We start from the raw sequence: 49,584 nt of genomic DNA, 5'->3' as shown, positions 1-49,584 counted from the left end.
ACGAGCAGGGGCAGCGGGTCGCTGCTGGTGACCAGCTCACGCAGCGGATGCTTCGCCAGCACCGCCGCCACCTCCGGCGTCAACGCCGCCGCCAGCCGGGCCGCCGCCGGGCGTTCCGTGTCGCGCAGGGCGTCCACGGCCGCGCGCAGCACCTCCCGGTCCGTGGCCTCAGGCACCTGTTCCGCCGCCCGCTCGTGCAGCCGGGCGCCCTCCTCGAGGACGATCTCGGTGTCCTGGCCTGCCGGGATCTTGATCTGCGCGTGGTGCCGCCAGGTACCGACCGGGTCGCTCCAGGCCTCCACCGCGTACGTCCACAGGCCCGTCCCCGTCGGGGTGACCGTCGCCCCCCACCGGTCCGTGCCGGGCGCCAGTTCCCGCATCGGCGTGAACGGGCCCGGGCGCCCCTCGGGATCCCTCAGCACCACGTCGGCCGCCACTGCGTCGTGCCCTTCGCGGAACACGGTCGCCGTCACCTCGAACGATTCGCCCACCACGGCCTTCGCCGGCCTGAGCCCCTGCCGCACCAGCGGCCGCACGTCCAGCACCGGGATGCGCCCCACGGACGTCCGGGGAGGTGCCGAAGACGCCGGCGGTACGGGCGAGGCCGTGGCCGGCGCGGTCGAGACGGGCGGGGTCGGGCCGGGCGCCCTGGAGGCGGGCGGGGTCCCGGCGGACGGGGTCGGGGTGGGCGAGGTCCCGGCGGACGGGGGCGGCCCCGTTCCGGTGGTGCGGTCGGGCGGGGGCGCGGCGCCGGGGCGTGCGGGTGCCGGGGCGGCGGGCGTCGGGGGGGATGACGAGTGGTGCTTGGCGGGCATGACCGCTCCTGTCCGCGTCAACGAGGGTGGGCGGAAAACTGTGGGGAGGTGGGTCCTGCGGGGTCACAGTGGGGTGTACCCGCAGGAGCCTTCCCACACTGTTCGGGTGGGCAATCCGGCCCTTTGTTAACTACTCACGCGTATGTCGACACACAAGACCGGCCGGGGCCGCCCGGCGCTCGGCCGGTCCGGAGCACGCCCACCATGGGTTCGTTCCCACCGGCCGGCGGGGGCGGCGGGCGCCTTGGAGCGCCGCCGGCGCACCCGCGTACGCGGGTCCCGCGGCGGACCGGCTCCACGCGCCCTCACCTGTCCGCCGGTCACCCCTGTGACCTGCGTCTTTCGCGTCCACTCCCGGAGTTTCGGCGGCCCGGCCGGGCAGACGCACGGCGACACGCCCGCGCCGTCCCCGTACGGCTGCGTGTGACCGGTGAGCAGGGCGGGGCCGGAGGGATCCGAGGGGGCCGCGGTCCCCGGGTGGCCGGGGTGCGGGCGGGCCGGCGGACGGAAACGGCCGGTTCTTTGCCCTGCCCGGCGGCCCGCCCGGGGCGCACGGCATGACAGGCGTCGCGGAGCGGCGGCACGTCGCGCCGGGTGAAGTGGGACAAGGCCGCACATGGGGGCGGAATCGGCCATGTCCACTGTGCGGTGAATCGTTTGGACACGGCCGGTGAGGTACCCGTGTCTCCCGGCTTCCCCCGCGGACGGTCTCCGCGCCGGTACTGTCGGCAGCGATACCCGGACGCACACCGCGTCTCTCACGAACGCGCCGAGGTGGCTTGTGAAGGCTATCCGTCGATTCACCGTCCGACCCGTGCTCCCCGAACCCCTCCGGCCGCTGAGCGAACTGGCCCGCAATCTGCGCTGGTCCTGGCACACCGGAACCCGTGACCTCTTCCGCTCCGTCGACCCCGAACGCTGGGCGGCGGCCGGCAGCGACCCGGTACGCCTGCTCGGCAGCGTGTCGGCCGAGCGGCTCACCGAGCTGGCCGGCGACCGCGACTTCCTCGACCGCCTCGCCGCGGTCGCGGACGACCTGCACACCTACATGACCGGCGACCGCTGGTACCAGCAGCAGACCGAACGGCTGCCGGCGGCCGTCGCCTACTTCTCCCCCGAGTTCGGCATCACGGCCGCCCTGCCGCAGTACTCGGGCGGTCTCGGCATCCTGGCCGGCGACCACCTCAAGGCCGCCAGCGACCTCGGTGCCCCGCTCATCGGGGTCGGCCTGCTCTACCGGCACGGCTACTTCCGCCAGTCCCTGTCCCGGGACGGCTGGCAGCAGGAGCACTACCCCGTCCTCGACCCCCACGAGCTGCCCCTGGACCAGCTCAAGGAGGCCGACGGCACGCCCGCCCAGATCGCCCTCGCCCTGCCCGGCGACCGCTCCCTGCGCGCCCGGATCTGGGTGGCCCAGGTGGGCAGGATCCCGCTGCTCCTGCTGGACTCCGACATCGAGGAGAACGACCTCATCGAGCGCGGGGTGACCGACCGGCTCTACGGCGGCGGCAGCGAGCACCGGCTGCTCCAGGAGATGCTCCTCGGCATAGGAGGGGTCCGTGCGGTGCGCACGTACTGCCGGCTCACCGGGCACGCCGCGCCGGAGGTGTTCCACACCAACGAGGGGCACGCCGGGTTCCTCGGCCTGGAGCGCATGGCGGAACTGCGCGCCGAGGGGCTGGACTTCGACGCGGCCCTGGAGGCGGTCCGGGCCGGCACCGTGTTCACCACGCACACCCCCGTCCCGGCCGGCATCGACCGCTTCGACCGCGAACTGGTCGCCCGGCACTTCGGCCCGCACGCGGAACTGCCCGACCTGGAGGTCGACCGCATCCTGCGGCTGGGCATGGAGACCTACCCCGGCGGCGAGCCCAACCTGTTCAACATGGCCGTGATGGGCCTGCGCCTCGCCCAGCGGGCCAACGGCGTCTCCCTGCTGCACGGCCAGGTCAGCCGGGAGATGTTCGCCGGCCTGTGGCCCGGGTTCGACCCCGAGGAGGTGCCCATCACCTCCGTGACCAACGGGGTGCACGCGCCGACCTGGGTCGCCCCGGAGGTGTACCGCCTCGGCGCCCGGCAGATCGGCACCCAGCGCGCGGAGGAGGCGCTGAGCATCGGCGACTCCGACCGCTGGGACTCCGTCGCCGACATCGCCGACCAGGACATCTGGGAGCTGCGCCGGTCGCTGCGCGAACTGCTGGTGCTGGAGGTGCGGGAGCGGCTGCGCGCCTCCTGGCGGCAGCGCGGCGCCGGGACGGCGGAGCTGGGCTGGATCGACGGCGTGCTCGACCCGGACGTGCTCACCATCGGCTTCGCCCGGCGCGTCCCGTCGTACAAGCGGCTGACGCTGATGCTGCGCGACCGGGACCGGCTGATGGACCTGCTGCTGCATCCCGACCGGCCGGTGCAGATCGTGGTGGCGGGCAAGGCGCACCCGGCGGACGACGGCGGCAAGCGGCTCATCCAGGAACTCGTCCGCTTCGCCGACGACCCGCGGGTCCGCCACCGGATCGTCTTCCTGCCCGACTACGGCATGGCCATGGCGCAGAAGCTGTACCCCGGCTGCGACATCTGGCTGAACAACCCGCTGCGGCCGCTGGAGGCGTGCGGCACCAGCGGGATGAAGTCCGCGCTCAACGGCGGGCTCAACCTGAGCGTGCTGGACGGCTGGTGGGACGAGTGGTTCCAGCCCGACTTCGGCTGGTCGATCCCCACGGCGGACGGCGCCGGAACCGACCCGGACCGGCGCGACGACATAGAGGCTGCGGCGCTGTACGACCTGCTGGAACAGCGGGTGACCCGCGCCTTCTACGAGCGCGGGCGCAGCGGGCTGCCGGACCGCTGGATCGAGATGGTGCGGCGGACGCTGAGCCTGCTCGGGCCGAAGGTGCTGGCGGGGCGCATGGTGCGGGAGTACGTCGAGCGGCTGTACACGCCCGCCGCGCACGCGCACCGGGCGATGGGTCCGGACGCGGCACGGGAGCTCGCCGAGTGGAAGGCGACGGTACGGGGTGCCTGGCAGGGCGTGACCGTCGACCACGTCGAGACGTCCGTCGCGACGGCCACGGCCACGGCGGAGCTGGGCACCACGCTCGCGCTGCGGGTGCGGGTGGGGCTCGGCAGCCTGCGGCCGGAGGACGTGGAGGTGCAGGCGGTGTCCGGGCGGGTGGACGAGGAGGACCGCATCACGGATGCGACCGCCGTGGCGCTGAAGCCGGTGGGGACGCCCGCGCCGGGGGGCGGGTGGCTGTACGAGGGGCCGTTGTCCCTGGACCGGACGGGGCCGTTCGGTTACACCGTGCGGATTCTGCCGAGCCATCGGCTGCTGGCGTCCGGGGCGGAGCTGGGGTTGGTGGCGGTGCCACCTGAGGACGTCGCCGAGGCGGCGGGCTTACTGATGCGGTGACGCCGCGCCGGCCGGGGCGGGGGTGCGGGTGCCGGCTGCTCCCTCAGGCCGGGGGCGGGGCAGCGCACCTTCAGGGGCGCGGGGAACTGCGCGACCGGCCCCCGCCGGGCCGCACCCGGCGTGCGACAGTGCCCGGCACCCCGGTGGCCGCAGGCGGCGGGGGTTGGGCAGCGCCCCCTCAGGGGCGCGGGGAACTGCGCGACCAGCCCTCACCGGCCCGCACCCGGCACGGGACAGTCCCCGGCACCCCGGGGGAGGTCAGGTGTCGGTGACGCCGTGGGTGGCCAGGCGGCGGAGCGTCTTGCCGCAGTGGCGGGCGTACGCGTGCTGGAGGCGGCGGGTCGCCGGGCCACCGGCGCGGCTGTACCACCGCGCCGCCCTGCTGAACGCGGACACCGTCAGCCACACCGTCCCGTCCCCCGTGCGGTGCACGACGAACGCCTCCTCGCCGCACTCGGGGTGCCCCGCCAGCGTGCCGTAGGCCCATCCCGCCCTGCGGTGCTCCTCCACCGTCCACACCACCCGGCAGGGCGCCTTCACGACCCCGGCGAGGGTGACGGTCACGTCGACGTCCGGCGCCGCCCGCTCCGCGGAGGCGTCGATGCCGACCCCCATCTCCCGGTGCAGCTCCCAGGTGAGCAGCGCCTCCGCCGCCTGCCGGAAGACCGTCTCCCCCTCACCGAGCCGGGTGCGCTCCCTGAGGTGGTGGAACCCGGGAGGGCAGAAGTCGGGATCGCGGCTCGCGCCGACGTGGTCGTAGGTGAAGTCCGCCGAAGACATGGGACACAAGCCTAGGCGGTGGGCCCGCGTGCCCGGGCGGCACCCGGAGCGCGGTGCGCTCAGGATGCCGCCCGGTGTGCCCGCCGCGAGGCGTCAGCTGACGTTGATCGCCTTCCAGGCCGCCGCGACGGCCTTGTACTCGGTGCTGCTGGAGCCGTACAGCGCCGACGCCGCGTTCAGGGTGCCCGTACGGGCCGCCTTGTAGTTGGTCGTCGAGGTGAAGTACGTGGTCAGCGCCTTGTACCAGATCTGCAGCGCCTTGGCGCGGCCGATGCCGGTGACCGTGGAGCCGTCGTACGTCGGCGAGCTGTAGCTCACGCCGTTGACCGTCTTGGAGCCGCTGCCCTCGGCGAGCAGGAAGAAGAAGTGGTTCGCCGGACCCGAGGAGTAGTGCACGTCGACCGAGCCGAGGCTGGAGGACCAGTGAAAGCCGCGCCGCCCCGGGCGGTGTGAACCACCCGGGGCGGCGCCCTGACCACCGCTGTCTACGGGAAGGTCAGGCTCCAGCCGTTGATGTAGCCGGTGTCGTAGCGGGCCGTGTCCTGCACCCGCAGCCGCCAGGTGCCGTTGGCCGTCTCGGACGAGGCGTTGACCGTGTACGTCTCGTTGATGTTGTCCGCCGAGCCGCCGGTGCGGTTGCGCAGCCGGTACGACGTGCCGTCCGGGGCCACCAGGTCGACGACCAGGTCACCGCTCCAGGTGTGCACGATGTCCACCGCGACCTGGAGGTTGCCGGGCGCGTTGCCGGTCCGGCCGGAGACGGTGATCGAGGACGTCACCGCGGCGCCGGCGTCCGGGATCGCCACGTCGGCGGTGTTCTCGAAGGTCGTGCCGCCGCCTCCGCCGCCACCGGAACGCGCGCCCACGTTGACGCCCGCCCACGCGTCCTGCACCGCCTTGTACTCGGCGCTGTCCGTGCCGTACAGCTCACCGGTGGCCGCCAGGGTGCCGGTGCGGGCGCCCGCGTAGTTGGTGGTCGAGGTGAACTTGGTGGTCAGCGCGCGGAACCAGATCTTCTCCGCCTTGGCGCGGCCGATGCCGGTGACCGGAAGGCCGTCCGACGTGGGCGAGTTGTAGGTCACCCCGTTGATGGTCTTGGTGCCGCTGCCCTCGCTGAGCAGGTAGAAGAAGTGGTTCGCCGGGCCCGAGGAGTAGTGCACGTCGACCGACCCGATGCCGGAGTACCAGCTGTCCTTGGACGCGCCGTCCTTGCTCGGCTTGTCCATGTAGCGCAGCGGCGTGCCGTCGCCGTTGATGTCGATCTCCTCGCCGATGAGGTAGTCACCGACGTCCTCGGGGTTGTTGGCGTTGAACTCCACCGCCGAGCCGAAGATGTCGCTGGTCGCCTCGTTCAGGCCGCCGGACTCGCCGCTGTAGACCAGGCGGGCGGTGACCGACGTCAGGCCGTGCGTCATCTCGTGGCCGGCCACGTCGATGGCGGTGAGCGGGTTGACGTTGCCCGACCCGTCGCCGTAGGTCATGCAGAAGCAGCTGTCCTGCCAGAAGGCGTTGACGTAGTTGTTGCCGTAGTGGACCCGGGAGTAGGCGCCCACGCCGTCGCCGCGGATGCCGGAACGGCCGTGCACGTTCTTGTAGTAGTCCCAGGTCAGCGCGGCCCCGTAGTGGGCGTCGGCGGCGGCCGACTCCGCGTTCGACGGGGAGCCGTTGCCCCAGACGTCGTCCGGGCCGGAGAACAGCGTGCCGGTGCCGGAGCTGCCCCGGTTCAGGTTGTACGTCTTGTGGCCGCCGCGCGCCCCGTCGGTGAGGTTGTACGTCGACCCGGACTGGGTGGTCGTCAGGTCGACGGTGCCGCTGTAGACGGTGTGGCCGGTGCCGTTCTGCACGGCCTGCCACTCGAACAGCTTCTCGCCGGTGGTGGCGTCGGTGACGACGTGCAGCTCCTGCGGGGTGCCGTCGTGCTGGAGTCCGCCGACGACCGTCTCGTAGGCCACGACCGGCTTGCCGTCGGCGGCCCAGATCACCTTGCGCGGGGCCCGGTCGACGTCCGCGCCCTCGGCCTGCTCGGCCTTCGCGGCGGACAGGGCCTGCTGCTCGGCCTTCGCGGCCGGCACCTTCGCGGTGGTGGTGGCGGGCTTCACCGCCGCCCGGGTGGCCTTGACGACGGAGTCGGCCTCGCCGGCGCGGTCGCCCTGGACGACCAGGTCGCCGCCGAGGACGGGCAGTCCGTCGTAGGTGCGCTCGTAGCGCACGTGCACGGTGCCGTCGCGGTCCTTGAGGACGTCGCGGACGACGAGCTTCTCCTTCGCACCGAGACCCAGGTCACGGGCGGTCTGCGCGGTGCCGGCGCTCGCCTCGCGGATCAGCTCGGCGCGCTGGGCGGGGGTGAGCCGGACCGACTCCGCGCCCGGGGCGGACGCGCCGGCGGCCCGGGGCGTCTGCTCCGGGGCGGCGGTCGCGGTGCCGGATTGCACGGCCGTGGCGATCAGCGCGGCCACCCCGGCGAGGGCGACGGCGGCGGCACGGCGGTGGGTGGCGTGGGGGGTGCGTCTGTGGGACGTCCTGCTTCTCAACGCTGACTCCTTCTGCGGGGCCGCGGGGGTGCGCGGCCTGGGGAGACCGGTCGGCGGGTCAGCCGGCCGGGCAGAACGGAAGTGCTCCGAGCAGTGGCCGCCGGACAACAGGCAGACGAAGCTGTGGGGTTGCTGTGAAGCGACCGTGGGAAGAGTGGCAGGGGATCGCGGTTTCTGTCAGGAGCGCGTCAGGAATTTGGCCGGAATCCGTTCGGTGTCCGGGAGGCGGGGTTCGGTATACGAACGGGAGGGCGGGCGGCGGCCCGGGGCCCCGGCGGGCGGTGACCCGGGCGACGCGGATCCGCCACCGTCACCCCCGGGACGGCCCCGTGCCGCCGGCGCTACGGCGTGGTGGCCGGCCGGTCCCCGTGCCAGGACCGCCACAGCGCGGCGTACACCCCGTCCGCCGCCACCAGGGCGTCGTGCGTGCCGAGTTCGGAGAGCCGGCCGTCCTCCATCACCGCGACCCGGTCCGCGTCGTGCGCGGTCTGCAGCCGGTGCGCGACGGCGATGACCGTACGGCCCCGGAGCACGGCACCCAGCGCGCGCTCGGCGTGCCGGGCGGTCGTCGGGTCGAGCAGCGCGGTGGCCTCGTCGAGGATCAGCGTGTGCGGATCGGCCAGCACCACACGGGCCAGCGCCAGCTGCTGGGCCTGCGGGCCGTCCGTGGCGTGACCCCCCTCGCCCAGCTCGGTGTCCAGGCCGTGCGGCAGCTCCCGTACCCAGCCGTCCGCGCCGACCACGGCCAGCGCCGCCCACAACTCCTCGTCCCCGGCGGCCGGTTCGGCGATCCGCAGATTGTCCCGTACCGACCCCAGGAAGACGTGGTGCTCCTGGGTGACCAGCACCACCTGCCGGCGCAGCCGCTCCGGGTCCAGCGACGCCACCGGGACCCCGCCCACGGTCACGCTCCCGGCGGTCGGCGCGTCCACGCCCGCCAGCAGCCGGCTCAGCGTGGTCTTGCCCGCGCCCGACGGGCCCACCACCGCCAGCCGTTCGCCCGGCCGCACCGTCAGATCGACCCCGTACAGCACCTCGCCGCCCCCGTCGTACGCGTAGCGCACCCCGGTCACGTCGATGCGGTCCCCGTCCGGATCCGGACCGTCGCCCCGCTCCGCCGCGCGCGGCGCCAGCGCCAGCCCCTCCACTCGCGCGAACGAGGCGCCGCTGCTCTGCAGTTGCTCCAGCACCATCAGCACCTCGTCCAGCGGACCGGCGAGCTGCAGCAGGTACAGCGACGTGGCCACCACCGCCCCGAGACTCACCGCGCCCTGCCCGTGCAGCCAGCCCCCGCACAGCAGCACCCCGGCCACCGGCACCACGTACGACACCTCGACGACGGGGAAGAACACCGAGCGCAGGTACAGCGTGCGGAACCGGGTGCGGCGGGAGGTCTCCAGCGCCTCGCGGCTCGCGCGCACCCGGCGCTCCTGGAGCCGGAACGCCTCCACCGTGCGGGCGCCCGACGCCGTCGACGCGACCACCTCCGCCACGTCCGAGTTCGCCGCCCCCTCGGCGAGATAGGCGCTGCGGGCCCGTCGCAGGTACCAGCGCAGCACCGGCCCGATCGGGGCGAGGCAGAGCAGGCCCAGCGCGCCCAGCAGCGGGTCCACCGCGAGGACCGCGCCCATGACGAACAGCGACTGCACCAGATTGACCAGCAGGGACGGCCCGGCGTCCCGCAGCGTGGTGCCCACGGTGGTCACGTCGGCCGTGCCCCGCGTGGTCAGGTCCCCGGTGCCCGCCCGCTCCACCACGGCGGAAGGCAGCGCCAGCGCCCGGTCCACGAACCGCTCCCGCACCCGCGCCAGCGTCCGCTCCCCGAACCGGTGCCCCACGTAGCGGGCCCAGCGCGCCAGCAGCAGCTGTGCCACCGCGCACGCCAGGATGACCGGTGCCAGCCGGTCCACCACCGCGGTCCCGCCGCCCTCCCGCACCTCGTCGACGATCCGCCCGAGCAGCCACGGCCCGGCCAGCCCGGCCAGGGCCGCCGCGCCGTTCAGCGCCAGCACACCCGCGAAGGCCCGCCGGTCCGCCCGCACCAGCTCCCCGGCCGCCCGGCGCACCTCGGCCCGCCCGGCCAGGGGAAGCCGCTCCCCGCTCATCCCGCCACCTTCCGCGCCGCGTCCCGATCGGCGTCCCTGGCCACCAGCTCGCGGTATCCCGCCTCGCCGTCCAGCAGTCCACGGTGGGTGCCGCCCGCCACCACCTTGCCGTCGACCAGGAAGAGCACCCGGTCGGCCCGGTCCAGCACCAGCGGAGAGCTGGTGGCCAGCACCGTCGTACGGCCCTCGCGCGCGGCACGCAGCCGGTCGGCGACCAGGGCCTCGGTGTGCGCGTCGAGCGCCGAGGTCGGCTCCACCGCCAGCAGCACCTCCGGTTCGGCGAGCAGGGCCCGGGCCAGCCGGACCCGCTGCCGCTGCCCGCCGGACAGGCTGCGGCCCTGCGCGGACACCACCGAGTCCAGCCCGTCGGGCAGCCCGCGCACCACGTCGTCGGCGGCCGCCGCGCGCAGCGCGCCCAGCACCTCCTCGTCCGGCGCCCCGCCCCGGCCGGCGACGACCTCGCGCAGCGGGCCGGCGAACAGCGCGGCCTCCGGGTCGGCGACCAGGATCCGCTCCCGCACCCGCGCGAGCGCGATCTCGTCCAGCCGGACCCCGCCCCAGGTGACGTCGGACGGCGTGTACCGGCCCAGCCGGTCCACCACGGCGAGCGCGTCGGCGGGCCGGGCGCACACCAGAGCGGTCAGCCGCCCCGGCAGCACCCGCACCCCGGACTCCGGGTCCTCCAGCGCGGACGGCTCGGACGGCGGGTCCGCGGTGGCCCGGTCGGCCGGCGGCTCCAGGCGCAGCAGCGCCGTCACCCGCCGGGCCGCCACCACGCCCCGGCTGAGCTGGTAGCCGCACTCGACCAGGAACATCACGGGCCACACCAGGACGGTCACGTAGCCGTACACCGACACCAGTTCGCCCACGCTGATCTCGCCCTGCGCCGCCATCCGCGCCGCCATCCAGGTGACCACCGCGAGGAACAGCGTCGGCAGCCCCGCAGCCAGCGCCTGCATCCAGCTCGTCACGGCCCCGACCCGGTACCCCTGCTCCCGCAGCCGTCCCGAGTCGCGGCGGAACGCGTCCGCGACCAGCCCCTTGCCGCCCAGCCCGCTCAGCACCCGCAGCCCGCCCGCCAGGTCCCCGATGCGCGCGGTCAGCACACCCTGCCGCTCCCGGTACTCCGTCTCGGTGCCCTGGAGCCGCCCGCTCAGCGGCCCCACGACCAGCCCGATCACCGGCACCCCCAGCAGCACCACCAGGGCCAGCGCCGGCGACACCGTCAGCAGCAGTCCCGCGACCACCGCGTACGCCACGACCGCGCCGATGCCCGGTCCGACGGCGGTGAGCGACTGGGCGATCACCTGCACGTCACCCACGCCGATGGTCACCACCTCCCCGGCCGCCGTGCGCCGTTCCAGCGCCGCGCCGAGCTTCACCGTGTGCCCGACGACCACCTTGACCGTGCGGAAGTTGGCGTCCATCCGGACCAGGGTCATCGTGCGGTGCCGCATGAGGCCCAGCCAGGCGTTGAAGGCGCTCGCCAGGACCAGGGCGCCCGTCCAGCCCGCCAGCACGCCCAGGTCGCCCGTCTGCAGCCCGTCGTCCACCGCCCGCGCCATCAGGTACGGCGTCGCCGCCAGCAGCACCATCCAGGCACTGCCGTACACCGCCCCCGCCGCGCACCGCCCCGGCTGCCGCCGCACCAGCCACCACAGGTACCGCGCCCCGCCCCGCCGGTCGGGCGTGCCCGGATCCTCGTACGCGTCGATCACGTGTGGTTCCTCCCCCGTACGGCCTGCCGGCCGGAGTCCGTCGCGTCGTCGAGCCGCTCCGTCGTCCTCACGGGCGCTTCCGGAACGGGGCGAGGGTGGCGCGCACCAGATCGGCGGCACCCCAGTCCGGATCGAACTGCGCGACGACGGCGAGATGCTGACGCAGTTGCAGGACCGGCATCCGCTCGCGCCAGCCGGCGTCGAGCCCGGTCAGCTCCGCGTACCGTTCGAAGAACACCCGCGCCCCGGGCGGCGGCGAGGTCGTCCACAGGTGGGCCAGGTCGACCTCGGCCCAGGTGTACGACACGGCCGGGTCGATCAGCGCGGGCCGGCCGTCCGGGGCGGCCATGACGTTCTGCGTCCACAGGTCGCCGTGCGTGAGGCAGGCGGGCGCGGCCGGCAGCAGCTCGGGCAGGCGGTCGCACAGCCGCTCCAGCGCGGCCCGGTCCTCGGCGTCGAGCGCCTGGCGGACCCGCGGTTCGCCGAGCCAGCGCAGCAGCCGGTGCCGGGCGAAGAACTCGAAGCCGTCGTCGGTCCAGGTGTTGACCTGCCGGCGGCGGCCCAGCCAGTTGTCCCGGTGCCAGCCGAACCGGTCGTGCCGTGTGCCGGTGTGCAGCCGGGCGAACGCGTGCGCGCACTCCTCCCAGAACGCCTCCGTGTCCGGCCGGGGACGCAGCGCCGACAGCACGAGCAGGTCCCGGTCCGCGAGGACGACGTCGGGCGTGGCGACGCCGCCCGCCTCGCGGAGCACGGCCAGCCCCTCCGCCTCGGCGGCGAAGGCGTCGTCGGACGGCGGCTCGCCGAACGCCTTGACGAACAGCGGCGTGCCGTCCGCGCGGCGGGCGAGGCCCGCGGTCGCGGCGAGGCCCCCGACGGCCGGCTCGACCGCCACGACGTCCGTCAGACCGGCCGCGTGGAGACGTGCGCGCAGCATCGACGTCGCCTCGGTCACGGGTGTGCTCCTCTCGGTCGGTCTCCCGCCGCGGTCCCGGGGGCGGGCCCGCGGCGGCTCCCGGGGCGGGGGGTCAGGCCAGGCTGTCCCGCCATGCCCGGTGCAGGTCCGCGAACCGGCCCGTGCCGGCGATCAGTTCTGCCGGGCTGCCGTCCTCCACGACGCGGCCCCGCTCCATCACCAGCACCCGGTCCGCGATCTCCACGGTGGACAGCCGGTGCGCGATCACCACCGCGGTACGGCCCCGCAGCACCGTGGCCATGGCCCGCTGCACCGCCCGCTCCCCGGGGACGTCCAACGAACTGGTCGCCTCGTCCAGGATCAGCACCGCCGGGTCCGCGAGCAGCGCCCGCGCGAACGCCACCAGCTGGCGCTGACCGGCCGAGATACGGCCGCCCCGCTTGCGGACGTCGGTGTCGTAGCCGTCGGGCAGCGCCGCGATGAAGTCGTGCGCGCCGATCTCCTTGGCGGCCTGCTCGATCTCCTCGCGGGTGGCCTCCGGACGCCCGATCGAGATGTTCTCGGCGACCGTGCCGGAGAACAGGAACGCCTCCTGGGTCACCATCACCACCTCGCGCCGCAGGTCCCGTCCCGTCAGGTCGCGCAGGTCCACCCCGTCGAGCAGCACCCGCCCGTCGGAGGGGTCGTAGAACCGGGCGAGCAGCTTGGCCAGGGTCGACTTGCCGGCGCCGGTGGACCCGACGACCGCGACGGTCTGCCCGGCCGGCAGGGTGAGGGCGAAGCGGGGCAGCACCTCACCGCCGGTGCGGTACGCGAACCGCACGTCGTCGAAGACCACGTCCCGGCCGGGCAGGCCGGTGCGCCGCGCCGGCAGCTCACGGGGCGCCGCCGGCTCGGGCACGGACGGGGTCTGCGCCAGCAGTCCGGCGATCTTCTCCAGCGAGGCCGCCGCCGACTGGTAGGAGTTCAGGAACATGCCCAGCCGGTCGATCGGGTCGTACAGGCGCCGCAGGTACAGCACCGCCGCCGCCAGCACACCGAGCGCCAGCGTGTCCCCGGCGACCCGGTAGGCGCCCCACAGCACGATCAGCGCGACGGTGGTGTTGGCGGTCACCCGGGAGCCGACGACGTAGCGGGCCATCTCGATCAGCGCGTCGCCGTTGGTCCGCTCGTGCCGCCGGTTCAGCACCGCGAAGTCGGCGTCGTTGGCGGCCTCGCGGCGGAAGGCGCGCACCGGCCGGATGCCGTTCATCGTCTCGACGAACTTCACGATCACCGCGGCGATCGCCGTCGACCGCTTGCGGTACACCCGCCCGGCCCGCCGCCGGTACGACCGCACCAGCAGGTACAGCGGCACGAACGACGCCACCGCGACCGCGCCGAGCCCCACGTCCAGCCACAGCAGCAGCGCCGAGATGTACACGGCGGACAGGATGACCATGACCAGTTCCTGCAGGCCCTCCTCCAGCAGCTCCCGCAGCGACTCGACGTCGGTGGTGGAGCGGGAGATGATCCGGCCCGAGGTGTAGCGCTCGTGGAAGTCCACGCTCAGCGCCTGCCCGTGACGGAAGATCCGGCCGCGCAGGTCCAGCAGCACGTCCTGGCTGACCCGGGCGGAGGCGGTGACGAACAGGTACTGCAGCCCGCCGGCCGCCGACGCGCACAGCAGGTAGCCCACCGCGACTGCGATCAGCGGCCCGTGGTCGTCGGCACGGAACGCGGGCACGGCCCGGTCGATCGCGTACGCCACCAGCAGCGGACCGGCCTGCACGGCGGCCTGCTGGAGCAGCAGCAACAGCGCGGTCACCGCGACCCGGCCGCGCATCGGCGCGAGCAGGGAGCGCAGCAGCGTGCCGGTGGCGCCCGGGGGAGTGGGCAGCACGTCCCGGTCGAAGGGGTCGCCGGACTCCTGAGGTGTCCGGTCGTCGTCCTCGTCCCGGACGGGTGCGGTGGTGGCCGCGGTCATCGCAGGTCCTCCTGTTCCCCCGCCGGTGCGCCGGACATGAGGTGGGCGTACTCGGGGTTGCCGCGCAGCAGTTCGTGATGGGTGCCGACCGCGGTGATCCGCCCGCCGGAGAGCAGCGCGACACGGTCGGCGAGCAGGACCGTGGACGGGCGGTGCGCCACGATCAGCGCCGTGGTGTCGGCGAGCACCCGGCGCAGCGCGGCCTCGACCGCGGCCTCGGTGTGCACGTCCAGCGCGGACAGCGGGTCGTCCAGCACCAGGAAGCCGGGCTGCCCGACGACGGCCCGGGCGAGCGCGAGGCGCTGCCGCTGCCCGCCCGAGAGGCTGAGGCCCTGCTCGCCGACCTGGGTGCCGGTGCCCTGGGGCAGGGCGTGGGCGAAGTCGGCCTGGGCGACGGACAGGGCGCGTGCCAGGTCCTCCTCGCCGCTGCCGCCGCCCATGAGGACGTTCTCGCCGACGCTCGCGGAGAACAGGGTGGGCTCCTCGAAGGCCACGGCGACCTTGGAGCGCAGTTCCTCCCGGGACATCGCGGTGATGTCCTGCCCGTCGAGGGTGATGCGCCCCTCGGTGACCTCGTGCAGCCGCGGCACGAGCGCCGTGAGCGTCGTCTTGCCGCTGCCGGTCGCCCCGACCAGCGCGAGCGACTCCCCGGGCCGGATGTGCAGGTCGACACGGTCCAGCACGGGGGGCGACCCCTCGGGGGCGTCGGGGTAGCGGAAGGTGACGTTCTCGAACCGCAGCCCGCCCTCCCGGGACCGGCCGCGTCCCCCGGCGGACGCCGTGGCCTTCGACTCCGGCTCGGCGTCCATCACCTCGAAGTACCGCTCGGTGGCCGTCGACGCCTCCTGGCTCATCGCCAGCAGGAAGCCGATCGAGTCCACCGGCCAGCGCAGCGCCAGCGCCGTGGACAGGAACGCCACCAGCGTGCCCGCCGACAGGGCGCCGTCCGCCACCCGCACGGCGCCCAGCACCAGCGCCGCCCCGACGGCCAGTTCGGGCAGCGTCACGATCACGCCGAGGATCGTCGCCAGCAGCCGGGCCTTGTGCAGCTCCGTGCCGCGCAGCTGTCCGGACAGCTCGCGGAACGCGCGCGCCTGGGTGCGGTGCCGGCCGAAGCCCTTGATGATGCGGATGCCGAGGACGCTCTCCTCGACGACGGTCGTCAGGTCTCCCACCTGGTCCTGGGCGAGCCGCGCCGCACGCGAGTACCGCTTCTCGAACACCACGCAGGTGATCAGCACGGGCACGGCGGGCACCAGGACGACCAGCCCCAGCGTCCAGTCCTGGACCAGCATGATGATCACGCCGACCAGGATCGTCACCCCGTTGACCAGCAGGAAGGTCAGCGGGAAGGCGAGGAACATGCGCAGCAGCATCAGGTCCGTGGTGGCCCGGGACAGCAACTGCCCCGAGGGCCAGCGGTCGTGGAAGGCGATCGGCAGCCGCTGCAGATGCCGGTACAGGTCCGCCCGCATCTCCGCCTCGACGTGCGACAGCGGCCGGGCGACCAGCCAGCGCCGGAACCCGAACAGCAGCGCCTCCGCGAGCCCGAGCAGCAGCAGGTACAGGGCGCCGAGCCACACCCCCGCCGGGTCGCGGTCGGCGATCGGCCCGTCGACCATCCACTTGAGCACGAGCGGGATGACCAGCCCGATGCAGGACGCCAGGACGGCGATGAACGCGGCGGTGAACAGGCGCGTCCGCACCGGCCGCACGTACGGCCACAGCCGCAGCAGCGTCCGCACGGTGGAGCGGGGTTCCCGGGGAGAGGATGTAGTGGCCATCAGCAGTGAGAGTACGGTTCGCCACTGACGCTGCCCACCGAGTTTCGGCCCGGTCGGCCTCGGTCATGGGTCCTACGACCGGCGGGGGCCGGAAGTCCGTACGCGGGGGAACGGCGGCCGGACGACCGTGCGGGCCGGGGAGTCGTACCACTCCATCAGCCGATCGGACGATGCGCGGTCGAGCGTGACGGCCGATGTCCGCGCGCCCCGCCCGCCGGAACACTGACCGTCATGTCCGTCATCGACGTCACCGACCTGCGCAAGGCCTACGGCGGCCGGCCCGCCGTCGACGGTGTCTCCTTCACCGTCGAGGAGGGCGAGATCTTCGGGATCCTCGGCCCCAACGGCGCCGGCAAGACCACCACCGTGGAATGCGTCGAGGGGTTGCGTGTCCCCGACGCCGGCCGGGTCCGGGTCACCGGCCTGGACCCCGTCACCGACCACGACCGGGTCACCCGCATCCTCGGCGCCCAGCTCCAGCAGAGCGAGCTGCAGCCCAAACTCACCGTCCGCGAGGCCCTGGAGCTGTACGCCTCCTTCCACCCGCGTCCCGCCGACTGGCGCCCGCTGGCCGAACGGCTGGGCCTCACCGCCAAGCTGGACGCCCGGTTCGGGAAGCTGTCCGGCGGCCAGAAGCAGCGGCTGTTCATCGCGCTCGCCCTGGTCGGCAACCCGCGCGTCGTGGTGCTGGACGAGCTGACCACCGGTCTCGACCCGCGCGCCCGCCGCGACACCTGGGAGCTCATCGAGGACGTCCGCGCGGGCGGCGTCACCGTGCTCCTCGTCACCCACTTCATGGAGGAGGCCCAGCGCCTGTGCGACCGCATCGCGGTCATCGACAAGGGGCGGGTCGCCGCCCTGGACACCCCGGCGGGGCTCATCCGCCGCTCGGCGGGCGCCACCGTCATCAGCTTCACCCCGTCCGCCCCGCTGGACGACACCGACCTCGGCGCGCTGCCCGGGCTCGCCTCCGTCGCCCGCAGGGACGGCCGGATCACCCTGTCCGGCACCGACGACACGGTCGACGCCGTCCTCACCCTCCTCGCCCGCTCCCGCGTCACCGCCCACCAGCTGCGCGTCACCGACGCCACCCTGGACGACGCCTTCCTGGACCTCACGGAGACCACGGCATGAGCACCGTCCTCGTCAACACCGCAGTCCTCAGGACCGAGTTCAAACTCTTCCGGCGCGAACCCGGCGGCATCTTCTGGATCATGCTCTTCCCGACCCTGCTGCTGGCGGTCCTGGGCTCCATCCCGTCCTTCCGGGAGGCCGACCCCGCCCTCGGCGGGCTGCGCCCGGTCGACGCCTACGTCCCGGTCGCCGTCCTCCTAGGGGTGATCATCGGCGGGCTCCAGGGCATGCCGCCCACCCTCACCGGCTACCGGGAGACCGGCATCCTGCGCCGGATGTCGACCACCCCGGTCCGCCCCTCCGCCCTGCTCACCGCGCAGATGCTGGTGCTCGGCGCCGCCTCGCTGGTCTCCGCCGTGCTCAGCCTCGCCGTCGGCCGCATCGCCTTCGACGTGGCCCTGCCCCGGCAGCCGCTCGGCCACCTGCTCGCCCTGCTGCTCGCCCTGTTCGCCGCGCTCGCCCTCGGCGCACTGGTGAGCGCCCTGTCCCGCACCGCGAAGATCGCCACCGCGATCGGCTCCACCGCGCTGTTCCCGGCCATGTTCACCGCCGGCGTGTGGCTGCCGGTCGAGGCCATGCCGGACCTGATGGCCGACATCGTCGGCTGGACCCCGTTCGGCGCCGCCGCGCAGGCCCTCGACGCGGCCGCGGCGGGCGACTGGCCGGGCACGGGCCACCTCGCCGTGACGGCGGGCTGGGCGGTGCTGCTCACCGCGGCGGCGGTGCGCTGGTTCCGCTGGGAGTGACGGCCGCACCGACAGCCGGAACGACGACCCCGGAAGGACGGGCGGACGTGGCCGACAATGACACCATGACGGAATCGGCCCGACTCGAGGACCGCTGGGCGGTGTTCGACCGCTGGGGCCCCTACGGACTGCTGGTGCTGGGCGCCGTGCTGGCCTGGGCGACCGCCGGCGCCCTCGGCATGAGCACCGGCGAACGGCGGACCGCAGGCTGCCTCGCCGCCGGGGCCGTCGCCGTGGAGCTGTGGTGGGGCGTGCGCTCACGCACCCGGCCGCCCGGACCGTCCGCGGCGGGCATCCGGCAGTACGTCCTGCGCTGGGGCATCGGCTTCGCCCTGACCTGGCTGAACCCGCTGTTCGCCTTCTACGCCGTCATCGGCTACTTCAGCACCGAGCGCCTGCTGCCGCGTCGGCTGCGCAAGGCGGGCCTGTGCGCCACCGCCGTGACCCTGGCCGGTTCCCAGTCGGGCGGACTGCCGCCGCACGACGGGCTCGGCTGGACGCTCTTCGGGGCCCTGCTGGCCGCCAACGGCGTGCTGGTCCTGCTCTTCGGCCACTTCGCCGACCTGGAGGAGGACCGCGGCCGGGCCCGCGTGGAGACCATCTCCGAACTGGAGCGCACCAACACCGCGTTGCAGCAGGCCCTCGACGAGAACGCCGCCCTGCACTCCCAGCTCCTCGTCCAGGCGAGGGAGGCCGGGATCGCCGACGAACGCCGGAGGCTGGCCGCCGAGATCCACGACACCCTGGCCCAGGGGCTCACCGGCATCATCGCGCAGCTCCAGGTCACGGCGAACACCCCCGACCCGGCCGCGGCCCGCGTCCACCTGGACCGGGCCCTCGCCCTGGCCCGCGAGAGCCTCGGCGAGGCCCGCCGCTCCGTGCACAACCTGTCCCCGGTCGCGCTGGCCGACGGCGGACTGCCCGAGGCGCTGAAGCGGACGGTCGCCGAGTGGGGCGAACGCACCGACGTGCGCGCGGAGTTCACGGTCACCGGGACCGCCGAGCCGCTGCACGACGAGATGGCGGCCACCCTGCTGCGCATCGCCCAGGAGGCCCTGTCCAACACGGCACGGCACGCGCGGGCCGGCCGGGCCGGCGTCACCCTCTCCTACGTGGGGGACGAGATCATCCTCGACGTCCGCGACGACGGCCGCGGGTTCGACCCGCTCGCCCTTCCCGCCCGGACCTCCGCCGGGGGCTTCGGCCTCGACGGCATGCGGGCGCGCGCCGAACGCGTCGCCGGGTCCCTCACCGTGGAGTCCGAACCCGGCGGCGGCACGGCGGTCTCGGCTCGCGTACCGTTGGTCCGCCATGACCCATGACGCCGTGTCCCAAGAGGCCTTGTCCGAAGAGGCCGCGTCCGCGAAGGGTGTGTCCGCGGAAGCCGTGTCCGAAGAGGCCGTGATCTCCCTGCTGGTCGTCGACGACCACCCGGTCGTACGGGACGGCCTGCGCGGCATGTTCGAGTCCGCGCCCGGCTTCCGCGTCCTCGGCGAGGCGGCCGACGGCGCGGCGGCGCTGGAGCGGGCGAAGGCCCTGGACCCCGACGTGATCCTCATGGACCTGCGGATGCCCGGCACGGGCGGCGTGGAGGCCATCCGGGAGCTGACCCGCAGGGGCGCCCGCGCCCGGGTCCTCGTGCTGACCACGTACGACACCGACTCCGACACCCTCCCCGCGATCGAGGCCGGCGCCACCGGCTATCTGCTCAAGGACGCGCCGCGCGAGGAACTCTTCGCCGCCGTCCGGGCCGCCGCCGAGGGCCGTTCCGTGCTGTCCCCGGCCGTCGCCTCCCGGCTGGTGTCCGCCGTCCGCACGCCCCGCACACCCGGCGGCGAACCGCTCTCGGCGCGCGAGCGGGAGGTGCTGGCGCTGGTCGCCAAGGGCACCTCCAACCGGGAGATCGCCCGCGAGCTGTTCATCAGCGAGGCCACGGTCAAGACCCACCTCACCCACATCTTCGGCAAGCTCGGCGCCAAGGACCGCGCGGCCGCCGTGGCGGTGGCGTACGACCGGGGCATCCTCGGCTGACGGCACGCCGCCGGACGCCGGCCGTCAGGGCAGCACCCGCAGCAGCAGCACCGACCGTCCCGGCACGGTGACCGGCGCCCCCGCGCGGTGCACCACGGCGGGCGCGCCGTCCTGCTCCTCCCGCGCGGTGTCGACGACCACCTCGTACCGCTCCGCCCAGGGCGCGCCCGGCAGCACGAAGTCGACCGGGTCCGCGCCCGCGTGCAGGACGGCCAGGAAACTGTCGTCGACGACCGGCGCCCCTTCCTCGTCGCGCCCCGGGATGTCGCGCCCGGAGAGGTACATGCCGAGGCTCGCGGCCGGGGCGTACCAGTCGCCCTCGGTCATCTCCCGGCCGTGCGGGGTGAACCAGGCGAGGTCGCGCAGCCCGTCCGCGGAGTGCGCCCGGCCGGAGAAGAACGAGCGGCGGCGCAGCACCGGGTGCCGGTGGCGCAGCGCGATCAGCCGCGAGGTCAGCTCCAGCAGCGGCCGCCACTCCGGGTCGTCCTTGAGGCTCCAGTCCACCCAGCCGATCTCGTTGTCCTGGCAGTAGGCGTTGTTGTTGCCGCGCTGGGTGCGGCCCATCTCGTCGCCGGCCACCAGCATCGGCACACCGGTCGACAGCAGCAGCGTGGTCAGCAGGTTCCGCAGTTGCCGCCGGCGCAGCGCGCGGACCTCCCCGTCGTCCGTCTCGCCCTCCGCGCCGCAGTTCCAGGACCGGTTGTCGTTCGTGCCGTCGCGGTTCCCCTCGCCGTTGGCCTCGTTGTGCTTGCGGTCGTACGACACCAGGTCGCGCAGGGTGAAACCGTCGTGCGCGGTGACGAAGTTGACCGAGGCGTACGGCCGCCGCCCGCCCCAGGCGTACAGGTCGCTGGACCCGGACAGCCGGTAGCCCATCTCCCGCACGTCCGGCAGCGCGTGCCGCCAGAAGTCCCGCACGGCGTCCCGGTAGCGGTCGTTCCACTCCGTCCACAGGGGCGGGAAGGCGCCCACCTGGTAGCCGCCGGACCCCACGTCCCACGGTTCCGCGATCAGCTTCACCCGGCGCAGCACCGGGTCCTGCGCGATCACCGCGAGGAACGGGGACAGCATGTCGACGTCGTGCATGGAACGGGCCAGCGCCGCCGCCAGGTCGAAGCGGAAGCCGTCGACGCCCATCTCCGTCACCCAGTAGCGCAGCGAGTCCGTGATCAGCCGCAGCACGTGCGGCTGCACCACGTGCAAGGTGTTGCCGCAGCCGGTGTAGTCGGCGTAGCGGCGGGCGTCCGGCTGGAGGCGGTAGTAGCCGCGGTTGTCGACGCCCTTCAGCGACAGCGTGGGACCCAGCTCGCCGGCCTCGGCGGTGTGGTTGTAGACGACGTCGAGAATCACCTCGATGCCGGCCGCGTGCAGCGCGCGCACCATCCGCTTGAACTCGCCGACCTGCTGCCCGGCCGTCCCGGAGGCCGCGTAGGCCGCGTGCGGGGCGAAGTAGCCGATCGAGTTGTAACCCCAGTGGTTGCGCAGGCCCCGGCGCAGCAGGTGGTCCTCGTGCGCGAACTGGTGCACCGGCAGCAGCTCGACCGCCGTGACCCCCAGCTTCACCAGGTGCTCGATCGCCGCCGGGTGCGCCAGCCCGGCATAGGTGCCGCGCAGTTCCTCCGGGACGCCCGGGTGCCGCATGGTGAAGCCGCGCACATGCAGCTCGTAGATCACCGAGTCGGCCCACGGGGTCTTCGGGCGGCGGTCGTCCGCCCAGTCGTCGTCGTCATGGACGACGACCCCCTTCGGCACGAACGGCGCCGAGTCCCGGTCGTCGCGCACGGTGTCCGCGACATGCTGCTCCGGCCAGTCGCGCACATGCCCGTACACCTCGGGCGGCAGCCCCCCGAAGTCGTTGCCCGCCGGGTCGTCCACCGCCCGGGCGTACGGGTCGAGCAGCAGCTTCGCCGGGTTCCAGCGGGCGCCGGTCCACGGGTCCCAGCGGCCGTGCACCCGGTAGCCGTAGCGCCGGCCGGGCAGCACACCCGGCACGAAGCCGTGCCAGATGCCGTGCGTCAGCTCGGTCAGCCGGGCCCGGCTCTCCCGGCCCCGCTCGTCGAACAGACACAGCTCCACGCCCTCCGCGCCGCCCGCCCAGAGCGCGAAGTTGGTCCCCGCCACCCCGTCCGGACCGGCGCGGAACCGGGCGCCCAGCGGCGTCGGCCGGCCCGGCCGGACGGGCACCGTGGGCACGGGCGGCGCCGGCCGCGCGCCGTTCACGACGACGGCCGGGCGCCCGTCCCCGGTGGCCCGCTCTGCGGCCACCGCCTCCTGCTCGGCTGCGCTGGACACCTGTCAGCCTCCCGCGGCTCGTGGGGGACGACGGCGGACAGGGGAGCCACGGCCCGTGCGGCTCCGGCCGTGGCTCCCCGGTGCGTCGTCCTCCCCACAGTTCTGCCCACAGCGTGCCTCGCACTCACGTTTCCCCGAGGGGCGGCATGGTCGTTTCCCGGAGGCGACGCCCGTCGTTGGGTACCGCGTGATGCACGTACAAGGGCGCGCACGGCGCGCGAGGGCCGCGCTGGCCGTCGTAGTGGCATGGGCAGGACTGCTGACCGCAACCGCCGGATGCAGCTCGGAGGGCCCCGTCACCGGGGCGTACGGGCCGCCGGGGCGCGGGGAGACCATCCAGGTGGCGCCGCGCGACGGCAGCACCGACGTCCGCCCCGACGGACGGCTGAGGGTCCGGGTGGCGGAGGGCCGGCTGGAGTCGGTGAAGGTGATGGTCTCGCAGGACGCGCGCGAGTCACCGGTCCCGGGCCGCGTAGGCGGCGACGGGCGGACCTGGACGCCCGACGAGGAACGGCTGGCGCTCGCCGCCAAGTACACGGTCGACGCGGTCGCCGTGGACGGCGCGGGACGCCGTTCCGCCCGGCACACCACCTTCACCACCCACGTCCCGGCGGAACGCTTCATCGGCTACGTCGCCCCCGAGGACCGCTCCACCGTCGGCACCGGCATGATCGTCTCCCTGGAGTTCAACCGGAAGATCACCCGCCGGGCCGCCGTGGAACGCGCGATCCGGGTCACCGCCCGCCCCGCCGTCGAGATCCGGCCCCACTGGTTCGGCTCCACCCGCCTCGACTTCCGCCCCGAGGACTACTGGAAGCCCGGCACCAAGGTCACCGTCGACCTGAACCTGCGCGACGTCGAGGGCGCGCCCGGCGTCTACGGCCTCCAGCACCGCACCTTCACCTTCACCGTCGGCCGCAGCCAGGTGTCCGTGGTCGACGCCGCCGCGCACACCATGCGGGTACGGCGGGACGGGGAACTGCTGGCCACCGTGCCGATCACGGCGGGCGCGGCCAGGACGCCCACGTACAACGGCAAGATGGTGATCACCGAGATGCTCGAGGTCACCCGGATGAACAGCCGCACGGTCGGCTTCGGCGGCGAGTACGACATCCCCGACGTCCCGCACGCCGTCCGGCTGACCAGCTCCGGCACCTTCCTGCACGGCAACTACTGGGCCGCGCCGGAGGTGTTCGGCAGCGGCAACGTCAGCCACGGGTGCGTGGGCCTGCGCGACGTGAAGGGCGGCGGCGCGGACACCCCGGCGGGCTGGTTCTTCGACCGCAGTCTCGTCGGTGACGTCGTCGAGGTCGTCAACAGCAAGGACCGGACGGTGGCACCGGACAACGGCCTCGGCGGCTGGAACATGGACTGGAAGGAATGGAAGGCGGGCGGCGCGGTGAACCGGCGCTGACCGCACCCCTCCGGCGGACCGTTGAACTTGGAACGGAACGGTGACAGAACCGCCGCCTCGCACGCTCCTGGCCTGTGGTTACCATTCGCCGTGTGCGCGAGGGGCGCGCTGGGGGGCCGGGTCCGGCCAGACCCGCCGAGGGGAGAAACAAGTGAACGTGGGGCCGATATCGGGGGCGTCGGTGGGCGCGCGGCGCGGGGGCAGGAAGCTCGCGGCGCTGGCACTCGGGGTGATGCTGGCGGTCACCGCCTGCGGCGGCGGGGGATCGGAGCCGGGCTCCGACGGGGGCGACGGCAAGGGCAAGGGCAAGGACTCCACGGCGGCGCGGAGCGCGCAGTCCGAGGCGGCGGTCACCATCGCGCCGGAGAACGGCGCCAAGTCGGTCGCGACCAGCGGCGCCTTGAAGGTGACGGCCGCCAAGGGCAAGCTCACCGAGGTCGTCGTCAAGAACCCGGACGGCAAGGCGGTCGACGGGGCGATATCCGGGGACGGCGCCAGCTGGACGCCGTCCACCCACCTGGCCGCCTCCACCACCTACACGGTGCACGCGGTCGCCAAGGACGCCGAGGGCCGCACCACCGCCGAGGACTCCCGCTTCACCACGCTGACGCCGGAGAACACCTTCATCGGCCACTTCACCCCCGAGGACGGCTCCACGGTCGGCGTCGGGATGCCGTTCTCGCTCCGCTTCACCCGGGGCATCACCCACCCCGAGGACGTCGAGAAGGCCATCCGCATCACCACCGTGCCGGCCGTCGAGGTCGAGGGCCACTGGTTCGGCAACGACCGCCTCGACTTCCGCCCCGAGACGTACTGGAAGGCCGGCACCAAGGTCACCGTCGACCTCAACCTCGACGGTGTCGAGGGCCGCGACGGCGTCTACGGCAAGCAGGCCAAGACCGTCTCCTTCACCATCGGCCGCAGCCAGGTCTCCGTGGTGGACGCCAAGAAGCTCACCATGAAGGTGATGCGGGACGGCAAGCTGCTCAAGAAGATCCCGGTCACCACCGGCGCTCCGGGCTACGAGACCTGGAACGGCAAGATGGTCATCAGCGAGAAGCTGACGGTCACCCGGATGAACGGCGACACGGTCGGCTACGGCGGCGAGTACGACATCAAGGACGTGCCGCACGCGATGCGCCTGTCCACCTCCGGCACCTTCATCCACGGCAACTACTGGGGCGGCGACGCCTTCGGCAACAGCAACGAGAGCCACGGTTGCGTGGGGCTGCGCGACGTGCGCGGCGGCTGGGACAAGAAGGCGCCGGCGGCCTGGTTCTTCGAGAACTCGCTGATCGGCGACGTGGTCGAGGTCAAGAACAGCAACGACGCGGTCATCGCCCCGGACAACGGCCTCAACGGCTGGAACATGTCCTGGGACAAGTGGAAGGCCTGACGCCTACCCTCTGACGCACGGCCCCGGTCCGGCACCGGGGCCGTTGTCGTGTCCGGGATGTGAGCCACCGCACCGGCACACGGCCGGGGTGTGAGCCACCGCACCGGCACAGGGACCGTTAGTCACCGTTAACCTGCTGGCATGACCGTACATCTCGAAGTCGCCGAGGGCGTCGGCACGCTGCGCCTGGACCGCCCGCCCATGAACGCGCTGGACGTCGCCACGCAGGACCGTCTGAAGGAGCTCGCCGAGGAGGCCACGCGCCGCGAGGACGTGCGCGCCGTGGTGATCTACGGCGGCGAGAAGGTGTTCGCGGCGGGCGCGGACATCAAGGAGATGCAGGCCATGGACCACGCGGCGATGGTCCTGCGCGCCCGCGGCCTGCAGGACTCCTTCACCGCCGTGGCCCGTATCCCCAAGCCGGTCGTCGCCGCCGTCACCGGCTACGCGCTCGGCGGGGGCTGCGAGCTCGCCCTCTGCGCCGACCACCGGATCGCCGGGGAGAACGCCAAGCTCGGTCAGCCGGAGATCCTGCTCGGCCTGATCCCGGGCGCCGGCGGCACCCAGCGGCTGTCCCGGCTGATCGGCCCGTCCAAGGCAAAGGACCTGATCTTCACGGGCCGGCAGGTCCGGGCCGACGAGGCGCTGGCCCTCGGTCTGGTGGACCGTGTGGTCCCCGCAGACGAGGTCTACACCCAGGCGCACGCCTGGGCCGCGAAGCTGGCCCAGGGGCCGGCGATCGCGCTGCGAGCTGCCAAGGAGGCGGTCGACACCGGGCTGGAGACGGACATCGACACCGGCCTCGCGGTCGAACGCAACTGGTTCGCGGGCCTGTTCGCCACGGAGGACCGCGAGCGCGGCATGCGCAGCTTCGTGGAGGAAGGCCCGGGCAAGGCGAAGTTCCTGTGACGAGCTGTTGAAATCCCCGTACACACCTTGCAATTGACGGCATGTCTGATCCGGGCCCCTCGGCGGAACGCATTATGGGAGCCTTAACGCGCCCTTAAGCCGTATCCGTCGAGGGAGCCCGTCGATTGCCCGAGCGTGAGCCGTTGTCGCAGGTCGAGCAGGCCGTCGGAACCGCCGAAATGCCTTTGGCATATGTCGTCGGCCCACGGTCGGGCGGGGGCGCACGGGGGGCGTATTCCCCTGGAACGGCCCCGGGTGGCTCCGGGCCCCGCCATGATGGGGTCATGGCGGGGCTGGAGGGCATGGAACAGCCGCGGGGAGACGGGCGCGCCATCGCGTCGCGCTGGTCGCCGACGGTCGAGGACGAACGTGCCGTGCGGGCACTGGAGTTGTACGGCGACCCTGCGGAGGGTGAAGTTCCGCTCCCGTCCCTTCCCGAGTCCGCCGCCACCGCCCGCCGCCTGGTGCAGATCGTCGTCCTGCGCCGCTGGGGCCTGACCGCGAAGATCACCGAGGACGCCGTCCTGCTGGTCTCGGAACTCGTCGGCAACGCCGTCCGCCACACCGGTGCCCGCGCCTTCGGTCTGCGCATGCGCCACCGGCGCGGCTGGATCCGCGTCGAGGTCCGTGACCCGTCCAGGGCACTGCCCTGTCTCATGCCGGTGCAGGAGATGGACATCAGCGGCCGCGGCCTCTTCCTCGTCGACAAACTCGCCGACCGCTGGGGCGTCGACCTCCTCTCCCACGGCAAGACCACCTGGTTCGAGATGCGGGTCTCCGACCGCTGAATCCCCGCCGGGCGCAGGGGGCCACGGTGGGTGGCCGCCGCTCGGCGGGTCCCGCGGGCCGGATAATCTTGGCCGCGTCAGAACCAGTACCAGCAAAGGGGCGGATCGGTGGCGGACATCGAGGAAGCACGCAAGCAGTTCGAACGGATCGACACGAACGGGGACGGCTACATCACCGCTGCCGAGTTCAAGACCGCGCTGGCCCAGGGCGGCGACTGGAACGTCACCGAAGCGGTCGCCGAGGCCCTGATCAAGTCGCGGGACCTCGACGGCGACAAGCTGCTGTCCTTCGACGAGTTCTGGGCGCACCTGAACAAGTAGGGCCGCGAAATCTCCGGCGCCGGGAGACCGGCGCCGGAAATGCCGTGGGGCCGGACGGGCGAACAGCGGCGGAATGGTCCGCCCGTCCGTGCCGTTGGAACCGATCATGGGGATTTCTCACGGAAATCCAGCCGGACATCGACCCCCGGAAGGGCGAGGCGAGCGGACATGAAGATCGGCATCATCGGCGCGGGCAACATCGGCGGAAACCTCACACGGCGGCTCACGGCTCTCGGCCACGACGTGTCCGTCGCCAACTCCCGCGGCCCGCACACCCTGAAGGCACTGGCCGAGGAGACCGGGGCGACCCCGGTACGGGTCGAGGAGGCCGCCCGCGGCGCCGAGATCGCCGTGGTCACGGTGCCTCTGAAGGCCGTGCCCGACCTGCCGTCCGGGCTGTTCGACGAGGCCGCGCCGGGCGTGGTCGTCATCGACACCGGCAACTACTACCCGCAGCAGCGCGACGGCCGGATCGCCGGCATCGAGGACGAGGGCCTCACCGAGAGCCGCTGGACCGAGCGCCAGATCGGCCACCCCGTGATCAAGGCGTTCAACGGCACGTTCGCCCAGGACCTGCTGGACCGCCACCGCCCGGCCGGCGACCCCGACCGCATGGCGCTCCCCGTCGCCGGGGACGACGAGGCCGCCAAGCGCACGGTCCGGGACCTGATCGAGGAACTCGGCTTCGACACCGTCGACGCGGGCGGCCTCGACGACTCCTGGCGCCAGCAGCCCGGCACCCCCGTCTACGGCCTGCGCGGCGGCGTCGACGCGGTCACCCGGGCCCTCGCCGAGGCGCCCCCGGAGCGCCCGGCGGACTTCCGCGGCTAGGACTCACGGCCCACGGGCCCAGGTCCAGGCCCAGGCGCGGGCTCTGGGCGTCAGGCCCCGGCCCATTCCCGCAGCGCCGACCCGCTGGAGAAGTCCGCGACATTCTTGTCCAGCGGGTCGTCGGTGTACTGGTGGAAACGCCAGTCCGCCTTGATGCGGGGTTTCCCGGCGGTGACGTAGTCGGCGATCCAGAGGCCGTCACCGGCGTAGGACGTGGTGTCGACGTTCAGCCAGAAATCGCGGTTGCAGTAGAGGACCACCTTGTTGTGGGGCCGCAGTTCCTTCACCTTTCGGATGAAGCGGTCCTTCTCCGCGTTGCTCGCCCGGGTGCCGCTTCCCGTCCTCTCCCAGTCGACGGCCAGGATGTCGCCCTGTTTCTCGGGCGCCTCGCTGACGAAGTGCTCGGCCTGTTCGGTGAGATTCCCCGGCCAGAGGAAGTGGTAGAACCCGACCACCAGACCGGCGTCCCGCCCTCTCTTGGTCTGGGCGCTCAATTTCGGATTCACGTACGAACGACCCTCCGTCGCCTTGATGAAGACGAAGGAGAGGCCGTCCGTGTCGTACGTCTCCGACTGGTAGGAACTGACGTCGATGCCGTGCAGCATGGGGGCTCCCTGAAGGTGCTGGTGGGGGACGGGGAGTCGAACGCATCATTCCCCGTTCCGGCACCGGTGACCCGTGGGAGAGCGAGGTGGCCGGATCTTCGGAACCACCGTCTCCGGATCGCGCGTCCCTCGCACACCACCCCCGGTCGGAGTACCACCCCCGGCCGACACCCGCCCCCACCGCTGGGGATGCTGGGCGCCGGGTGTGCGGAGCCCCATCCGGGTGCGGCAACTAAGCTGGTGCTGCACGTAGTTGAGGAACAACAGGGCGGCGCCCCCCGGGGCACGGCGACATCCGCGAAGGAGCGTGCTGGTGCAGCGCACCGGACTGTACTACCCGTACGTCCACTTCCGGGACGCGGCGTGGATCAAGGCCGCCGCGCTCTACCTGCCGGAGATGGCCCGTGTGGTGCCCGACGGGTTCCGCGTGGCGGACCCCGAGCACGTCCGTGTCCTGCGGGACGAACTCGGCTTCGTTCAGGACATCGACCCCGCCCTCGCCGTCGAGGCGGCGTCCGGGTATCTGCTGCGGCTCGTGGACGAGCACGGCGAGGAATTGCGGAACCGTTTCGGAGTGACCGTCCGGCAGGACGTGGTGGACGCCGAACCCGCGCCGCCCGGCGCCCTGACGCCCGCCGGCAGTCATGGGCATCGCTCCGGCCCGCCCTGGGGGCGACCGCTGGCGGGCCTGTACCCGGGGGAGATGACACCGGCGCTCAGGCAGGCGCTGTCCGACAGCGGCCTGGCGGGGAGGCGCGTGCGCAGCAGCTTCAGCCATGGTGAGCCCGGTGTCTGGCTGGGCATGGACCCGGCGCTCGCCTGGGTGTACAAATGCGCGCTGACGGCCGAACTCGCGGCCGACACCGCCTTCCTCCCCGTCACCGACCAGGAAGCCGCCCATACCGCGGCCGATCCCTGGGACACCGGGCGGATGGCGGCGGTCCTCCTGGAGGGTGCTCCGGCCCCGGTCGGAACCGGTGACCTCACCGCACGGATCGGGGTGCTGTCCGTGCGGTGTGTGCTTCCCGCGGGGCTCGACGGGGTGCCGGTGGAGAAGATCGTGGCACTGCGCAAGAAGCACGAGCCGGAGTTCCTCGCCTACACGGACGCCGTCGACCGGACGGCGGCGGACCTCCGCGACGCGCTGGCCGGCATCCGCAGTGCGCAGGCCCTGGACACGTACGTGCGGCAGGCGGTGCACAGGGAGTTCGAGGTGGCGCTGGTGAGTCTGCGCAAGGCCATGAACGGCGTCGGTCTCCAGACGGTCACCACCTCCGTCAGCACCACGTTCGACACCCCCACCTCGGCGGCCCTGCTGAGCGGGCTGATCGGCACGGTCGGCGGGACCGTGGCGGGCAGTGCGGCGGGCATCGTGGCCGGCGTCGGCGCGACGGCCGTGGGCATCCTCGGGGGAGCCCGCAGCCGACGTGACGAAGTGCTCGCCGCCTCCCCGGTCAGCTTCCTGCTGCGGGTCGAGAACGGTCTGAACCCTCGCACGGCGGTCCGCCGGATCGGCCGCGCCCTGCGGCGGGGCGCCGGCGCGGGCGTGTAAGGGGCCCAACGGTGACCGCGGGCCGTCCCGCCCGTCCGGCGACGGCCCTCAGCACTCGATGATGTTGACCGCGAGCCCGCCCCGCGCCGTCTCCTTGTACTTCACCGACATGTCCGCGCCGGTCTCCTTCATGGTCTTGATGACCTTGTCGAGGGACACCTTGTGCGAGCCGTCGCCGCGCATCGCCATCCGGGCCGCGGTGACGGCCTTGACCGCGGCCATGCCGTTGCGCTCGATGCAGGGGATCTGGACGAGCCCGCCGACCGGGTCGCAGGTCAGCCCGAGGTTGTGCTCCATGCCGATCTCGGCCGCGTTCTCCACCTGCTCCGGGGAGCCGCCGAGTACCTCCGCGAGGGCGCCCGCCGCCATCGAGCAGGCGGAGCCCACCTCGCCCTGGCAGCCGACCTCGGCGCCGGAGATGGAGGCGTTCTCCTTGAAGAGCATGCCGATGGCGCCGGCCGCGAGCAGGAAGCGGACCACGCCCTCCTCGTCGGCGCCGGGCACGAAGTTCATGTAGTAGTGCAGGACCGCCGGGATGATGCCGGCCGCGCCGTTGGTCGGCGCCGTGACGACCCGGCCGCCGGCTGCGTTCTCCTCGTTCACCGCCATCGCGTAGAGGGTGATCCACTCCATCGCGAGCGCCTGCGGGTCGCCCTCGGAGCGCAGCTTGCGGGCGGTGGTGGCGGCCCGGCGGCGGACCTTCAGGCCGCCCGGCAGGATGCCCTCGCGGGACATGCCCCGCTCCACGCAGGCCCGCATCACGCGCCAGATCTCCAGCAGCCCTTCGCGGATCTCCTCCTCGGTCCGCCAGGCACGCTCGTTCTCCAGCATCAGCGCGGAGATCGACAGCCCGGTCTCCTTCGTGAGGCGCAGCAGCTCGTCACCGGTGCGGAAGGGGTACTTCAGGACGGTGTCGTCCAGCACGATGCGGTCCGCGCCCACCGCGTCCTCGTCGACGACGAAGCCGCCGCCCACCGAGTAGTAGGTCTTGGCCAGCAGCTCGGCGCCGGAGGCGTCGTACGCCCACAGCGCCATGCCGTTGGCGTGGTAGGGCAGGGCCTTGCGGCGGTGCAGCACCAGGTCGTCGTCGTAGGAGAAGCCGATCTCGTGCTCGCCGAGCAGCCGGATCCGGCCGCCGTCCTTGATCTTCTCCACCCGCTCGTCGGCCGACTCCACGTCCACCGTGCGGGGCGAGTCGCCCTCCAGGCCGAGGAGCACCGCCTTCGGTGTGCCGTGGCCGTGCCCGGTGGCGCCCAGGGAGCCGTACAGCTCGGCGCGCACCGAGGTGACGGAGTCCAGCACGTCCTCGTTGCGCAGCCGCCGCGCGAACATCCGGGCCGCCCGCATCGGGCCGACCGTGTGCGAGCTGGACGGGCCGATGCCGACCGAGAACAGGTCGAAGACCGAGATGGCCACGGGAGGACTCCTCAGGGTTCGGCGGACGACGCTGTCCACCGGGGGAAGGGCGGTTCAGTGGATCGGGGGCGGTGAATCGTTGATGCGCTGCATGGTGCGGGGCACCGCGCCCACCGACCCAGTGTGCGCGATGCCCCGGATGTCCGTACAAAAAGGCGGACGAAATTACCGCAGACCGGGGTACAGCGGGTGCTTCGCGGTCAGCGCCGCGACCCGGCCCCGGAGCGCCTCGGCGTCGTACGACGGCTTCAGCGCCTCGGCGATCACGTCCGCGACCTCGGCGAAGTCGTCGGCCGTGAAGCCGCGGGTGGCCAGGGCGGGCGTGCCGATCCGCAGACCCGAGGTGACCATCGGCGGACGCGGGTCGTTCGGGATCGCGTTCCGGTTGACGGTGATGCCGACCTCGTGCAGCCGGTCCTCGGCCTGCTGGCCGTCCAGCTCCGAGTTCCGCAGGTCCACCAGGACCAGGTGCACGTCCGTGCCGCCGGACAGCACGTCCACGCCCACGGCCTTCACGTCGTCCCGGACGAGACGTTCGGCCAGGATGCGGGCGCCCTCCAGGGTGCGGCGCTGGCGCTCCTTGAACTCCTCCGAGGCGCACACCTTGAAGGCGACCGCCTTGGCGGCGACCACGTGCTCCAGCGGACCGCCCTGCTGGCCCGGGAACACCGCGGAGTTGACCTTCTTGGCCAGCTCGGCCGTGGAGAGGATCACACCGCCGCGCGGACCGCCGAGGGTCTTGTGCGTGGTGGTCGTCACGACGTGGGCGTGCGGGACCGGGTTCGGGTGCAGGCCCGCGGCGACCAGACCGGCGAAGTGCGCCATGTCGACCATGAGGTACGCGCCGACCTCGTCCGCGATCCGGCGGAACGCGGCGAAGTCCAGCTGACGCGGGTACGCCGACCAGCCGGCGACGATCAGCTTCGGCTTGTTCTCCTTGGCGAGACGCTCGACCTCGGCCATGTCCACGACGCCGGTGTCGTCCACGTGGTACGCGACCACGTTGTAGAGCTTGCCGGAGAAGTTGATCTTCATGCCGTGGGTCAGGTGCCCGCCGTGCGCGAGGTTCAGACCCATGATCGTGTCGCCCGGCTTGAGCAGCGCGAACATCGCCGCCGCGTTGGCCTGGGCGCCCGAGTGCGGCTGGACGTTGGCGTGCTCGGCGCCGAAGAGCTCCTTGACCCGGTCGATGGCGATCTGCTCGATCACGTCGACGTGCTCGCAGCCGCCGTAGTAGCGGCGGCCGGGGTAGCCCTCGGCGTACTTGTTGGTCAGGACCGAGCCCTGGGCCTCCATGACCGCGACCGGGGCGAAGTTCTCCGAGGCGATCATCTCGAGGGTGGACTGCTGCCGGTGCAGCTCGGCGTCGACCGCGGCGGCCACCGCCGGGTCGAGCTCGTGCAGGGGCGTGTTCAGAAGCGACATGCGGCTACGACTCCTCAGCCCGCGATGAACGCGTCGTACTCGGCGGCGGACAGCAGGTCGGCCGGCTCGTCGGTGACCCGCACCTTGAACAGCCAGCCGCCCTCGAAGGGGGCCGAGTTCACCAGCGACGGGTCGTTCACCACGTCCTCGTTGACCTCGGTGACCTCGCCGGAGACGGGGGAGTACAGGTCGCTGACCGACTTGGTGGACTCCAGCTCGCCGCAGGTCTCGCCCGCGCTCACCGTGTCACCCACCTCGGGGAGCTGGACGTAGACCACGTCGCCGAGCGCGTTGGCCGCGTGCTCCGTGATCCCGATGGTCGACACGCCGTCCTCGGCGGCCGACAGCCACTCGTGCTCCTTGCTGTAACGCAGCTGCTGGGGGTTGCTCATGGCCTGAATTCTCCTGTACGCGGAAGACTGCTGATGACGGGGGACAGCGCGGAGCGCGGCGGGGCGGGGACGAGGTGCCCGGTCCCCACGCGCGGGACTGCCCGGGGGTCGGCTACGACGGTGTCACTTCTGCCGCTTGTAGAACGGCAGCGCCACGACGTCGTACGGCTCGTGGCTGCCGCGGATGTCCACGCCGACACCCTCGGTGCCCGGCGCGGCGTGCCGCGCGTCGACGTAGGCCATGGCGATCGGCTTGCCCAGGGTGGGGGAGGGCGCACCGGAGGTGACCTCGCCGATCACCTCGCCGCCGGCCACCACCGGGTACCCGGCGCGCGGCACCCGGCGGCCCCGGGCGACCAGGCCGACCAGGACGCGGGGCGGGTTCTGCTCGGCACGCCCGGCGGCCTCGGTGAGGGCGGCGCGGCCCACGAAGTCGCCCTCCTTCTCGAACTTCACCACCCGGCCCAGACCGGCGTCGAACGGCGTGAGCGCGGTGCTCAGCTCGTTGCCGTACAGCGGCATGCCCGCCTCCAGACGGAGCGTGTCACGGCAGGACAGGCCGCAGGGGACCAGGCCGTGGCCCTCGCCCGCCTTGGTCAGCGCCTGCCACAGCTCGACGGCGTGCTCCGGCTTCACGAACAGCTCGAAGCCGTCCTCGCCGGTGTAGCCGGTGCGGGCGATGAGTGCGGGGACGCCGGCCACGGCGCCCGGCAGACCGGCGTAGTACTTCAGGCCGTCCAGGTCGGCGTCGGTGAGGCCGGCGAGGATGGCCGGGGACTCGGGGCCCTGCACGGCGAGCAGCGCGTAGGCGTCGCGGTCGTCGCGCACCTCGGCGTCGAAGCCGGCGGCCCGCTCGGTCAGCGCGTCCAGCACCACCTGGGCGTTGGAGGCGTTGGCCACGACCATGTACTCGGTCTCACCGAGCCGGTAGACGATCAGGTCGTCCAGGATGCCGCCGTCCTCGCGGCAGATCATCGTGTAGCGGGCGCGGCCGGGCTTGACCCCGCCGATGTTGCCCACCAGGGCGTGGTCGAGCAGGGCGGCGGCCTGCGGTCCGGTCACCGCGATCTCGCCCATGTGCGAGAGGTCGAACAGGCCGGCCTTCGTGCGCACGGCGTTGTGCTCGTCGCGCTCGGAGCCGTAGCGCAGGGGCATGTCCCAGCCGGCGAAGTCGGTCATCGTCGCGCCGAGCGACCGGTGCAGGGCATCGAGCGCGGTGCGACGGGGTTCGGTACTGCTCATCGGTCGGTCTCCCAGGGGCAACGGGGGAAGCGAGGTCGTTCCTCCCCATCTGTCATCGGAACCTGAGAGGTTCGCCATGACCACCGCGGACGGCGGTCAGGACTTGCACCTTGGGTGGGGCCACCGGAGCACTGCTGCAGCGGCCCGCTTTTCAGATGTGCCTCGCCCGCGCGGTAACGGTGCCTGAGAGATTCAAGGGAGGGACTTGCTCCTTCGGCGCCCCGGCGGCACAGGGTGCCGGGGACTCTCCCGCGCGGATTCAAACGGCCGGTATGCAGTTGGCGCGCTCATCATTGCACGCATCTCCGGGGCGTGGCAGGGGGACCCTTATCAGGGGGTGCACAGGTCGTACGGGTCCGGTCACGGTGAGCTGTGACAGGGCTGTAGCGGTAAAGGCACGGAAACACGAGCGACCTGGCATTACCTTCTCTTTACATGCGGCGGGGATCGGACACCATATCCGGCCCCAGGGGAGGACGACCACGGTGAACAGGCCCACGGCGTACGCCGGCACCCCAGGCGTCGCACTGCCGCGACAGCACGCGGACCGGGCCGAGGGCGCGGCGCCCGCGCCCGTCGTGCGCGATCTGCGCGACCGCGGCGGCCGCAGCCCGCGCGCCCTCCTCTTCGGCCCCCGCGACCTCGTCGTGGTCACCGGACTGCCCGGAAGCGGCAAGTCCACCCTGATGCGGCGCACGGTGCCCGGCACCCGCGTCGACTCCCAGGACACCCGTGACCGCTGGGACGGCCGCATGCCGCGCCTGCTGCCCTACGCCGTGTACCGCCCGCTGGTCCGCCTCGCCCACTACGCGGGGCTGCGGCGCGCCCTGCGCTCCGGGGAACCGGTCGTCGTGCACGACTGCGGCACGCAGGCCTGGGTGCGGCGCTGGCTGGCCCGCGAGGCCCGGCGCCGGGGCGCGGGCCTGCATCTGCTGTTACTGGACGTCACCCCCCAGCAGGCCCTCACCGGGCAGCGCGAGCGCGGGCGGGGCGTCTCCCGCTACGCCTTCCGCCGCCACCGCACGGCGTGCGGGCGGCTGTTGGACGCGGTCGAGCGCGGCCTGCTCCCGGCGGGCTGCGCGTCGGCGGTGCTGGTCGACCGGGACGCGGCTCAGGCCCTGCGCCGGATCGGGTTCACCGGCTGACCGGATCGGGTGCCCGGCCGACCGGCTAGCCTTTCCAGCCACAGCAGTGGTAGCAGGCAGGCAGAAGGCGACAGATGGACTTCCCGGCGGACTTCCCGGACCGGACGCACTCCCACCCGCACGGCGGGTGGCCCGGCAACGAACTCGAGGAGGCGCTCTCCGCCTCCCTCGGCGTGCCCTCGGCAGCGGGGCGGATCGTCGAGGTGCTCGGCCGCAGCCTCCTGTGGGTGCCGCTGCCGAACGGCGGCGGTCCGCACAGCGGCCCGCTGGACCTGCCCACCATGGAACTGCACGGCCAGGCCTACGTGCCCGTCTTCAGCTCCGAGGAGCAGTTCCGCCAGGCCGTCGGCTCCCACATGGGCTTCACCGTCGCGCCCGCCGTGGAGTTCGCCCGCGGCCTGCCGCCGCAGGCCGGGATCGTGGTCAACCCCGGCGGCGTGGTCGCCGTGCCGCTGCCCCCGCCGGCGGTGGCCGAGCTGTGCCGGGCGGGACACACCCCGCTGGACGGCCGATCGGGCGGCGGCCGGGTCCGGTTGTTCGAACCGGACTGGCAGGACGACCCGGTGGACTTCCTCGCAGCGGCCTCCCAGGAGTTCGACGCGATCGGCGTGGTGACCACCGCGCGCCGCTGCCTGGCCGCCGTCGAGACGGCCGACCCCGTGCTGTTCGTCGGGGTGGAGCTGCTGCACTGGGAGGGCGACCCCCGGGCGCTCCCGCTCGACGCCCTCGGCCGGGCGCTGGGCCGCAGCCCCGCCCGCTGGCCGGTCAGCCTCGTCGTCCTGGACGTGGCCCAGGACCCGGTGGCCGACTGGCTGCGCGCCAAGGTCCGCCCCTTCTACCAGCGCGCGTGAGGGGCCGGGGCGGGTCCGCGCCGCATCCTTGCGCGCACTGACCGCAGACCGCCGGAGGCCGTCGGCTTAAGCTAGGGAGCATTGGCCGGCAGGGTGTTGTACGGAGGGGCGATACAAGTGAGCGCTGGCACCGCGGCGGCCGGACAGGTCGAGCACATGCTGCGCCAGGTGACGCCCGGGCGCTACGACGCCTACGAGGCGTTGCTGCGCGCCCTGGCGACCCCGTCGTCCGGCCGGATCTGGATGCTGCTCTGGCACGGCCAGGCCGGTTCGCCCGACGCCCAGTACGGGACCATGGAGGTCGACGGCCTCGGCTACGCGCCCTGCGTGACCTCCGCCCAGGAGCTGTCCGCCAGCGGCTGGAACCGTTCGTACGAGGTCGTCGACGGCCTGGAGGTGGCCCGCGCGCTGTACCCGGACCGCTACGGGCTCTGGCTCAACCCGCACGCGCCCGGCGGCGGCGTGGGCATCCCCTGGCTGGACCTGCGCCGGATCGCGAGCGGGCTGGACAGCCAGCCCGCCGGACCGCTGCGGCTGTCCGAACCGGCCATCGAGATCCCGCAGTTCTACGCCCTCCTCGCGCAGACGGCCCACCGCACCCCGGCCGTGCGGGCGTTGCGCCGCGCCTGGGTGCAGCCCGCGCTCGGCGCGCCCTACCTCGCCATCGGCCTGGAGGTCTACGACACCTCCCCGCCGGCCGTGGAGTCGGTGCGGGCGATGATGCGGCAGTCGCTCGCCGCCGTGCCCGACGGGCTGCCGGTGTCCACCGTCGCCGTGTCCGACGAGCACGACCCGGTGGCGATGTGGCTGCGCGTCAACGCGCGCCCCTTCTACGACCGCGAGGCGCACGCCCCGGCTCCCGCGACGGCCCCCGCGGCGGGGTACGGCTACCCGCAGGCGCCGCCCGCCCGTTTCTGAGACGCACTGCGGAAACTGCGACGGCGGGGGGAGTTCTCCGCGCGTAGAACCGAACCAAACGTCCGCACAAGTCTCCGATGTCCTAACTTGCCCCTGTCCGACCCCCGTTACCCCGCGTCCGCATAACGGAATCCCCCAGACAGCATCACGTTTACGCATCCATTCATCGTCAAGTCTGGCAAGCCGACGTCGAAGCGTTGAAGACTCCCGCACCAGGGGCGTTCGCCCTTTTGTACGACAGAGTGATGATGCCGCTACAGCGGCAAGTCAGGGCCGGTCACCGCCGGTTGAGAGGGGTCCCTGCCAGATGACGGCACCATTGCACGAGCCGACCGCCGAAGCGGCCCCGAGCGCGGCCGAGGAAGCGGCGGTTGCCGGCGACCGGAGCAAGGCGGTGCAGGGGCGCTCCCTGGGCCGGATCGCCTGGGAGCGTCTGAAGCGGGACAAGCTGGCCCTGACGGGTGGCGCCATCGTCGTGGTGCTCATCCTGATCGCGGTGTTCGCGCCCCTGATCACCTCGCTCGTCGGGCAGGACCCCGAGACGCACCACGAGAACCTGATCGACCCCCTCTTCGGCACCCCGGTCGGCAGCCTCGGCGGCATCAGCGGCGACCACCTCCTCGGCATCGAGCCGGTGAACGGCCGCGACATCTTCGCCCGCATCGTCTACGGCGCCCGCATCTCGCTGCTCGTCGGCTTCCTGTCGGCCGTGGTCGCCGTCGTCCTCGGCACCATCCTGGGCACGCTCGCCGGCTTCTTCGGCGGCTGGGTCGACTCCCTCATCAGCCGGGTCATGGACGGTCTGCTGGCCTTCCCGCAGCTGCTGTTCATCATCGCCCTGGTCTCGGTCATGCCGAACAACATGCTGGGCCTGTCCGGCACCGGCGTCCGCCTGTTCGTGATGATCCTCGTCATCGGGTTCTTCGGCTGGCCCTACATCGGCCGCGTGGTCCGCGGTCAGACCCTCTCCATGCGCGAACGGGAGTACGTCGAGGCGGCACGCTCCCTCGGTGCCGGGCGGTTCTACATCCTGTTCAAGGAGCTGCTGCCCAACCTGGTCGCGCCGATCATCGTGTACACGACGATGATGATCCCCACCAACATCCTCACCGAGGCGGCACTCAGCTTCCTGGGCGTGGGCGTCAAGCCGCCCACGGCCTCCTGGGGGCAGATGCTCTCGAGCGCGATCGACTACTACAAGTCGGACCCGATGTACATGGTCATCCCGGGTGTGGCGATCTTCGTCACCGTGCTCGCCTTCAACCTCTTCGGCGACGGCGTGCGTGACGCGCTCGACCCGAAGGGCTCCCGCTGAACTGCCGTACCGCACCACTTCCCGTGGCACCACGGGGTCTCTCATCTAATCCGGAGGATCCGAGATCGTGACTACCCAACGCACCTCAGGGCGGCGCAAGCAGGCCATGGCCGCTGCCGCAGTGGTCGCCGCGCTGCTGACCACAGCGGCGTGCGGCGGCGGCGGTGACAGCGACGGCGGGGGATCGAAGAACGGCGCGGCCGGCTTCGACGCCGCGAACAACAAGGTCGCCCAGGCCGAAGCGGTCAAGAAGGGCGGCACCCTGAAGTTCGCCGGTGCCCAGGACGCCGACTCGTGGGACACCACGCGCGGCTACTACGGCTTCATGTGGAACTTCTCCCGCTACTACGCCCGCCAGCTGGTCACGAACGCCACGGAGCCGGGCGAGGCCGGCGCCGGTGTGGTTCCGGACCTGGCCACCTCCACCGCCAAGGTCACCGACGACGGCAAGACCTACACGTACACCCTGCGCGACGGTGTCACGTGGGAGGACGGCAAGCCGATCACGTCGAAGGACATCAAGTACGGCATCGAGCGCGTCTGGGCGCAGGACGTGCTGTCCGGCGGTCCGACGTACCTCAAGGAGGTGCTCGACCCCAAGGGTGAGTACGCCGGCCCGTACAAGGACAAGTCCAAGGACAAGCTGGGCCTGAAGGCCATCGAGACGCCGGACGACAAGACCATCGTCTTCAAGCTCCCGAAGGCCAACTCGGACTTCGAGGAGATGCTGGCGCTCACCTCCGCCTCCCCGGTCCGCCAGGACAAGGACACCAAGTCCAAGTACGGCCTGCACCCGTTCTCCTCGGGCCCGTACAAGTTCGAGTCCTACAGCCCCGGCAAGGACCTGACCCTGGTCCGCAACACCGAGTGGAAGCAGGAGTCGGACCCGGTCCGCAAGGCGTACCCGGACAAGATCACGGTCAAGTTCTTCACGAACGCCAACGAGCTGGACGCCCGCCTCATCGCCGGTGACTACGACCTGGACATCAACCAGACCGGCATGTCGCCGCAGGGCCGCACCACCGCCCTGCAGGAGCACAAGGGCAACCTGGACAACCCGGTCTCCGGTTACGTCCGCTACGCGGTCTTCCCGCAGAGCGTGAAGCCGTTCGACAACATCCACTGCCGCAAGGCGGTCCTCTACGGGGCCGACCACGTCTCGCTGCAGAACGCGCGCGGTGGCCCGGTCGCGGGTGGCGACATCGGCACCAACATGCTGCCGCCGTCCGTCCCGGGTGCCGAGGGCCAGAAGTACGACCCGTACGAGATGGCCGGTGCCAACAAGAGCGGCAACGTCGCCAAGGCCAAGGAGGAGCTGAAGCTCTGCGGCCAGCCCAACGGCTTCAAGACCACCATCGCGGTGCGTAACAACAAGCCGGTCGAGGTGGCCACCGCCGAGTCGCTCCAGGCGTCGCTGAAGAAGGTCGGCATCACGGCCGAGATCGACCAGTACGACGGCTCGCAGACCGCCGGCATCATCGGCAGCCCGGCCAACGTCGTCAAGAAGAACTACGGCATCATCATCATGGGCTGGGGCCCGGACTTCCCGTCCGTCCAGGGCTACGGTCTGCCGCTGTGGCACAGCGACTACATCCTCGAGAGCGGCAACAACAACTACGCCCTCATCAAGGACAAGACGATCGACGGCCTGTTCGACCAGTACGTCAACACGCTTGACGACGCCGGCAAGACCAAGATCGCCACGGAGATCAACCACAAGGTCATGGAGGGCGGCTACTACCTGCCCTTCGTCTTCGAGAAGTTCATCAACTGGCGCTCCAGCCGACTGGCGAACGTGTACACCTCCGACGGCTACAGCGGAATGTACGACTTCGTCAACCTCGGTCTGACGGACGCGAAGTAACCGGTACACCCGCCGTACGGCACGAAAGGCAGGTGAAGGCCGGCGCGGCGTGACCGTGGGCCGCCGGACGTCTCCCCATCGCCCACAAGGCGTGGGGGGACCCCACCGGCGGCCCGCGGTCCGCAGCGGGCCGTAAGCTGTGCTCGCTTACCTCATCAGGCGGCTGTTCGCCGCCGCAGTGATGCTCGTGGTCATCATCCTGGTGGTCTTCGGCATCTTCTTCCTCGTCCCGAAGTGGGCGGGGGTCGACATCGCCACGAGCTTCGTGGGCAAGCAGGCCGACCCCGCGGCCGTCGAGGGCGTGCGGCAGAAGCTGGGTCTCGACGAACCGATCTTCATCCAGGCCTGGGAGTTCTTCAAGGGCATCTTCGCCGGTCGCACCTACTCCGGCGGCGGAGACGTCACCCACTGCGCCGCGCCGTGCTTCGGCTACTCCTTCCGCAGTGAGCAGGCCGTCTGGCCGGTGCTGACCGAGCGTTTCCCGGTCACCCTGGCCCTGGCCCTCGGTGCGGCCGTGCTGTGGCTGATCTTCGGCCTGGCGGCGGGTGTGCTCTCCGCGCTCAAGCGCGGGACCCTGTGGGACCGCGGCGCGATGGTCGTCGCGCTGGCCGGTGTCTCCCTCCCCATCTACTTCACCGGCCTGATCAGCCTCGCGGTGATCTCCCACGGACTCGGCTGGCTCGACGCCCAGTTCGTGCCGCTGGAGGACAGCTTCAGCGGCTGGCTCGGCGGCATGATCCTGCCCTGGATCACCCTGGCCTTCCTGTACGCCGCGATGTACGCCCGGATCACCCGCGCCACCATGCTGGAGATCCTCGGCGAGGACTACATCCGCACCGCGCGCGCCAAGGGCCTCAAGGAGCAGGTCGTCATCCGCAAGCACGCGATGCGCTCGACGATGACGCCGATCCTCACCATGCTCGGCATGGACATCGGCGCCCTGATGGGCGGGGCGATCCTGACGGAGACCACGTTCAGCCTTCCCGGCCTCGGCCAGAAGGTGCTGGAAGCGATCCGTAACCAGGACCTGCCCTTCATCCTGGGCGTCGTCCTGATCACTTCTCTCGCGGTGCTCATCGCCAACCTCGTGGTGGACGTCCTGTACGCCGTGATCGACCCCCGAGTGAGGCTCGCATGACCGAATTGAGCAAGACCGGCGCGGCCGTGGGCGAGCCCGTCCAGGGCTCGCCGGCCCCCACGTCCTTCCTGGAGGTCCGCGACCTCAAGGTGCACTTCCCGACCGACGACGGCCTGGTCAAGTCCGTCGACGGACTGAGCTTCACGCTGGAGAAGGGCAAGACCCTCGGCATCGTGGGCGAGTCCGGTTCCGGCAAGTCGGTGACCAGCCTCGGCATCATGGGGCTGCACACCGCCGGCCAGTACGGCAAGCGCAAGGCCCAGATATCGGGCGAGATCTGGCTGGACGGCACCGAGCTGCTGTCCGCCGACCCGGACCACGTCCGCCGGCTGCGCGGGCGTGAGATGGCGATGATCTTCCAGGACCCGCTGTCCGCGCTGCACCCGTACTACACGATCGGGCAGCAGATCGTGGAGGCGTACCGCATCCACCACGACGTGGACAAGAAGACCGCCAAGCGCCGCGCCGTGGAGATGCTCGACCGCGTCGGCATCCCGCAGCCCGACAAGCGCGTGGACAGCTACCCGCACGAGTTCTCCGGCGGTATGCGCCAGCGCGCGATGATCGCGATGTCGCTGGTGAACAACCCCGAGCTGCTCATCGCCGACGAGCCGACCACCGCGCTCGACGTGACGGTCCAGGCGCAGATCCTGGACCTCATCCGCGACCTGCAGAAGGAGTTCGGCTCCGCGGTCATCGTCATCACCCACGACCTGGGCGTCGTCGCCGAACTCGCCGACGACATCCTGGTGATGTACGGCGGCCGCTGCGTGGAGCGCGGCCCGACGGAGAAGGTCTTCTACGAGCCCCGCCACCCCTACACCTGGGGCCTGCTCGGCTCGATGCCGCGGCTGGACCGCGAGCAGCAGGACCGGCTGATCCCGGTCAAGGGCTCCCCGCCCTCGCTGATCAACATCCCGTCCGGCTGCGCCTTCAACCCGCGCTGCCCGTACGCCGACGTCCCCAAGGACAACGTCACCCGCACCGTCCGCCCCGAGCTCTCCGAGGTCGGCAGCAGCCACTGGGCCGCCTGCCACATGTCCCAGGAGCAGCGGGAGCGAATCTGGACCGAAGAGATTGCGCCGAAGCTGTGAGCGAGAACTCCAAGGACGCAGCCGTGACGATTCCCGCCCAGAGCGACGGCGCCGCACCTGCCAAGGGGTCCGGTGAGGTCCTGCTGAAGGTGGAAGGGCTCCAGAAGCACTTCCCCATCAAGAAGGGCCTGCTCCAGCGTCAGGTCGGCGCGGTGCACGCGGTCGACGGGCTGGACTTCGAGGTCCGCTCCGGCGAGACCCTCGGTGTGGTGGGCGAGTCGGGCTGCGGCAAGTCGACGATGGGCCGGCTCATCACCCGGCTGCTCGAACCGACCGGCGGCCGTATCGAGTTCGAGGGCAAGGACATCTCGCACCTCGGTGTGTCGGACATGCGTCCGATGCGCCGTGACGTCCAGATGATCTTCCAGGACCCGTACTCGTCGCTGAACCCGCGCCACACCATCGGCACCATCGTCAGCGCCCCCTTCAAGCTCCAGGGCGTCGAGCCCGAGGGCGGTGTGAAGAAGGAGGTGCAGCGGCTGCTGTCGGTCGTGGGTCTCAACCCCGAGCACTACAACCGCTACCCGCACGAGTTCTCCGGCGGCCAGCGCCAGCGCATCGGCATCGCCCGCGCGCTCGCGCTCAAGCCGAAGCTGGTGGTGGCCGACGAGCCGGTGTCCGCCCTGGACGTGTCCATCCAGGCGCAGGTCGTCAACCTGCTGGACGACCTCCAGCAGGAGCTGGGCCTGACGTACGTCATCATCGCTCACGACCTGTCGGTGGTCCGGCACGTGTCGGACCGGATCGCGGTGATGTACCTCGGCAAGATCGTCGAGCTGGCCGACCGTGACCTGCTGTACAAGGCGCCGATGCACCCGTACACCAAGGCGCTGATGTCGGCCGTGCCGATCCCGGACCCCAAGCGCAGGGGCGCCAAGAGCGAGCGCATCCTGCTCAAGGGCGACGTTCCCTCGCCGATCTCCCCGCCGAGCGGCTGCCGCTTCCACACGCGGTGCTGGAAGGCGACGGAGATCTGCCGGACCACGGAGCCGCCGCTGCTGGAGCTGCGCCCGGGCCAGCGCGTGGCCTGCCACCACCCCGAGAACTTCGAGGACCAGGCCCCGCAGGACACCGTCCTGCTGACGGCCGCCAAGGAGGCCACGGAGCTGGTGGGGACGGCCGTCCTGGAGGAGTCGGCGGAGACCTCGGCGGCGGTCGCCGCGGAGTCCTCGGCCGCCGGGCCGGCGAAGACGGAGAAGCCCGCCGCCGCGCCGGCCGAGGTGGCGACGCCTGCGTCGGACGAGCCCGCGAAGGCGGAGCCCGCCAAGGCTGAGAAGCCCGCGTCGGACGAGCCCGCCGAGGCGGATAAGCCCGCGAAGGCGGAGAAGTCCGAGACGGCGAAGCCCGCCAAGGTGGAGAAGTCGGCTGCCGCGCCGGCCGAGGCGGATGCGTCCGCGCAGGCCGAGGCGGAGGCCTCCGCTTCGGAGGAGGCCGCCGGGGCGGAGGAGCCCGCCGGGGCGGAGGAGCCCCCCACGGACGGGGCCGCCGCCGGGGAGACCTCCGGCGAGCAGTCCTCGGACAAGTAAGCCAGCCGAAGCCCCTGCCTTGCATTGCAAGGCAGGGGCTTTCGCATGGGTGAGAATGTGTGGGTGCTCCAGCAACTGTTCAGCCCGTCCGTCCTGCACGTGCTCGACCTCGTCGGCATCTTCGTGTTCGCCATCTCCGGCGCCCTGCTGGCCGTCCGGAAGAACTTCGACGTGTTCGGTATCGCCGTGGTCGCCGAGGTCACCGCCCTGGGCGGCGGCCTCTTCCGCGACCTGGTCATCGGCGCGGTGCCGCCCGCCGCCTTCACGGACCTGGGCTACTTCGTCACCCCGCTGCTGGCCAGCACCCTGGTGTTCTTCCTGCACCCGCACGTGGAGCGCATCCAGGTCGCCGTCAACGTCTTCGACGCGGCCGGCCTCGGCCTCTTCTGCGTCGTCGGCACCACCAAGGCGTACGACTACGGGCTGGGCCTGACCGCCTCCGCCTGCCTGGGTCTGGCCACGGCGGTCGGCGGCGGTGTGCTGCGCGACGTCCTCGCCAACGAGGTGCCCTCGCTGCTGCGCTGGGACCGTGACCTGTACGCCGTCCCCGCCATCGTCGGCGCCACCATGGTGGCGCTGTGTCTGCGCTTCGACGTGCTCAACGCGGCGACCAGCACCACGGCCGCCGTCACCACCTTCATACTGCGGCTGCTCGCCATGCACTACCACTGGCGTGCGCCCCGCGCCTGGCACCGCCGGTCGACGGTCAGCGAGGAACAGCCGCCCGTCTGAGCCCGGAGGGTGGAGGGTGGAGGACGGAGGGTGGAGGACGGAGGGCCTAGGCGGAACAAAGCTACCGCTTAGTATTATCTTCTTGTACTGTTCACCCATGCCAGAAGCAGCCTCCGCCCAGGCCACCCGGGCCGTCATCGGTGCCAGTGAGTTCGACCGCGACACCGCGCTCACCGCGCGGGCGCCCGGCGTCTACGACATCGACCTCTCCGCCGGCTGGACGATCATCAACGCCGTCAACGGCGGTTACCTGCTGGCGGTCCTGGGCCGCGCGCTCGCGGACACGCTGCCGCACTCCGACCCGTTCACCGTCTCCGCGCACTATCTGACGGCCTCCCAGCCGGGTCCGGCGGTCGTCCGCACCGAGACCGTGCGCACCGGGCGGACGCTGTCCACCGGACAGGCCTCCCTGTTCCAGCTCGACGAGCAGGGCAACGAGGTGGAGCGCATCCGCGTCCTCGCCTCCTACGGCGACCTCGACTCCCTCCCCGACGACGTCCGTACGACGGCCCGGCCGCCCGCGCTGCCGCCCATGGACCAGTGCTTCGGTCCCGAGGACGGCCCCGCCCCCGTCGACGGAAGCTCCGCCATCACCGGCCGGCTGATGCTGAAGCTGGACCCGTCGACCCTCGGCTGGGCGCTCGGCAAGCCCTCCGGCAAGGGCGAGATGCGGGCCTGGTTCGGTCTGGCCGACGGCCGCGACCCCGACCCGCTGGCGCTGCTGCTCGCGGTGGACGCGCTGCCGCCGACCGCCTTCGAGATGGGCCTGACCGGCTGGGTGCCCACGGTGGAGCTGACCGTCCACGTGCGCTGCCGCCCGGCCCCGGGGCCGCTGCGCGTCTCGATCACCACCCGTAACCTCGCGGGCGGCTTCCTGGAGGAGGACGCCGAGGTCTGGGACAGCGCGGACCGCCTCGTCGCGCAGTCCCGTCAGCTGGCACGGGTCCGGCTGGGCTGAGCCGACGACGACGAAGGGCGGCGGAGGTGGTTCCCACCCCGCCGCCCTTCGCCGTGCTGCCTGCCGTCGGGTGTCGTGCTGTGCCGGTCACCGGCCCCCGGCCGCGTCCGGCTCGTCGAGCCAGTGCCGCCGTCCGACGTGGATGAGCCGCAGCTGCCGCGCCGCGACCCGTGACACCCGCTCCCGCGCCGCCGGCGCGCTTGCCGGCGACTCCAGGAAGAGCGACGCGGTGATCAGCATCTGGTCCACGTAGAGCTGCGCCAGCATCAGCAGGTCCTCCTCGCCCCAGCCCGCCGACTCCGCGTCCCCGGCCAGCGCCTCCCCGACCTCCGCCGTGAACCGGGCGAGCTGCTGCTGTATCGCCTCGCGGACCGGGCGCACCCCGCCGTGCCGTTCCCGCGCGATGAACCGGACGTGGGCGGGGTACGCGTCCACATGACCGGCGATCAACTCGATGGCGCGCGCGATGCGTTCCGGTCCGTCGCCGGTCGGGGTCACCGTCGTCCGGATCATCGGGTGCAAGCTGCCCAGGGCCTGCTCGACCAGGGCCACGCCCAGGTCCTCGATCGAGCGGAAGTGCCGGTAGAAGGCGGTCGGGGCGATACCGACGGCACGCGTGACCTCACGCAGGCCCAGGCTGCTCAGGCTCTGTCCCTCCAGCAGTTCGAGCGCCGCGTCGAGAAGTGCCTGCCGGGTCTTCTGCTTCTGGGCCTGCCGGATGCCGGACGTGTGACTCATACCATGCAGTTAACAACTGTTCTCCCAAATTGAAAAGTGATGAGGCGCGCTAGACTGGGAAGTCAGTGAACAAGTGTTACTGCAACCGTTCACCCAACTTGGGGGTCCGACTCATGCTGTTTCTCGTCGCCGCACTGCTGCTGCTCGGCCTCGTCCTGGGCGCCGTCGCGCACGCACCGCTGACCTTCTCCGTCGCCGTCGGCGCGGTCATCGCCGTCTGGCTCGGTGTCTTCGCCCTGCGCGAGCACCAGGGCCGCCACCGCGGCACCCCGGCCCGCTGACCCGCGCCCGGCCCCGGGCGTCCCGCCACGCCCCGCCCCCCGCCCCTTTCGACCGAAGGAGCCGATCATCATGCAGCTCACCGCAGGAGCCGGCCGTCGCACCGGGATCCGGGACACCGACGGCATGGCCGTCGCGTCCTTCGTCCTCGGCCTGCTCGGCCTGCTCGTCCTCAACGTCTTCCTCGGCCCGGCCGCCATCGTGCTGGCCTCGGTGGCCCTGTGGCGCGGCACCGCCCGCCGCGGCCGTGCCCTGCTCGGCCTCGGACTCGGCATCGCCGACCTGGTCGTCCTCGTCGCCTTCATGCAGGCCGACGGCACGATCTCCTGGAGCTTCTGACCAGGCACCCCGCCGCGCCCCCCGCCGGCGCCTCCGCCCGGCCCACCGTGATACGTGTGGGGTGCACCGGGGCCCGTAGAATCGGCGGCACCATGGCTTACCTCGACCACGCCGCGACCACCCCGATGCTTCCCGAGGCAGTCGAGGCGCTCACCGCGCACCTGGGCGTCACCGGCAACGCCTCCTCCCTGCACGCGGCCGGCCGCCGCGCCCGGCGCACCGTCGAGGAGGCCCGCGAGACCCTCGCCGAAGCCCTCGGCGCCCGCCCCAGCGAAATTGTGTTCACCTCTGGCGGCACGGAGGCCGACAACCTCGCCGTGAAGGGCCTGTACTGGTCCCGCCGCGACGCGGACCCGGCCCGCACCAGGGTCCTCTCCAGCCCCGTCGAGCACCACGCCGTCCTGGACGCCGTCCACTGGCTCGGCGAGCACGAGGGCGCCACCGTCGAGTACCTCCCCGTCGACCCGCACGGCCGGGTCCACCCCGACGCCCTGCGCGAGGCCATCGCCCGCAACCCCGACGACGTCGCCCTCGCCACCGTCATGTGGGCCAACAACGAGATCGGGACCCTCCTGCCGGTCACCGAACTCGCCGCGGTCGCCGCTGAGTTCGGCGTCCCCCTGCACTCCGACGCGGTCCAGGCCTTCGGGCAGGTGCCGGTGGACTTCGGCGCGTCCGGGCTCGCCGCGATGACCGTCTCCGGACACAAGATCGGCGGGCCGTACGGCATCGGCGCCCTGGTCCTCGGCCGCGAGCACACCCCCGTGCCCGTGCTGCACGGCGGCGGACAGGAGCGCCACGTCCGCTCCGGCACCCTCGACGTCCCCGCCGTCGCCTCCTTCGCCGTCGCCGGGCGGCTCGCCGCCGAGCAGTGCGAGTGGTTCGCCCGCGAGATCGGACGGCTGCGCGACGACCTGGTCGCCGCGGTGCTGGAGGCCGTCCCCGACGCGATTCTGGGCGGCGACCCCGCCCCCGGTGGCCGGCTCCCGGCCAACGCGCACTTCACCTTCCCCGGCTGCGAGGGCGACTCCCTGCTGCTGCTTCTGGACGCGCAGGGCATCGAGTGCTCCACCGGCTCCGCCTGCACCGCGGGCGTGGCCCAGCCCAGCCACGTCCTCCTCGCCACCGGCACCGACCCCGACCTGGCCCGGGGCACCCTGCGCTTCTCCCTCGGCCACACCTCCACGGACGCCGAGGTGAAAGCCCTGGCCAAGGCCATCGGCCCCGCGGTGGCCCGCGCCCGGGCGGCGGGCCTGAGCTGAGGCGGCCGCCGGCCCGCCCGGGGCCCTAGCCGCCCGTGCCGTCGGCCGTGGTGGCCGTGCGGCCCTGGCCCGCCTGGGCGGTGCCGGCGCGGCGGACCAGTTTCAGGTAGCGGTCCCAGTCCCAGTGCGGGCCCGGGTCGGTGTGGTCGGTGCCGGGCACCTCGACGTGCCCGATGATGTGCTCACGGTCGACCGGGATGTCGTACCGCGCGCATATCCGGGCGGTCAGGCGGGCCGAGGCCGAGTACATCGCGTCGGTGAAGTCCTCCGGGCGGTCCACGAAGCCCTCGTGCTCGATGCCGACACTGCGTTCGTTGTAGTCGCGGTTGCCCGCGTGGTACGCCACGTCCAGCTCGCGGATCATCTGCGTGATCCGGCCGTCCTTGCCGACGATGTAGTGCGCCGCCGCCTTGTGCCCCGGGTTCTGGAACGCCTTCACCGCGCTGTCCAGGCTCCCCTGGGTGACATGCACGACCACCATGTCGATGCCGAAGTCGTCCGGCCGGTCCGCGCCGCGCCAGTTGGCGTCCGAGGCCGCGACCCAGCGGGCGCCCGCGAAGTCGACCGCGCCGGGGGTGCGCGGCTTGTCGACGCCGGGCAGCCGCCACCACAGCCGCCCCAGCTCGTCGCGCGCCAGCGCCGCCGTGCCCGCCGCGGCCGCCAGGCCGCCCACGATCAGTGCGCGCCGGCCTATGCGCCGATCGCCGTCCTCGCCCGCTCCCTTGGCCCCCATGTGAGCGTGAACGGATATCCGGCGGCCGTGGTTCCCGCGCCCCTTACCCTGGAGGGGCTATGACTGACACCCCGCAGCGCACCCGCCCCCTCCGCGTCCTGGCCGCCATGTCCGGAGGCGTCGACTCCGCCGTCGCCGCCGCCCGCGCCGCCGAAGCGGGTCACGACGTGACCGGCGTCC

Annotated in this window: 42 protein-coding genes, 1 pseudogene and 1 riboswitch (1 of these 44 cut by a window edge); of the genes and pseudogenes, 26 read left to right on the top strand and 17 right to left on the bottom strand. The window is 72.5% G+C overall.

Going from position 1 to position 49,584, the window contains the following annotated elements; all coding sequences use genetic code 11:
* Window positions 1-815: maltotransferase domain-containing protein (locus tag ACIF8S_RS30780; RefSeq protein ID WP_400003520.1), on the bottom strand; the 815-nt coding region annotated here is incomplete at its 3' end.
* 781 nt (window positions 816-1,596) lie between these two features.
* Here ACIF8S_RS30780 and glgP point away from each other — a divergent pair.
* Window positions 1,597-4,221, top strand: a complete 2,625-nt coding sequence (gene glgP, locus ACIF8S_RS30775) for an alpha-glucan family phosphorylase (protein ID WP_400003518.1) — start codon at window positions 1,597-1,599, stop codon at window positions 4,219-4,221.
* Between the two features lie 258 nt (window positions 4,222-4,479).
* On the opposite strand, the gene ACIF8S_RS30770 is transcribed toward glgP, so the two are convergent.
* The 8 genes and pseudogenes from ACIF8S_RS30770 to ACIF8S_RS30735 form a co-directional block, all read right to left on the bottom strand.
* Entirely contained in the window at window positions 4,480-5,001 is a 522-nt protein-coding gene (locus tag ACIF8S_RS30770) for a DUF1990 domain-containing protein (RefSeq protein ID WP_349791058.1), read from the bottom strand.
* 93 nt (window positions 5,002-5,094) lie between these two features.
* Window positions 5,095-5,427 (bottom strand): annotated as a pseudogene (locus ACIF8S_RS30765) (M4 family metallopeptidase); the annotation flags it as partial.
* 59 nt (window positions 5,428-5,486) lie between these two features.
* A complete protein-coding gene (locus ACIF8S_RS30760) occupies window positions 5,487-7,532 on the bottom strand; it encodes a M4 family metallopeptidase (protein ID WP_400003516.1) in 2,046 nt (681 codons plus the stop codon).
* Window positions 7,533-7,873: 341 nt separating this feature from the next.
* On the bottom strand, window positions 7,874-9,637 hold the full coding sequence (locus ACIF8S_RS30755) for an ABC transporter ATP-binding protein (protein ID WP_400003514.1): 1,764 nt from the start codon (window positions 9,635-9,637) through the stop codon (window positions 7,874-7,876).
* Window positions 9,634-11,355 carry an ABC transporter ATP-binding protein gene (locus ACIF8S_RS30750; protein ID WP_400003512.1) on the bottom strand — a complete coding sequence of 574 codons (1,722 nt, stop codon included), beginning with the start codon at window positions 11,353-11,355 and terminating at the stop codon, window positions 9,634-9,636. Before ACIF8S_RS30750 ends, ACIF8S_RS30755 begins: the two co-directional genes overlap by 4 nt.
* Window positions 11,356-11,422: 67 nt before the next feature.
* Window positions 11,423-12,307, bottom strand: a complete 885-nt coding sequence (locus ACIF8S_RS30745; protein WP_400003510.1) for a fructosamine kinase family protein — start codon at window positions 12,305-12,307, stop codon at window positions 11,423-11,425.
* A gap of 73 nt (window positions 12,308-12,380) precedes the next feature.
* Window positions 12,381-14,234 (bottom strand): ABC transporter ATP-binding protein, encoded by a 1,854-nt coding sequence (locus ACIF8S_RS30740; RefSeq protein ID WP_400003508.1) that lies wholly within the window; start codon window positions 14,232-14,234, stop codon window positions 12,381-12,383.
* Window positions 14,231-16,018: an ABC transporter ATP-binding protein gene (locus ACIF8S_RS30735; protein WP_400003506.1), complete on the bottom strand. Its 1,788-nt coding sequence runs from the start codon at window positions 16,016-16,018 to the stop codon at window positions 14,231-14,233. Before ACIF8S_RS30735 ends, ACIF8S_RS30740 begins: the two co-directional genes overlap by 4 nt.
* A gap of 231 nt (window positions 16,019-16,249) precedes the next feature.
* On the opposite strand from ACIF8S_RS30735, the gene ACIF8S_RS30730 reads away from it, so the two are divergent.
* The 4 genes from ACIF8S_RS30730 to ACIF8S_RS30715 all read left to right on the top strand — a co-directional run bounded on the left by ACIF8S_RS30730 (window position 16,250) and on the right by ACIF8S_RS30715 (window position 19,929).
* The gene (locus ACIF8S_RS30730; RefSeq protein WP_400003505.1) at window positions 16,250-17,152 is read left to right on the top strand and encodes an ABC transporter ATP-binding protein; all 903 of its coding nucleotides are present in this window, start codon (window positions 16,250-16,252) and stop codon (window positions 17,150-17,152) included.
* Window positions 17,149-17,898 (top strand): ABC transporter permease, encoded by a 750-nt coding sequence (locus ACIF8S_RS30725; protein ID WP_400003503.1) that lies wholly within the window; start codon window positions 17,149-17,151, stop codon window positions 17,896-17,898. Before ACIF8S_RS30730 ends, ACIF8S_RS30725 begins: the two co-directional genes overlap by 4 nt.
* Window positions 17,899-17,963: 65 nt before the next feature.
* A complete protein-coding gene (locus tag ACIF8S_RS30720; protein ID WP_400003502.1) occupies window positions 17,964-19,220 on the top strand; it encodes a sensor histidine kinase in 1,257 nt (418 codons plus the stop codon).
* Window positions 19,221-19,284: 64 nt separating this feature from the next.
* Entirely contained in the window at window positions 19,285-19,929 is a 645-nt protein-coding gene (locus tag ACIF8S_RS30715; RefSeq protein ID WP_349791154.1) for a response regulator transcription factor, read from the top strand.
* A gap of 24 nt (window positions 19,930-19,953) precedes the next feature.
* Here the strand turns inward: ACIF8S_RS30715 and glgX are convergent, their stop codons facing one another.
* Entirely contained in the window at window positions 19,954-22,221 is a 2,268-nt protein-coding gene (gene glgX, locus ACIF8S_RS30710) for a glycogen debranching protein GlgX (protein ID WP_400003500.1), read from the bottom strand.
* Window positions 22,222-22,408: 187 nt separating this feature from the next.
* Between glgX and ACIF8S_RS30705 the strand changes: the two genes are divergently transcribed.
* From ACIF8S_RS30705 to ACIF8S_RS30680, 6 genes are all read left to right on the top strand, one after another.
* Complete coding sequence (locus tag ACIF8S_RS30705; protein WP_400003498.1) at window positions 22,409-23,635, top strand: Ig-like domain-containing protein; 1,227 nt, start codon at window positions 22,409-22,411, stop codon at window positions 23,633-23,635.
* A 151-nt stretch (window positions 23,636-23,786) separates the two neighbouring features.
* On the top strand, window positions 23,787-25,031 hold the full coding sequence (locus ACIF8S_RS30700) for an Ig-like domain-containing protein (protein ID WP_400003497.1): 1,245 nt from the start codon (window positions 23,787-23,789) through the stop codon (window positions 25,029-25,031).
* A gap of 141 nt (window positions 25,032-25,172) precedes the next feature.
* Window positions 25,173-25,940 carry an enoyl-CoA hydratase/isomerase family protein gene (locus ACIF8S_RS30695; protein ID WP_400003495.1) on the top strand — a complete coding sequence of 256 codons (768 nt, stop codon included), beginning with the start codon at window positions 25,173-25,175 and terminating at the stop codon, window positions 25,938-25,940.
* A gap of 284 nt (window positions 25,941-26,224) precedes the next feature.
* The gene (locus tag ACIF8S_RS30690) at window positions 26,225-26,728 is read left to right on the top strand and encodes an ATP-binding protein (RefSeq protein WP_400003493.1); all 504 of its coding nucleotides are present in this window, start codon (window positions 26,225-26,227) and stop codon (window positions 26,726-26,728) included.
* 108 nt (window positions 26,729-26,836) lie between these two features.
* Window positions 26,837-27,049 (top strand): EF-hand domain-containing protein, encoded by a 213-nt coding sequence (locus ACIF8S_RS30685; protein WP_349791043.1) that lies wholly within the window; start codon window positions 26,837-26,839, stop codon window positions 27,047-27,049.
* 39 nt (window positions 27,050-27,088) lie between these two features.
* A complete protein-coding gene (locus ACIF8S_RS30680) occupies window positions 27,089-27,880 on the top strand; it encodes an NADPH-dependent F420 reductase (RefSeq protein WP_400003491.1) in 792 nt (263 codons plus the stop codon).
* A gap of 50 nt (window positions 27,881-27,930) precedes the next feature.
* Here ACIF8S_RS30680 and ACIF8S_RS30675 read toward each other — a convergent pair whose 3' ends face one another.
* A complete protein-coding gene (locus ACIF8S_RS30675) occupies window positions 27,931-28,485 on the bottom strand; it encodes a glycoside hydrolase family 25 protein (protein WP_400003489.1) in 555 nt (184 codons plus the stop codon).
* Window positions 28,486-28,798: 313 nt separating this feature from the next.
* On the opposite strand from ACIF8S_RS30675, the gene ACIF8S_RS30670 reads away from it, so the two are divergent.
* Window positions 28,799-30,037 carry a DUF6236 family protein gene (locus ACIF8S_RS30670; protein ID WP_400003487.1) on the top strand — a complete coding sequence of 413 codons (1,239 nt, stop codon included), beginning with the start codon at window positions 28,799-28,801 and terminating at the stop codon, window positions 30,035-30,037.
* 48 nt (window positions 30,038-30,085) lie between these two features.
* Here the strand turns inward: ACIF8S_RS30670 and ACIF8S_RS30665 are convergent, their stop codons facing one another.
* The 4 genes from ACIF8S_RS30665 to gcvT form a co-directional block, all read right to left on the bottom strand.
* Entirely contained in the window at window positions 30,086-31,453 is a 1,368-nt protein-coding gene (locus tag ACIF8S_RS30665; RefSeq protein ID WP_400003486.1) for an L-serine ammonia-lyase, read from the bottom strand.
* Window positions 31,454-31,618: 165 nt separating this feature from the next.
* The gene (gene glyA / locus ACIF8S_RS30660) at window positions 31,619-32,878 is read right to left on the bottom strand and encodes a serine hydroxymethyltransferase (protein WP_400003484.1); all 1,260 of its coding nucleotides are present in this window, start codon (window positions 32,876-32,878) and stop codon (window positions 31,619-31,621) included.
* A 14-nt stretch (window positions 32,879-32,892) separates the two neighbouring features.
* Window positions 32,893-33,270, bottom strand: coding sequence for a glycine cleavage system protein GcvH (gene gcvH, locus ACIF8S_RS30655; RefSeq protein WP_349791038.1), 378 nt, complete (start codon window positions 33,268-33,270; stop codon window positions 32,893-32,895).
* A gap of 123 nt (window positions 33,271-33,393) precedes the next feature.
* Entirely contained in the window at window positions 33,394-34,512 is a 1,119-nt protein-coding gene (gene gcvT, locus ACIF8S_RS30650; RefSeq protein WP_400003483.1) for a glycine cleavage system aminomethyltransferase GcvT, read from the bottom strand.
* Between the two features lie 161 nt (window positions 34,513-34,673).
* Window positions 34,674-34,774: riboswitch (glycine riboswitch) on the bottom strand.
* A 223-nt stretch (window positions 34,775-34,997) separates the two neighbouring features.
* Between gcvT and ACIF8S_RS30645 the strand changes: the two genes are divergently transcribed.
* From ACIF8S_RS30645 to ACIF8S_RS30600, 10 genes are all read left to right on the top strand, one after another.
* Window positions 34,998-35,657, top strand: a complete 660-nt coding sequence (locus tag ACIF8S_RS30645) for an AAA family ATPase (RefSeq protein ID WP_400003482.1) — start codon at window positions 34,998-35,000, stop codon at window positions 35,655-35,657.
* 74 nt (window positions 35,658-35,731) lie between these two features.
* On the top strand, window positions 35,732-36,508 hold the full coding sequence (locus tag ACIF8S_RS30640) for an enhanced serine sensitivity protein SseB (protein ID WP_400003481.1): 777 nt from the start codon (window positions 35,732-35,734) through the stop codon (window positions 36,506-36,508).
* Between the two features lie 156 nt (window positions 36,509-36,664).
* Window positions 36,665-37,426 (top strand): enhanced serine sensitivity protein SseB C-terminal domain-containing protein, encoded by a 762-nt coding sequence (locus ACIF8S_RS30635; RefSeq protein WP_400003527.1) that lies wholly within the window; start codon window positions 36,665-36,667, stop codon window positions 37,424-37,426.
* A 307-nt stretch (window positions 37,427-37,733) separates the two neighbouring features.
* A complete protein-coding gene (locus ACIF8S_RS30630; RefSeq protein WP_349791034.1) occupies window positions 37,734-38,741 on the top strand; it encodes an ABC transporter permease in 1,008 nt (335 codons plus the stop codon).
* Between the two features lie 67 nt (window positions 38,742-38,808).
* Window positions 38,809-40,605, top strand: coding sequence for an ABC transporter substrate-binding protein (locus ACIF8S_RS30625; protein ID WP_145830186.1), 1,797 nt, complete (start codon window positions 38,809-38,811; stop codon window positions 40,603-40,605).
* A 139-nt stretch (window positions 40,606-40,744) separates the two neighbouring features.
* Window positions 40,745-41,743: an ABC transporter permease gene (locus tag ACIF8S_RS30620; protein WP_400003479.1), complete on the top strand. Its 999-nt coding sequence runs from the start codon at window positions 40,745-40,747 to the stop codon at window positions 41,741-41,743.
* Window positions 41,740-42,837 (top strand): ABC transporter ATP-binding protein, encoded by a 1,098-nt coding sequence (locus ACIF8S_RS30615; protein ID WP_400003477.1) that lies wholly within the window; start codon window positions 41,740-41,742, stop codon window positions 42,835-42,837. The genes ACIF8S_RS30620 and ACIF8S_RS30615 overlap by 4 nt, the downstream gene beginning before the upstream one ends.
* A 23-nt stretch (window positions 42,838-42,860) precedes the next feature.
* Entirely contained in the window at window positions 42,861-44,363 is a 1,503-nt protein-coding gene (locus ACIF8S_RS30610; protein ID WP_400003476.1) for a dipeptide ABC transporter ATP-binding protein, read from the top strand.
* 63 nt (window positions 44,364-44,426) lie between these two features.
* Entirely contained in the window at window positions 44,427-45,095 is a 669-nt protein-coding gene (locus ACIF8S_RS30605; RefSeq protein WP_400003525.1) for a trimeric intracellular cation channel family protein, read from the top strand.
* Between the two features lie 97 nt (window positions 45,096-45,192).
* Entirely contained in the window at window positions 45,193-46,053 is an 861-nt protein-coding gene (locus ACIF8S_RS30600) for a thioesterase family protein (protein ID WP_400003474.1), read from the top strand.
* A gap of 87 nt (window positions 46,054-46,140) precedes the next feature.
* On the opposite strand, the gene ACIF8S_RS30595 is transcribed toward ACIF8S_RS30600, so the two are convergent.
* Window positions 46,141-46,791, bottom strand: coding sequence for a TetR family transcriptional regulator (locus ACIF8S_RS30595; RefSeq protein ID WP_349791029.1), 651 nt, complete (start codon window positions 46,789-46,791; stop codon window positions 46,141-46,143).
* Window positions 46,792-46,904: 113 nt separating this feature from the next.
* Here ACIF8S_RS30595 and ACIF8S_RS30590 point away from each other — a divergent pair, with 113 nt between their 5' ends.
* From ACIF8S_RS30590 to ACIF8S_RS30580, 3 genes are all read left to right on the top strand, one after another.
* A complete protein-coding gene (locus tag ACIF8S_RS30590; protein ID WP_400003472.1) occupies window positions 46,905-47,072 on the top strand; it encodes a hypothetical protein in 168 nt (55 codons plus the stop codon).
* Window positions 47,073-47,142: 70 nt separating this feature from the next.
* Window positions 47,143-47,409 carry a DUF4190 domain-containing protein gene (locus tag ACIF8S_RS30585; protein WP_400003470.1) on the top strand — a complete coding sequence of 89 codons (267 nt, stop codon included), beginning with the start codon at window positions 47,143-47,145 and terminating at the stop codon, window positions 47,407-47,409.
* A 92-nt stretch (window positions 47,410-47,501) separates the two neighbouring features.
* The gene (locus ACIF8S_RS30580) at window positions 47,502-48,671 is read left to right on the top strand and encodes a cysteine desulfurase family protein (protein ID WP_400003468.1); all 1,170 of its coding nucleotides are present in this window, start codon (window positions 47,502-47,504) and stop codon (window positions 48,669-48,671) included.
* Window positions 48,672-48,696: 25 nt separating this feature from the next.
* Here the strand turns inward: ACIF8S_RS30580 and ACIF8S_RS30575 are convergent, their stop codons facing one another.
* A complete protein-coding gene (locus ACIF8S_RS30575) occupies window positions 48,697-49,404 on the bottom strand; it encodes an N-acetylmuramoyl-L-alanine amidase (RefSeq protein ID WP_400003466.1) in 708 nt (235 codons plus the stop codon).
* A 59-nt stretch (window positions 49,405-49,463) separates the two neighbouring features.
* Between ACIF8S_RS30575 and mnmA the strand changes: the two genes are divergently transcribed.
* A protein-coding gene (mnmA, locus tag ACIF8S_RS30570) for a tRNA 2-thiouridine(34) synthase MnmA (RefSeq protein ID WP_400003464.1) crosses the window boundary here: on the top strand, window positions 49,464-49,584 show its 5' portion. 1,010 nt of this gene lie beyond the right edge of the window; the window shows 121 of its 1,131 coding nt (coding positions 1-121); its start codon is at window positions 49,464-49,466; the stop codon falls past the right edge of the window.

Source organism: Streptomyces sp. NPDC085937 (genome assembly GCF_044540535.1).
In the GTDB taxonomy this organism is placed as follows: Bacteria; Actinomycetota; Actinomycetes; order Streptomycetales; family Streptomycetaceae; genus Streptomyces.
The sequence above is the reverse complement of the archived record's forward strand: the minus strand, read 5'-3'. Positions and strand labels throughout refer to the sequence as shown.

Excerpts from the sequence above, each read along its gene's own strand:
- ACIF8S_RS30680 (WP_400003491.1), top strand. The coding sequence starts at position 27,089 with ATGCCGTGGGGCCGGACGGGCGAACAGCGGCGGAATGGTCCGCCCGTC.
- ACIF8S_RS30590 (WP_400003472.1), top strand. The coding sequence starts at position 46,905 with ATGCTGTTTCTCGTCGCCGCACTGCTGCTGCTCGGCCTCGTCCTGGGC.
- ACIF8S_RS30585 (WP_400003470.1), top strand. The coding sequence starts at position 47,143 with ATGCAGCTCACCGCAGGAGCCGGCCGTCGCACCGGGATCCGGGACACC.
- ACIF8S_RS30735 (WP_400003506.1), bottom strand. The coding sequence starts at position 16,018 with ATGGCCACTACATCCTCTCCCCGGGAACCCCGCTCCACCGTGCGGACG.
- ACIF8S_RS30675 (WP_400003489.1), bottom strand. The coding sequence starts at position 28,485 with ATGCTGCACGGCATCGACGTCAGTTCCTACCAGTCGGAGACGTACGAC.
- ACIF8S_RS30725 (WP_400003503.1), top strand. The coding sequence starts at position 17,149 with ATGAGCACCGTCCTCGTCAACACCGCAGTCCTCAGGACCGAGTTCAAA.
- ACIF8S_RS30695 (WP_400003495.1), top strand. The coding sequence starts at position 25,173 with ATGACCGTACATCTCGAAGTCGCCGAGGGCGTCGGCACGCTGCGCCTG.
- ACIF8S_RS30755 (WP_400003514.1), bottom strand. The coding sequence starts at position 9,637 with ATGAGCGGGGAGCGGCTTCCCCTGGCCGGGCGGGCCGAGGTGCGCCGG.
- ACIF8S_RS30640 (WP_400003481.1), top strand. The coding sequence starts at position 35,732 with ATGGACTTCCCGGCGGACTTCCCGGACCGGACGCACTCCCACCCGCAC.
- ACIF8S_RS30690 (WP_400003493.1), top strand. The coding sequence starts at position 26,225 with ATGGCGGGGCTGGAGGGCATGGAACAGCCGCGGGGAGACGGGCGCGCC.
- gcvT (WP_400003483.1), bottom strand. The coding sequence starts at position 34,512 with ATGAGCAGTACCGAACCCCGTCGCACCGCGCTCGATGCCCTGCACCGG.
- ACIF8S_RS30720 (WP_400003502.1), top strand. The coding sequence starts at position 17,964 with ATGACGGAATCGGCCCGACTCGAGGACCGCTGGGCGGTGTTCGACCGC.
- ACIF8S_RS30740 (WP_400003508.1), bottom strand. The coding sequence starts at position 14,234 with ATGACCGCGGCCACCACCGCACCCGTCCGGGACGAGGACGACGACCGG.
- glyA (WP_400003484.1), bottom strand. The coding sequence starts at position 32,878 with ATGTCGCTTCTGAACACGCCCCTGCACGAGCTCGACCCGGCGGTGGCC.
- ACIF8S_RS30770 (WP_349791058.1), bottom strand. The coding sequence starts at position 5,001 with ATGTCTTCGGCGGACTTCACCTACGACCACGTCGGCGCGAGCCGCGAT.
- ACIF8S_RS30615 (WP_400003477.1), top strand. The coding sequence starts at position 41,740 with ATGACCGAATTGAGCAAGACCGGCGCGGCCGTGGGCGAGCCCGTCCAG.
- ACIF8S_RS30635 (WP_400003527.1), top strand. The coding sequence starts at position 36,665 with ATGCTGCGCCAGGTGACGCCCGGGCGCTACGACGCCTACGAGGCGTTG.
- ACIF8S_RS30730 (WP_400003505.1), top strand. The coding sequence starts at position 16,250 with ATGTCCGTCATCGACGTCACCGACCTGCGCAAGGCCTACGGCGGCCGG.
- ACIF8S_RS30580 (WP_400003468.1), top strand. The coding sequence starts at position 47,502 with ATGGCTTACCTCGACCACGCCGCGACCACCCCGATGCTTCCCGAGGCA.
- gcvH (WP_349791038.1), bottom strand. The coding sequence starts at position 33,270 with ATGAGCAACCCCCAGCAGCTGCGTTACAGCAAGGAGCACGAGTGGCTG.
- ACIF8S_RS30595 (WP_349791029.1), bottom strand. The coding sequence starts at position 46,791 with ATGAGTCACACGTCCGGCATCCGGCAGGCCCAGAAGCAGAAGACCCGG.
- ACIF8S_RS30600 (WP_400003474.1), top strand. The coding sequence starts at position 45,193 with ATGCCAGAAGCAGCCTCCGCCCAGGCCACCCGGGCCGTCATCGGTGCC.
- ACIF8S_RS30575 (WP_400003466.1), bottom strand. The coding sequence starts at position 49,404 with ATGGGGGCCAAGGGAGCGGGCGAGGACGGCGATCGGCGCATAGGCCGG.
- ACIF8S_RS30630 (WP_349791034.1), top strand. The coding sequence starts at position 37,734 with ATGACGGCACCATTGCACGAGCCGACCGCCGAAGCGGCCCCGAGCGCG.